The sequence below is a fragment of the Shewanella inventionis genome, assembly GCF_019931735.1.
GTDB classification, from domain to species: domain Bacteria; phylum Pseudomonadota; class Gammaproteobacteria; order Enterobacterales; family Shewanellaceae; genus Shewanella; species Shewanella inventionis.
Window position 1 is genome coordinate 3,517,963 of sequence record NZ_CP082926.1, and the last position, 57,671, is coordinate 3,575,633.

Genomic DNA, 57,671 nt, shown 5'->3' on the forward strand with positions numbered 1-57,671 from the left:
GCGCGCCTTCTTTACTGCCGTAACGAATAGGCTCGGCAGGTAAATATTTCGCCCCAAACTCTGAGCCAATCATGTCACGGACATTTTCAACCGCTTCTTGGCTTAAATTTGTAGAGTCAGTACGCATATAGGTAATATGCCCAGCCTCATACAAACGCTGCGCCATCATCATGGTTTTTTTCACGCCAAAACCTAAACGAGTACTCGCAGCCTGTTGCAGTGTAGAGGTAATAAAAGGGGCTGAAGGTTTGCTCGATGTTGCTTTGTCTTCACGTGCTGAAACCACAAAGTTTTCGTTACGTAACGCGTCAACCGCAACCTGAGCTTGAGCTTCATTAATGGGTTCAAACGCAGCTGATTGATATTTCATCACCTGCATTTTTAAACTTTCAGCTTTGCTGGTGTTTAAATCTGCGTGAATATCCCAAAATTCTTTAGGAACAAAGGCTTTAATTTCACTTTCACGCTCAACCACTAAGCGAACAGCAACCGATTGCACACGACCGGCAGATAACCCACGGGCGACCTTTTTCCACAGTAATGGTGACACCATAAAACCAACAACTCGGTCTAAAAAGCGGCGAGCTTGTTGAGCATTAACCATGTTGGTATCAAGTACCGATGGTTTACTAAACGCGTCTTGAATGGCTGTTTTAGTAATTTCGTTAAATACGACTCGTTGATACCGCGAAGCGTCGCCACCAATAATTTCCTGCAAATGCCAGGCAATGGCTTCCCCTTCACGGTCCAAATCCGTTGCGAGATAGATTTGATCAGCTGATTTAGCCAATTCTTTGAGCTCTTTCACCACTTTTTCTTTACCTGGCAAAATTTGGTACTTTGCAGCCCAACCTTGATCAGGATTGACGCCCATGCGCGCCACAAGAGCTTGTTTATCCCTGATTAGCTTGTATTTAGCTTTTTCTTCAGGCGACATTTTTCTGACTTCAGCAGCGGTTTTAGTCGCGGTTGTGCCGTCAGACGTTGATGAAGTAGGAAGATCACGGATGTGACCTACGCTCGACTTCACGATGAAATCTTTACCAAGATATTTATTAATTGTCTTGGCTTTGGCCGGCGATTCGACAATAACTAGCGATTTACCCATAGTTTTATTTGCGCCAAAAAGTCTCAAAATATAGAAAATTGATTCCATATATAGAGGGTTGAGACAATAGTTTCAAGTTAATCCCTCTTTTATATAGGTTATTAAGTCATTTTTTAAACAATCATAAAAAATAGAAAAAATAATATGCGTTTTTTAAACGTAATTTTTCACTTAATGATACTTGCGAGCATCTTCAGTGCATTTTTAGTCATTTATGCGTGTTTGTGCAAAATTAGCACGCCTTGTTAACCCCATTAGCTTCAGTATACTGACGTTAATTTAGTGTTAACTGACCTGAACAATCACGTCTCCTTTTTTATAAGTAACACAAAAAAGTGTAACTACAATAATAATTATTCACAAAAATTCTCAAGGATCACGAATGAAGCATTTTGAAGCAAACTTTGATGGCTTGGTTGGACCAACCCATAACTATGCCGGATTATCGTTTGGTAATGTCGCCTCATTAAGTAATGCAGCGCTAACCTCAAATCCAAAAGCGGCTGCCAAACAAGGGTTACAAAAAGCCAAGGCATTAGCAGATTTAGGTATGGTTCAAGGTGTATTAGCCCCTCAGGAGCGCCCAGATCTATACACACTACGCCGAATTGGTTTTTCGGGGTCAGATGCTGAAGTTTTACAAAAAGCGGCCCAACAGGCTCCTGCATTGCTTAATGCCTGTTGCAGCGCATCAAGTATGTGGACCGCAAACGCAGCTACTGTATCACCCAGTGCCGACACCCGTGACGGTAAAGTGCACTTTACCCCAGCAAATTTAGTGGATAAATTACATCGCAGTATCGAACCCATCACCACAGGCAATATTCTCAAAGCAACTTTTAATAACGATCGACACTTTAGACATCATCAACACCTTCCAGAGCACACAAGCTTTGGTGATGAAGGCGCAGCAAACCATACGCGTTTATGCAGCGAATATGGTCACGCTGGCGTTGAGCTATTTGTTTATGGTCAAGAAGCCACCAACCCAAGTGCTGTTAAACCAATAAAGTATCCGGCACGCCAAACGTTAGAAGCATCACAGGCAGTAGCACGTTTACATCAGCTTGACGATGAAAGCTGTGTATTTATGCAGCAAAACCCTGATGTTATCGATCAAGGTGTATTCCACAATGACGTGATTTCCGTCGGTAACCAAAACGTGTTGTTTTATCATGAGCAAGCATTCTTAAATACCGATGCAAAATTTGATGAAATTCGTCGTAAAATGAACACTGAAATGCATTTTGTTAAAGTGGCAACCAGCCAAGTATCAATCGATGATGCGGTTCGTAGTTACTTGTTTAATACACAGATTATTACTTTACCTTCTGGCGAAATGGCGATTATCGCCCCAACTAATTGCCAAGAAAACCCGGCGGTATTTGCTTACTTAAATGAACTGGTCACACTCGGTACACCGATAAAACAAGTGCGCTATTACGACGTAAAACAAAGTATGCAAAATGGTGGAGGCCCAGCTTGTTTGCGTCTACGCGTTGCAATGAACGAGCAAGAAGTCGCTGCGGTAAACCAAAACACCTTAATGAATGACGCCTTATTTACTCGTTTAAATGCCTGGGTTGATAAACATTACCGTGACCAACTCACGGTAAGCGATCTGGCAGACCCACAATTGATTATCGAGTCACGCACTGCATTAGATGAATTAACGCAAATCTTAAAGCTGGGCAGTGTGTATCAATTCCAACGTTAAAAATAATATCGAAAGAAAAAAGCCAGCCACTTTCGTCGCTGGTTTTTTTATGCGTGTCCCGGCCTGAGATAAGTTGACACATTGGGGACTTATACCAATTCCACTAATTATCTGGTCATTCAGCGGGAATTCTGTGCCTTCTAGGCAAGTAATAGGATTGTAGGCATAGTTGCTCTACGTCAAAATACTATTAAGCAGCATAGAAGGCACAGAAACCCGCCTTGCAGGAGGCGCTCAGACTGTCCATTTCTTTGTTGCATTGCCTTAGAAGGGAATAACCATTATTTCAACAATGCGCCTCAAACTGAACAGTCTGAGCGACTCTGATTGGTCACATAATTAATGGAAATGGTATCATCTATGAAACAAAAAGGGCGCTAAATGCGCCCTTCTATAAACAACTTCACACATTAATTAGCGATTAAAGAATAGTAACCCCAATCGATACTACCTGAGTGACTAAACCATTAGGTGATTCTACTTCCACAAGGAAAACACCAGTGTTGGGTTCATCCTCACCTTTAATGGTGGTCGTAAATTGGCGTCCACCATTGTAGTTAGAACTAGGCCATGTGTATTCACTGGTGCTCACAACAGAACCTGCAGAAGTGGTAAATCTAACGATAGAGCCTGCTGGCATTTGTTGGTTATGTAAATCAGAGATGGTAAATGTTGCTGTTGCAGAACCTTTACCCACAATCGTCATGCTGCTTTCACCAGAATGAGTTCCCGTACTGTCTACAACGATAATCTCAGCTGGCGCTGTTGCATATGCAGTACTACCAGACATCACTAGTGTTAAACTACGACGAACGAATAATGATTTAGATTCAGTAACACCGTCTGCACAAGCACTGTGAACAGGGTCTGAACACAAAACACCATTATATTTACCGTCTTTGAGGTCAAATACACCGTTAGAGTTAAAATCAATTAATTCTTCTAATGTGCCACCTAGCTGACCGTTTGTTTGCTCAGGGTTAAAATATCCATCTTCGTTATAGTCGTTAAATGCATCATTTAAATCAAAACTTTCTCCAGTAACGTCTGTACCAGAAATAAACTGAGACGCTTCTGCAGCATCAAAACGGCCATTACCATTTAAATCAGGAAACGACTCTTCACCAATAGCGGTCGCGGTAATAGTTGCACGACCACCATATTTTTGACCATAAATATTGCCATACAGATCACGTGCAGAATCGTATCCAAGTGTTGCGTTAGGATTACGGATCATTTCTCCTGCAGGATTGAGAAGGGTTTCACCTTCTGGTCTTGGCAACTGACTTGTCCATGTAACAGAACAAGCACCATCAAGTGTTTGGCAGGCATCTTCAATAGAACCACCTTCAGTGGTAAACGAGACCGTTGTTCCATCGGGTACAGGGTTGTTAAAAGCATCAGCCATACGAGCAGTAATAGTGACGGTTGTGCCATCAACATCCCAGCCCTCAGCATTTAACAACGTTGCTGCTAGCGAAAAGCTGTCTTGATCAGGAATACCCGTTGATACAATTAATTGGCTAGATTGACTCGAAATAGCCGGAATAGCCCCATTATCAACAGTTGCAGTCACGCGTAAAGACGTCGCAACAGTACCAGTGGTAACTACAGTTTGCACTAGACCATCGCTATCTGTGGTTGCTTCAATAGGATCTATGCCTACACCACCAACCGTAGTATTAAGAGAAAACTTCACATTTTGATTAGCAACCACATTGCTGTTTTTGTCTAACACTTTGAATTGAACAACTGATGACTCGGTACCGCCAGTTCCTAAAATACTGATGTTTTCAGGGGTAGCAGACATAAACACAATACTGCCAACATCAGCTTGAAGTACATTGATAGTGCCAACAGCAGATAAGCTAATACCACCTGCGCTTGCCGTCACATTGATTTGATCAACGCCAACACAGCCTTCTGCTCGATAAGTCGATGTAGCGACACCATTACTAGATGAGACGGGCGAGCTAATTACGGCTTGAGCAGGGCTTTTGGTTGCACATGTTGAAGAAAAATAAACATCAACAGGTTCAGTATAAGGATTGCCTTCATCGTCTTGTATCGAAACTGAAATTGTCGCAGTTCCGCCAGCTGATAAGTCGGTAGCACTAATAGAAGCAACGCCTTCAACAAATGGAGTGCCACTACCCATAACAACATCAGTCGCTCCCACTACTACTATTGTCGAACCGGTTTCATTTGTCGATAAGGTCGCCGTAGCTTCACCCGCACCGAGTGTGCTACCAGCATAAATATCCACTGTAGCTTTACCAGATGAGTTAGTCACAGCTGTTGTCACTGGTAAATCACCAATTGAACTTGCAAATGTCACGATTGATGTTTTGCTAATCCCTGTTACTGTTGCCGTCAACTTACCCGGCGATAACGTACTGATAGAATCAATACTGTTACCTGCAGAGTCGGTTAACACTAACGACACTTGCGCGCCACCGTCAGCCGCACCACCATCACCCACCATAGTGACATATAATGACGCTGTTTCGCCTTCAGCAGTCGTTGCTGTAACGGTTGCTCCAGTGTTAATTTCTGCAGTATCTAACTGAATAGTTGCCACACCGTTTGAATTGGTAACAACTTCACCAGTACTAGGAGAAAATGTACCGTAGCTATCATTATTCAGCTCAAAAGTGATAAGCGTATTAACCGCATCACCGTTGGAATCTTTAACTGTAGCGGTAATAATTGCAGGCTCAGCAACCGAGATTTGAGTGTTGTCGATAGTTAAGGTTATTGTTGTCGTTGTATCTTCATCTCCCGAACCGTCATCTGTAATACTTCCTCCACCGCCGCATGCGAAAAGAAAGAATGAACATAAAAGTGCTAAACAAACTTTGTATGCTGACCTCATTGTCAGGCTCCCTGTTACATTAAGATTAAACTAAATAATTATTATAGTTACTTATAGATTAACAATACGCAAATATCTTGCAACTTTACCATAACTCTATTGTTTTCTGTGTCATTTATCAGCTAAAACTTTCACTTTCTGGTCATTTCCTAAAATGTTGATTCCTGCTAGTCTTTAGCACATTCAATAAAAAGCTTAAAATAATATAATGAAAAGGAACACTCTGTGAGTAAACTAAGCAAGCTCGGACTCACGAGCAAAATTTTAATCGGTATGGCAATAGGCATATTATTCGGCCTTGCATTACGAAATTTCTTCCCTGGTAGTACATTTATTCAAGAATACATCACAGATGGATTCTTACATGTCATTGGCACCATTTTTATTTCAAGCTTAAAAATGCTCGTTGTGCCTCTGGTGTTTATTTCACTGGTTTGTGGTACTTGCTCTCTAAGTGATCCATCAAAGTTGGGCCGTCTTGGCGGTAAAACCATCTCTTTTTATCTATTTACCACTGCCATTGCACTTACCATTGCTATTTTAGCTGCTGTTGTGATCCACCCTGGTAATGCAAGCCTTGCGGGTAATGCTTTAGAGTACACGGTTAAAGATGCACCAAGCTTATCTGAAGTACTTATTAATATCGTACCCACAAATCCTATGCAAGCGATGAGTGAAGGCAACATGCTGCAGATCATTCTATTTGCAGTTATTTTTGGCTTTGCTATCTCACACATTGGTGAGCGAGGCGCTCGCGTCGCTTCATTCTTTAATGACCTCAACGAAGTCATCATGCGTGTGGTCACGTTAATTATGCAATTAGCGCCATACGGTGTTTTTGCCCTCATGGCCACATTAAGCTTAACGCTGGGTTTAGAAACCTTTGGCAGTGTTGTTAAATATTTCTTCTTAGTGGTAGCAGTGCTCTTTATACAAGGTTTGGTGGTTTATCCCACATTATTGAAATTATTTTCTGGCCTGAGTCCACTGATGTTTTTGCGTAAAATCCGCGACGTACAGCTATTTGCCTTCAGTACAGCTAGCTCTAATGCAACCTTACCTGTCACCATTGAAACCTGTGAACACCGTATGGGCGTAGACAATAAAATTGCATCATTTACTTTACCATTAGGCGCTACACTCAACATGGATGGCACCGCCATTATGCAAGGCGTTGCCACCGTCTTTATTGCTCAAGTATTTGGTATTGAACTGAGCATCATGGATTATGCAACCGTAGTCGTGACCGCGACTTTGGCATCAATTGGTACTGCAGGTGTGCCAGGTGTCGGCTTGATCATGCTTGCTATGGTACTTAATCAAGTCGGATTACCGGTTGAAGGCATTGCTCTGATTATTGGCGTGGACAGAATGCTCGATATGATCCGCACCGCTGTCAATGTCACCGGTGACGCGGTCGCCACGGTGATTATTGCTAAATCTGAAGGTGAGTTTAACCAAGAAACCTTTACCAATTCACAAGCAGGTAAAGCTGCTAAAAGTTTTGAAGAGCAAGTACTTAACAGCAAATAACAGGCTTAATAAGTTCAAATATAAAAAAGCGCTAATATAGCGCTTTTTTATTACCTTTTTTTTGTGTAACTGTGTCATTATCATTGGCTTAGTCAAACTAAACCACTGTCACTAGAGCACAATAAACAATGGACATCACATTATTAGCCAGTTTAGCGGTTATTCATATCGTCGCACTAATGAGCCCAGGGCCAGACTTTGCCATTGTGGTTAAAATGGCCACACAACAAACACGTTTAACCGCAGTGTATTGTGCGTTAGGGATTGCAGCCGCTATTTTGGTTCATACGTTATTGTCACTATTGGGAATAAGCGTAATGATCCAGCAATCACCGTTAGCCTATATGGCAGTTCAGCTAATTGGTAGTGGGTATTTAGCCTGGATGGGTTTGGGGGCACTAACATCAGCATTGAAGGCGCTTAAATTAAAACGCCAGCCCGCAACACTGGTCACGGCATCAATAGATAATGTCGCAAACATTTCATCGTTTAAGGGGTTTAAAACAGGTCTGTACACTAACTTACTCAACCCAAAAGCATTAATATTTTTTATCACTCTTTTTACTGTTCTGATTACTCCACAAGTAAGTTCTGCCACTAAAATCGCGGCCGCAATATTATTATTTAGTCTCTCTTTTATTTGGTTTGGATTATTGGCTCTGGTATTGTCAAAACCCCGTATCCAACAAAAATTATTAGCCGCTAACACGATTATTGATTTATTAGTTGGAGTTATTTTTATCACCGTCGCGATAACGATTGCCGCTAATATCATAAGTGATTGGCTAACCTAAGTAGGCGGCTCACCTCAGGCAGTATCAGCCTATGAAGCCACCATAACCATCAGTTCAATAACTTAATCGCTTTGTCTCACTGTTTTTTTTGATCCCTATATATGCGTCAGCAACACAAAAGCGCCCCTGCCACATTCGATTGAATAACCGCTGTAAAAAGTTGATTAATTGCATGTGTTTGAACACCCAAATTTGATAACGCCAGATAAACCCAAAAAGCGAGGGTATTTATTACGGTTAATATTCAATCAAACATAGAGATAAGGTAATATGGCTGTTTTATATCTCCTTGTTAAGGGTAACAATGCGTATCTTGGTTATCGAGGACGATCCTATATTATCGCATCACTTAAGTGTACAGCTTAACGATGCGGGTAATCAGGTCCAGGTGGCGTTAACTGCAAAAGAAGGGTTTTACCAGGCAACAAATTACCCTATTGATATCGCCATTGTTGATCTGGGCCTTCCAGATCAAGACGGCATCACCCTTATCAAATCACTGCGCCAAGCCGACGTAAAAATTCCCATCATCATTTTAACCGCTCGATTAAGCTGGCAAGATAAAGTGGAGGCCCTCAATGCAGGTGCAGACGACTACTTAGTAAAACCTTTTCAAAAGGAAGAACTTATAGCAAGGCTTGATGCTATTGTACGACGCAGTGGTGGGTTTGTTCGGTCGGTCATTACAAGTGGTCACTTGCAACTTGATTTAGCGGCCAAACAGGTCAGCTTAAAGCAAGTGCCCGTAGATATCACAGCATTTGAATATCAACTGCTAGAGTACCTGATGCGCCACTGCCATGAAGTTGTCGCCAAACAACGTTTACTCGACGTGATCTATGCAGACAAAGAAGGTGACCCCAATACGATTGAAGTCATAATAAGTCGGCTGCGCAAAAAACTCACTCAAGGTGGAATGCCTGAGCCCATCGTGACCATCCGCGGTCATGGCTATAAGTTTAATCACCCATGCGACTAACTCTGCATCCTAAAAAGCGCTTACTCACCAGGATGTTTGCAACTTCCTTGTGCATTATCGCACTGGTAGGATTTGGTTTAGCATGGTTAATTAATTTGCTGCATGCTCAGCACAGTTACAACCAAACTACCCGCTCACTGATTGCAAAGCTGCCCATTATTGCGGCTGAATTTCGCGAAAACAATCTGATACCTATTACCCAAGCTCGCGAAGAAGATGACATCGACACGCAGTATATTATGGCAACCTGCGACTCCGCTTATACCACCTTGTGGCGTTCGGAATACGCCATAAATGAAAACTTAACTCAAATATGCGAGCAATACCTTGCCATCAAAGACAACTTAGCGCCGTTTTATCTTAACTTTAACCAAACACAAAGTTATTTTGCCTACTTGCTCAGCATAGATGTCGACGCACAAATGTATCATTTGTTGATTTTACAAGACGCCAGCGAGCTGAAAAAAGAACTCAGCCAGTTTAATCGTTTAACTTATTTTAGGCTCGCTATCGTGTTATTTATTGCCTTAATAATGCTAATGAGTGCGGCATATTGGAGCATGAGACCACTAAGGCAATTGAAACACGAATTACAGCAGTTACAAGGTGGGCAACAACGCAGTTTATCTGACGATTACCCAGAAGAATTAACTGGCATAACTACAGCGCTCAATCAATTAATCAGTCAAGCTGATGCGCGCCAAACTCGCTATCAAAATGCAATGAACGATCTTGCCCACAGCCTAAAAACACGCCTGGCAGCGAGCATGGCAATTATTGACGATAGAGACTTAGATAATGAACAACAAAATAGACAAATTTTAAAACAAATTAATGACATGGATCATCTAGTTCAATACCAACTCAAGCGCGCTATGCTAGGCCAGCAAGGGCTTCATTTTCAACATACCCACATGATGCCAATTGTTGAATCACTCGGCCAAATGCTCACAAAACTATACCAGTTAAAATCCGTCACTTTTACTCATAACATAAGCCCTCACATAACGATTCCGTTAAGCAAAGGAGATGTGATGGAACTGATGGGCAACTTAATGGAAAACGCTTTTAGATTGTGTGCCTGCCAGGTAAAAGTAATCATACAATACACAGATAACAACCAAATACGTGTCTGCGTAGAAGATGACGGCCCAGGAGTTGATGACACCATAAAACAAAAAATCCTTCAACGAGGCATGCGCGCAGACACGCAGTCATCAGGTCAAGGAATTGGCTTAGCTGTTTGCCAAGAGATAGTCACCAGTTATGGCGGAAATCTAAGGGTTAACGCCAGCAATCTGGGCGGCGCCGCATTCATAATTGAGATCCCTCTCTCTAACAATGCTTAGCTCAGTGGCGCATACAATTGCTCTGCACGGTTAAACATCGCCCACGATGTAGCAATATATTTGTCATTGCTAATGGGTACATTGCCACGATGGCTATGAGTAAACCCAGCAGGCGCTATGACCATAGTGCCTTTTTTAGGGCGAATTTTTCGTTGTTGGTAATAAAACTCCGTTTCACCACCCTCTTCAACATCGTTCAAATAAAACATATATAACACAACCCGGTGTAATGCTTCATTGTGACCCTTTTGTGGAAACTGCTCAGAATGCCAATGAGGATATCCGCCCACGCCTTGCTGATAGTGTTGGATATTAATCGCACCACTACGGTATAAATACTTGGTTAAGGTACTGGCTCTTGGTTTGCCCAATGAGTCGAAATTATCCGGTGTTAAGGTTTGCGCTTTACCGCTTTCGTCGGTAACTTGAATAGAAACCGCGCCCATTAATGCCAAAGAATATTGGGTAAAATAATTGCTTATATGACTAAACGTTGCCGCTAAAAGCTCATTTTTTAATTCTGCTAAATCAGAAAAAGCATCTAACATTAAATCATGGCTGCGCTTTTTTTCATGATCAACACCAAATCCGGTTTGCCCGGGCACCACATTTGGGTGTGCGGTAAAGGCTGCAATTAAACGATCGCACAGGTCATCACTTATTGCATTGGGATATACTTCAATAAAATCCATAGGAGATAACTATTTTTTGTCTATTTATAGTATTATGCTGCCACGTAAACAAAGCCTCTGTAAAGCATAACGCCAACATAGATCATTGCTCTTCAAGGTCACTAACACTCCTATTATGAAAAAGAATCAAAAAGTCGCTGTAGATCAACTTGAAGTAGGAACGTTTATTCGTCTGCCCATGTCATGGAAAGACCACCCATTCTTATTCAGCAGTTTTAAAATCAAAAATACCGCTCAAATTGAGTTGATTAAAGCGTTAGGGCTCAAAGATGTCTTTTTCGATCCTGAAAAAAGTGATGTAGAACCCGTTACCTCAGCTACTGCAGAACAGATGCCGCCAACAGAAGAAGAAATCAATACACTAAAAGAGCAAATGCTGAGTGATAAAGCGGCCAAAATCGAAGAGCAAAAAAAGCTAAAACGCGACTTAAAAAAAACCGAACAACAGTTTGAACGATCTGTTGCCATGATGCGTTCAATGGTGGCCAAAGTCAGCAGCCGACCACTAAATGCCGTTAACGAAGCAAAAGATCTCATCAACAACATAACCAATATGTTGCTCAATAGCGATAATCTAGCATTGCATTTAATGGGCGATGCCAAAAACGATGAACATATATACCATCACTCGCTAAACGTAGCGATGCTGTGCATGTTAATGGCTAAAGAACTCGAGTGGACCCGCGAAGAAGTCCAAACCATTGGACTGGGTGCATTATTTCATGACATAGGTAAGCTCAAAGTACCCAGCACCATTTTAAATAAACGCGTGCCGCTGTCTGCGCCGGAAGAAAACTTCATCAAACAGCATCCGTTGATGAGCATTAACTTTCTAAAATTGGCAGACAGTTTCCCCGAAGAAGCTAAACCATTAATTGCAAATCACCACGAATTTTTAGATGGTAGCGGCTACCCTCAAGGACTCAAAGCAGACAGTCTTGATAAACTCTCGCAACTTATAGCCGTTGTGAACGAATACGACAACTTATGCAATGGCACCAACCAAATCAAAGGAAAACCACCAAGCGTAGCCTTAGGGTTGCTATACAAAAACTACAACAACAACAAACTTAATGCTGAATACGTAAGCAAGCTTATCAAAATGCTCGGCATATACCCTCCAGGGAGTATTGTTGAGTTATCGAGTGGCCAATTTGCAATCGTTATGTCGGTTAATTTGCAACAATTATTGTTCCCAAATATTGTGGTTTATGATCAACTGGTCCCTAAAAACCAAGCCCCGATCATTAACTTACAAAATCACAACATGACTATCGTGCGTAGTTTACCGGCAGCAGCTTTGCCTAAAACCGTTCATGCATACCTCAACCCTCGAGATAAAATCAGTTTTGGTATTGGTGCAAACTAATCCCAATCAGGATATATAAGTGATTAGGGTCTGTTGATCTTTCAAGATTGTTTTTGCAGCGAATTGTTGGTCTTTACTCACATATATAACTGCGCGGCAGAGACTTTGAGGTGTAGTTATTCTGCATAAAAAGTCGATAACGCAGTAAAAACGGCCAACAAACGCTGCCCAAAGGGTTCGGCTAAAACGTTATAAGCGATGTTAATCACATTCTTGTGCTGATGGGGTTAAATGAGACTAAAAGTAAAGCCACCTGTGTTTAGCAGATGGCTTTTTATATCACCCAGTTTTTTACATAAATTTATACTGAAAACGTATTTCCAATTAACTACAACCAACCTTTACGTTTAAAGAAAAAATATGTCCCGGCGGCACTGGCCAGCATGAGAGCAACAGCCAGAGGATAACCAAATCGCCAATCAAGCTCTGGCATGATATTAAAATTCATACCATAGCTACTGGCGATTAAGGTCGGCGGTAAAAATACCACCGCCGATACTGAAAATATCTTAATAATTTTGTTTTGTTGTAAACCACTAAAGCCCATCGCCGCATCGAGTAAAAACTGTAACTTATCGAAAATAAATTGGCTATGAGGCATTAAAGACTCAATGTCTGACAACATCTCACGAATGTCTTTTAAATTTTCATCCGACAAACTTTCACGATAATAACGTTGCATATATCGTAATGAGCGTTGGGTATCGAGTAAACTTAAACGAATTTTTCCGTTAGAGTCTTCTTGCAGTGTAATAAGTTTAAATACGTCATCGAGTTCTTCGTCGTTAAAAACTTGTTCACCCACATTTTCTAACACGCTATACACGTCTTCAATTAAGTCAGATAAGTAATCTACTTTTAGATTAAACAACTCTAGCAACAGACCTTGAGGCGTGGTGATGTCTAATCGCCCTAAACGTAAATAGTTGCGCATTAAACGTATTAAGCCAACATCTTCCTCGCGAATGGTCAGCAAAAAATCTTTACGTAAGTTAAATGACACGTTGACCGCACGCACATCAGAGCTCACTCGTTGGGGAAATAACGAGTTAATGTGCAAACCATCTTGGTTTTGATAAAACCGCGCCGACGCTTCAATCTCTTTAATGTCTTCTTCGTCTGGCACTTCTTCAGCAGAAAACGAACTTAGCCAATCTCGCTCTTTATCATCAGGTTTAAATAAGTCTAACCACAAAGTCGATTCTGGCACATTGTCACCCACTTTTAATTCAGTGGTCACCAGTTGTTTATTTTGATAGGCATATGCTGTGATCATCGCTCCCCCAAAAGTGTCAAGTCAACTCGACTTAACCACATAAAATCTGCACAATTTGTGCGCTAGTTTACTCAACTACAACCTAATGAAAAGCAAAAACTGAACAACATTAAATAATCGTAGCAGTTAGCTTAAAAAACAAACCCTCAATATTAAAAAGCGCCCTAATTGGGCGCTAATCTTGTGATTAAATAACGCTATAATCTGCAGTTACTCGCCTTTTAATCGTCTGTCCAACTGATCTTTTAAATTTGCAGGCACACCTTTAATTAAAATGGTATCCGACACAGGGTCATAAATCACGCGCTCACCTAAATGGCCACCATCAAAGCTTAAGGTTACACCGCCGCCAGTACCCGAAAACTTCTTTAAACTTCTTAAGCTAGCTTTATCAGCTGGAAACTCTTCGTCAAGTTCATAACTGCCACCACAGGCAAAATCATAAAAAGAATCCATGCCCGATTCGGCTAATTCATCAGCCAAATCTTTCACTTCAATCACCTCACCTGAGTCTGCACGTTCTGAGCAATACTCAAATACCTTATTACGACATTCTTGCCGTTCATCTTTTGTCAGCTCACTGCTTGCAACAAAATCTTCAACCGCGTGGATTAAGGTTTTATTTTGTGCTTTAGTATTTACGCCTTCAACGCAGCCCATAAAGTCTAAAAAGAAGTCCGCCACTTTACGACCTGCACGACCACGAATAAACGAGATATACTTACGCGAGCTTTTATCCGCTTGCCACTCAGTTAAATCAATACGGGCAGCGAGTTGGATATTACTTAAATCTAAATGATTATTTTGCGATAGCTCCATATCATCTAACACTGTCATCGACGATTTAGCGCTCAATAATGCCACAAATAAAAAATCACTCGTCATACTGGTATAGCAAGACATCAACAAAAAACCGCCCTGGCTAAAATCGTATTTAGCCAACTCTTGCTGTAATAATTGACTGGCTTTTCCGCTAAACTCAACAAAACCTAAATCACCGCTTCTGTAACTGGTTAGCGCATTGGCAAATTCATCGTTTGCTTCACCATCATCGCCGTGAGTGCCAAAAAAACCAAAACCCTTACCCGCTTTACTCGAGTAAGTTTGGTGCAGTTCTTCTAACATAGTCTCTACAGCACTGGTATTTAACAGTGGTTGTGGGCGCAAGCGACAGCGCATTTGCCCTTGACCGTCTTGAGAAATTTCGTGAATAATTGCTTGTTCAATGCTGATGCCCATAAGCCTTGTTAACCCTAGTCTTTCGCAGAAAATAAATTTAAAAAGAATGATATCAGACCAACCGTATAAATCGAACAAGGGTTTGCTATATTCGTTGACTGAGCCGAATAAAACTTGAGGCGATTAGCCGCTAAATCCGTTATTATATGCAGCTAATTCATTCTTTATTGAAGTTTTCTGACTATGGCAATTCAATCTAAATACACCAACACCCAAGTTGAAGCACTTATCAGCGAGCTACTCGCAGTGCTTGCTAAGCACCAAGCTCCTACCGATTTAAGCCTTATGGTACTCGGTAATTGTGTCACCCATTTACTCGACAAAAAAGTGCCAAATGAGTCTCGTCAAAAAGTGGCCGAGCAATTTGCTAAAGCGCTAACACAGTCGATTAAGTAATAGAAAATAAAATTTATCACTAACGCTAACAATCAGTTACACTGCATTAGTCTGTGATAATAACGTAGGAATACGAGCAAAGATGATCGAGCGCAAAAAGCAGCAAATGACACGTGACAAAGTGTCGCGTTTAGTTAATTGGGGTCACTGGTTTGCCTTTTTTAATGGCATATTAGCGATGCTAATTGGCGCTCGATATATTAGCAGTGTGGGCTACCCTGAGACCTTCATAGGCTGGGCGTATTTGCTCATCAGTACAATAGGGCACTTTACTTTTTTGGCCTTTATTGGCTACTTACTGTTTATTTTCCCTGTAACGTTACTGCTACCCTACTCCAAAATTTTACGCGGTTTTGCCGCTTTTATTGCATCACTTGGGCTCTATACCTTGCTGTATGACACCATTATTTACGACGACTATGGTATTCATCTTAGCCCATTTGCATTTGATTTAGCCTGGCAAGATCTTAACGCGTTACTCCACAGTACCTCATATATTATTACTCCCATTGTTATCGTATTAGTTGAATTAACAGCAGCTAATTTTTTATGGAAACGCATAGACAAATTACAAAAAAAACAGTGGGGAAACCGTGTAGTACTGTTTGTCGGCATTTGTTTTGTTAGCAGCCATTTATTTCATATATGGGCTGATGCCACCAACATGACCGAAGTGACCCGTTTTGATGACGCCTACCCAGTGTCATACCCTGCAACGGCCCGCTCGTTTATGGAAACCCATGGTATTGACAGCGGTACACAAGCATCCGAATCTCGAAGTGGTAAATCGCGTAAGTTGAGTTACCCCATAAACCCAATGCAATGTACTGCAGAAACACAACAAAACATTTTATTGATTAGCATAGACAGCTTACGAGCAGATATGGTTAACAGCGATACCATGCCATTTTTAAGCCAATACCGTATCAAAAACCAACGTTTTATGAAGCATTACACCGGCGGTACAGATTTCGAAACCAGTATGTTCACGTTAATGTATGGTTTACAGGGCAATTACAGCGATCGTAAAGAATTTGCTGTCACAGGCCCAATACTGACTCAAGTTTTAACTGAACAAGGTTATCAGCAAGCATTATTTTCCCCGCCGCTCACCGACAACATTAATACAAACGCCATGTTTAAAGGTATGCAAATTCATACCAGTGAGGGAGCTAATGGCAGCGCTGATGCCGACATCAATACCATTGCGTCTGCAGGTGCCTGGCAATCAAACCAAAAACAACCTTGGTTTGCGTTAATCAACCTCACCGCACCAAAAGACTACGACACCCCTATCGGTTTCTTAGGGGTACAAACCATAAAACCCCAAATCGAGTTAAAACCGGCACAAAAAGTATTATTTAATCAATATCGTCAATCGCTTAATTTTATTGACCAACAATTATCAACTTTACTTAGCCAAGTGAGTGACAACACTATCGTCATAATTACTGGTACATATGGTCAGGTATTTACGAGTAATAGCAGCGATGCACGCAACGACTTGTCGCCAGGCAATGTTAACGTGCCGCTAATTATTCATTGGCCAGACACCTACGCAAACAAAATCAATTATCGTACCAGTCATTATGGCATTGCTCCAACAATACTGAGCCACGTATTAGGTTGCACTAACCCAAGCACTGACTACAGTGCCGGTCGAAGTTTATTAGAACCAAATAACGAGTCTTGGGTATACATTGGCGACAGCCGTCGGTTTGCTATTTATCAAAAGTCTGAGATTACCGTACTTGATCGCTTTGGCAAATATCGCATTTACGATATCGACTACAGTAAACGTTTAGACAAAAAAATGAGTGCACCTGAGCTGATCCAAGTCATGCGTGAAGGTCGCAGGCTGTATAATCAATAATGATTTACTTACTTTTGTCTATACAGCATTTTGACGGTTACAGTTTAAGAGTCATAGGATGATTGAGTGAGAGAATCGCCTAACTGGATAGTTTATAGGCAATCAACAAATAGCTGATAACTAACTGCTTGCGCTGATTAAATACAGTTGATAAAGTGCAAGTCCACTTAGTTACCCCAATTGTTACAACTCTCTAAGTGATGTTGTTTTATGAGATAAAATTCGGTATGTAGCGCAGCCCGGTAGCGCACTGTCATGGGGTGTCAGGGGTCGGAGGTTCGAATCCTCTCATACCGACCAATTTCTTTATTCACCTTACTAGGCTTAACTTACAGCCTGTATCCATCTAAAAATATTCACTAATTCATGCACTGAATTTACCCAATGGTCACCTTTTGAGTCACTTTTCAGCGCATATCTAACATTTGATTTATTTTATACGTTTCATTAAAAAGTACCATTACGTTAAATTTTTTATATCAATACGTTGATAGTGTTTATTATGAACCACTCAATACGTTCAATGTTTTTTACGCTCTGCCAGGTCATTCATCAAGACGTTGGCACTTACCGCTAAACCACTTCCCACTCACTCAATACATACGTATTCACATTGAATTAACATAAATGCGTGTAAAAATGATGTTTTATAATATTAAGGCGCTGCCATGAAATTTGTGATTGCATTACTTAGCTTATCGGTTTTTTTATCTCCAGCATCTTACGCTGACACCCTCACCCCAAACGTCAGTAAAGGCCAAATTGAAACCGTTCAACCATTTAAGTCTAACTACGTAAAAGACAGATTCTTATCAGTATGGTTACCGCCAGGGTATAACAAACAAAGCCAGTATGATGTGCTTTATATGCATGATGGCCGCATGTTATTTGATGCAAACACCACCTGGAACAAGCAAGAGTGGCGGGTTGATGAAGTCGCAGGCGAGCTTATTGAACAAGGTAAAGTTCGACCATTTATTGTGGTCGGTATTCCTAATGCAGTGGAAAATCGCCACAGTGAGTTTTTCCCGCAGCAACCATTTGAACGTTTCCCAGCAGCAAAACAGCAAGCCTTATATCAAATTGAAAAGTTTGCGGATCACCCGCTATTCGCTTCAAAGGTGTATTCAGATAACTACAGTCTTTTTTTAGTCAACGAAGTCATTCCTTACATTGAGGCTAACTATCCCGTCAACAAAGGGGCGCCACATCGTTATTTAGGCGGCTCAAGCATGGGCGGGCTAATTTCATGGTATACCCTTTTAAATCACCCTGACCAATTTGCGGGCGCGATTAATATGTCGACTCATTGGCCAGGGACCTTTAATGCCGAAGACGATGTGTTTCCGGTATTTAAACAGTATATCGCGGCCAATTTGCATAAACTGAGTAATCAAAAAGTCTATTTTGATTATGGTGACAGTACTCTTGATGCCATGTACCCAGAGTTACAAAAACAAATCGATAAGATCTTTATTGAACAACAATACCCTAAGAATCAGTGGCAAAGCCTGTATTTTCCAGGAGCTGATCACACAGAAAACGCCTGGGCTAAGCGCTTGCACATACCGTTAATGTTTATGTTTGGTGATAAAGAACAAAGCAAAAAAAGATAATACAAAAAGAGAGCATCAAACAACTGAATCTGTTACAGAGTGACGCGATTGCATGATGAGGTACACGCCTCCCTCATCATGCAAGTGCAAACAAGAAATAACTAACAGCAACCGCCGAGGCTGTTGCATCTTCATATACTTCCCGCCAGCCGAACACCACACAAAAGCAACAATAAAAATACAATAAAACAACAACCATCAACGCATTGTCACTGTGTAAACAGACAATTTGCAAAACCTTAAATTATAACACCCAGCAAACACATAAACATTGATTTACCGCATGGTTTGATTATAAATTAAATAAAAACTGAGTTTTTTTATTTAACGCCGATATCGTTATCATCTTCCACTTATTTATTACGGTCTTCATCATCGACATTATGCTTGAATCCATACCGACACTGTTCACCGTTCCAGATGAAAGCCTGTTAATAGTTGGTAATTTTCACCCACTTGTGACGTTGATTTCAATTGCGATTGCTATATTTGCCTCTTTTATGGCGCTTCAAGTGGCCTCTCAAGCCGTAACAACCGTCAACATATATAAACGCCATTTACTTATATCCTGCGGCAGTGTTGCACTCGGGGGTGGCGTATGGTCTATGCATTTTATTGGCATGCTAGCATTCAGTTTATGTACTCCTGTAAGTTACAACATCGGCTTAACAGCATTGTCATTTATACCCAGTATCGCCGCATCCTGGGTGGCCTTGAATGTGATTTCCATCGAAAAACCAAGATTAAGCCAGTTTATAGTTGGTGGTATCTTAGTGGGTGCAGGTATTGGTACCATGCATTATGTGGGGATGGCCGCCATGGAAATGGCACCACTATTACGTTATGACCTGTTTTACTTTGGCTTATCGATTGTGGTTGCCATTGCATTGGCTATTCTCTCTTTGTGGATCCGCTTTAGCTTAAATCACATAGGTCAGACCCCATTATCTGAGTTACATAAAAACACCATTGCAGCATTTATAATGGGCAGTGCAATTTCAGCAATGCACTATACCGGTATGGCAGCTGCACGTTTTGTTAGGCCGCCGGGATTTGAGTTTTCAGATCAAACCAAAATGGTCTCTCTGTATCTTGGTATTGCGGTTGCCACGATCACTGTGGTGATTATTTTATTAGTGCTGGTTGTAAATATGCTGATGAAATATCAAGCCTCTTTACACAAGGCAAAATTAAGTGAAGCACACTACCGTGCAACCATTTCTACCGCAATTGACGGCATTATTACCTTTAACGACAAAGGTGAAATAGAAAGCGGAAATAGTGCCGTTGAACATTTACTCGGATGGCGACTAGAAGATATATGCCACAAAGATATCCGCCAATTTATCCCTGCGACATTTATTGATGATTTCAACACGTACCTGTCTAGCTACACAGATAACACCCTCGCAAATCAAAAAAGTGATGGTCGCGATGTTGAAGCGCTCCACGTTAACGGACACACAATTCCAGTAAGAGTTTCTATTGGCCATGCCTGCATCGAAGGCAAAAGTTTGTTTGTAATGTACATCAGTGATTTAAGACATCGAATTGAAATGCAACGTGCATTAATTAAAAGCGAAGCTCAATTTCGATCATTGATTAGTAACATTCCAGGGATAGCCTATCGTTGTTTAAATGTAAAAGACTGGCCCATGCTGTTTATTAGTGATGCAGTAGAACACATTACAGGCTACCCTGCCTGCGACTACATAGGCCCTGAACCCAAACGCCACTTTTACGAGCATGTTCATCCAGACGACATTGAACAAGTCGCTAATCAAGTAACAACAGACAAGGTTTTTGTCCTTGAATATCGCATCATTAATGCAAAAGGTGATACTCGCTGGTTACTAGGATATGGCACTCATGTAGATGATTTAGACGTCACCGACAAATGGCTTGATGGCTTTATTATGGACATTACTGAGCGTAAAGAAATGGAGCAATCGCTATTAATTGCTAAAGATAAAGCTGAACAAGCGGCATCGGCCCGTGCGGCATTTTTAGCCAACATGAGCCATGAAATTCGCACCCCAATGAACGCGATTATAGGTTTTAGCGATATATTGCTCGACGACAAACTCCCCGCAGAGCAGCATAAACACCTAAATACCATTAACCAGTCAGCCAAATCATTGTTGCATTTGCTCAATGATGTACTCGACAGTGCCAAACTCGACAAAGGTAAATTTGAATTAGAACTTAGGGATTTTTCGGTTATCGAAGAAGTCGACTCTGTGGTATCGACTTTATGGCTCCAAGCCAATAGTAAAGGCCTGTATTTAAATGTTGATGTTGCTGAAAACGTTGCCACAGCGTATCACGGCGCACCAGATAGGATAAGACAAGTACTCACCAATCTCATTGGCAATGCCATTAAATTTACTGCCGAAGGTGGTGTCAGCATCATTGTAGGGATCAAACCTAGCGGATGCATTGAATTTGCCATTAGCGATACCGGCATCGGCATGACTGAAGCCCAACTTTCATTAGTGTTTGATGCATTTGCACAAGCCGACGCCAGTATGAATCGCCGCTTTGGTGGTACAGGCCTTGGCACAACCATCAGTAAACAATTAGTCGAATTAATGGGCGGCAAAATTACAGCAACAAGTACCTTTGGTAAAGGCAGTTGCTTTGCTTTTGCATTGCCACTGACACCGCCAAAACAACAATTGCATACTAACGCCCCTGCGTTAACCCAAAGCCTAAAACCCTTGTCGATTTTGATTGTGGATGATATTCAACAAAATATTGATTTGTTGACGATTGTGCTTAAACGTCAGGGTCATAGTGTCATCACAGCCCGAGACGGCAAACAAGCTTTGTTGCGCATGCAAAACGACACCATAGATATTGTCTTAATGGACGTGCAAATGCCTATTATGGATGGATTAACCGCATCGCGCCTGCGCCGAGAGCAAGAACAAGAGCAACAATTGCCGCACATGCCCATTATTGCATTAACAGCCAGTGTACTGCCCGAAGACCGACTCGCAGCACTTGATGCAGGCATGGATGGCTTTGCAAACAAGCCTATTGATATCACACTGTTAAATAATGAAATCGCCCAGGTTTTACGCCTTGAACCCATTGGTGACGTAGCATTATCGACACACGTCACTGTCGACAATAAACGCGTTGTAAACGACAAAAAAGGCATTGCATTGTGGGGAGATATAGCCACCCTCAATAAAGAAATCAGTGCCTTTATGCATAAACAGCACAACTGTATCGACCAAATACAACAACTCATGGCCAATAATGATTGGCAAGCCATGCAAACTCAACTGCATGGATTAAAAGGCCTTGCGGGTAATTTATCGCTTACCAAACTCACACGATTACTCATCGATGCAGAACGACACGCATTGAGTAGCTCAGCGACTGAATTATCAGCATTACTCCCCATGCTAGAGCAAGCGTTTATCGACATAAACACCTATCTTGATGAACAACAATTTCATAACGATACCGCCCAAAGCAATACAGAATCGTCAGCTATCTTAATTGACCCAGCGCAACTTAAGCAGCTTATCAATCGCATTCGTCTTGCGGCACAAGATAACGAGTATAATGAAGTCGATATGGCGTTACTGTTATCCTCATCGACTATGGAATTGCGCCCTAAATGCCAATTAATACAACTTGCCCTAGACGACTTTGAATTTGAACAAGCATTAACCGAACTCGACAACCTTGAGTTACTTATTAATGCACAGGTAACAAGAACTCATTAAATGATATTTAACAGACAAGACAGCAAACAAACCATTCTCGTTGTAGATGATGAACCCGCGAACCTCAGAGTATTAAAAAAGATGCTTGAGGAGCAATACCGACTCATTTTTGCTAAAAGTGGCGAGGAAGCATTGCGTTTGGTTCAAAAAGAGCTCCCTAATCTCATCTTGCTTGATGTGATGATGCCCGGCATGACAGGCTTTGAGGTTTGCCAGCAGTTAAAAGCAGATCCTTTGAGTAAAGCCGTACCCATTATTTTTGTTACCGCATTAAGTGACGAAGTCGATGAAGCAAAAGGCTTTGATGTAGGCGCTGTTGATTACATTACTAAGCCAGTGTCTCCTGCAGTAGTTAAAGCAAGGGTTCGCACGCATTTATCACTGGTACAGGCAGACGATTTACGCCGTACCCGTTTACAAGTCATTCAACGTTTAGGTCGCGCCTCAGAATACAAAGACAATGAAACTGGCATGCACATTATGCGTATGAGCCATTATTCAAAGATCATTGCCCTTGCCTATGGTTTATCTGACTTTGCCGCCGACAATTTACTCCACGCCGCGCCTATGCACGACATAGGTAAAATTGGTATTCCAGACAGCATTATGCTTAAGCCTGGCAAATTAACCGACGAAGAATTTGCCATCATGAAGACGCATCCCGAGATTGGCGCCGAAATTTTAGGTGATTCAGATTCCGATTTAATTGCCCTAGCAAAAGTGGTCTCACTCACCCATCACGAAAAATTCGACGGCAGCGGATACCCTAAAGGCTTAAAAGGCAATGAAATCCCAATTGAAGGACGCATAGTAGCCATTGCGGACGTATTTGACGCGCTCACCAGCAAACGCCCTTATAAAGACGCATGGACAGTAGAACAAGCCATGGACTTTATTGAAAGCCAAAGCGGTATTCACTTTGACCCCGATCTAGTTGTCTTACTGCAACAATGCCTACCGAGTATTTTGTACATTAAGCAGCGCTGGCAAGACTAAGGTTTATTAGCAATTTTATTGTAAACATCATTATTTTCGCAGCATTCATTGCTAACTGAGCCAGTTCTGCTGGCCTTTTTATTTTCATCTCTAGGATTTTTATGACATCGGCAGACAATACCGTAGTGGCACTCAATCGTAACGCAATCTTACTCGTACTTGCTTTGGGCACTTTTATTTTAGGGTTATCTGAGTTTTCTATGATGCCCATGCTACCGCTCATTAGCGAAACCTTCGCCACTACGCCATCACAAAGCGGTTATGCCATCAGCGCCTATGCAATCGGAGTGGTGGTCGGCGCCCCCATATTAATGCTCACCACAGCCAACATGAAAAAACGTTACGCGTTAATGATCTTTTTAATCTTAATGTTTATTGCCAATGGCTTAAGTGCAATAGCTACGTCACTTGAACAACTTATTGCATTTCGGTTTTTAAGCGGTTTGCCTCACGGTGCCTATTTTGGCGCAGCCATATTGTTAGCAGCAGATATCGCCCCACAAAATAAACGCGCAAGCTACATGTCTAAAGTGTTTATGGGGTTAACCATTGCCACCATAGTCGGTGTACCGATTGTCACATTAGTGGGACAAAATCTAAGCTGGCGTTATTGTCTTGCAGGTGCATCAATACTTGCTTTAGTTGCCTTTATTTGCGTGTACTTTTTTGTACCTAAAATAGCCAATAATCAACCTTCAAATTTACTTAATGAATTTAGCGTGCTCAAAAATAAATTGGTGTGGTCAATTCTCGGTATTGTCATTATTGGATTTGGTGGCGTATTTTGTTTATACACCTACATTGCCGACACCATTTTAATGGTCACAAAAACGCCCGCTTACACCATTTCAATTGCCATGATTATGTTTGGTGTAGGCTGCACAATAGGCAATTATGTACTAGGAAAAGCAGCAGATCGCTCGGCATTAAACACCACAGGCCTCGCGCTTATTGGCAGCATTGTTTTTGCCTTTGCCTACGTAAACGCCAGCTACAATATCAACCTGTTGTACGCCGTAATATTTTTTATTGGTTGCAGTGTCGGGTTAGCCACGCTCATTCAAAGTTTACTTATGGATGTATCACCTAATGGTCATGCCATGATTGGCGCATTAGTGCAATGTGCGTTCAATACCGCTAACGCAATTGGCCCCTGGGTTGGCGGTATTGCCATTGCTAATGGCGCTATGCCTAACCAAACCGGATATGTTGCCGCTGCATTGTTTGTCGGTGGCTTTATCATGTGGGTAATAAGCTACCTACAAATGAACAAAAAACAGACACCGTTGACCCCAAGCACAGTTTAACGGCGCAACAGCCTTACCGTTAGAAGGCGACAATAGAAATGAGCGGTTAATGTTAATTGCGAGACGAAAACAGTAATAGTGCTCAGGGCCTGCTGATCTTTGCAGCAAACATCTAGAAAGATCAACAAGCCCCAACTCTGCACTCTTTTAATACCAATCAGGGTAAATAAGTGATCCGAGATTGCGTAGAAAAAATCGTTAGAATCAGGCAGCAAGCGAGTTGTTCTAGCCTCAACATTGCTAACGACGTTATAAGCGATGTTAACCAGTAAGAATGATCACATTCTTGTGCTGATTGATATGTGCTGATTGATATAAGTGGGCCAAACCCAGGCTTTGAACGTATCGATTATAACATTCACAATAACCAATTTAAGAGCGCTGCCATGTTTTCATTTTTAAAACCAGACCCAATCAAAAAACTGCGTAAACACTATGATCAAAAACTTGAAAAGGCCATGCAAGCTCAGCGCAAAGGCGACATTAAAACCTATTCGTTGCTAACCGCAGAATCTGAAACAATTTGGCATCAAATTGAAGCGCTAGAAAAATCCAACAAATAGGTTAACGATCGAGTGGATAACTGACAATATTATGAAAAACTGCGGTTTCGCTTACGGCATGATAACCATGAATTTGATCTGCAAAAAATCGACACCGCTGCCCACAACCCAGCGTTAGCCATTTTCCATCACAAAACACCGCCAATTCACCTTCAATGATAATAACATGTTCAATCACACCAACGCCGTGAGGCGCTGACATTTGCTGATGAAACCCACTTAAGGTGATTTCGAACATTTCAAACTGAGTTTGAGGGTTGTATGCAAATAACGTATGAATTTGCATATTGGGATCATCTGGAAATGTTTTTTCTGCAATCCTAACGCTATCTTCAGCCACCATAAATGCAGAAAATGACGTGTTTAAGCCACTGGCAATTTTCCAAAGTGTGGCAATCGTAGGGCTCGACTCTTGTCGTTCAATTTGCCCGAGCATGGCCTTAGACACTCCTGTCAACTTGGCGGTTGCATCTAAACTAAGTGCCTTTGTTTTTCTTATTGTTTTTAAGTGCTCTGCCATATGAGCCTTGATATCCATAATGCATACCGTCTTTCGTTAACACTGTAAGTAATTATACGTCATTTTACTGTCAACTCTAATATCTTGTGCGCTATAACAGCCAATGATATATTCCTCACACATTGTGCGTTTTAACGCACAACTAACTAATTTACCGGCACGTCATTCATACAAAAATACGCAACGGACAACATAATGGCACCAAAAAACATCGCTATTAGCCATATTTCCGCCGGGTTCACCGCTGTGCTTGTCGGCTATACAAGTTCAATTGTTATTGTCATCCAGGCAGCGATTCAAGCTGGGGCCAATTCTGCACAAATCAGTAGCAGTTTGCTTGCTTTAGGCTTAGTGATGGGCGTGACCTCAATCGGATTTTCATGGCGTTATCGCACTCCAATTCTTACGGCTTGGTCAACCCCAGGAGCTGCAATGCTGATTGGAATTGTTGGTGATTTCAGCTTAAATCAAGTGATTGGCGCTTACCTTGTTTCAGCCGCGTTGATAACCATTAGTGGCATGATAAAGCCCATCACTCGAGGGTTATCAGCCATTCCGGTTGCGTTATCAGCAGCCATGTTAGCGGCCATTTTACTGCCCTTTTGCGTAAAAGCCTTTGTGCCACTTGCAAAAGAGCCTGCCGTGTTCTGCTTATTGTTTGTCAGTTTTATGGTAGCTAAACAATGGCTTCCCAGATATTCCATGGCCATTTTATTAATTATAGCCATAGGCTATGTATTTCAAACAGATGTATTGACCGCTGCAGTACAAGCACAATTAAAATTATCAATTGCCTCGCCAGTTTGGATAACGCCAGAGTTTACGCTTTTGGCCATACTCAATATCAGTGTTCCTTTATTTATTATTACCATGTTGTCACAACATTTGCCGGGTATCGCCATGTTAAAAAGCTATGGCTATCAAACTCAGGGATCTGCGCTTTTATTCGGCACCGGCATGTCAAATGTATTACTGGCACCATTTGGCGTATTTAGCGTTAACCTTGCGGCAATATCCGCGGCAATTTGTATGGATAACAATGTTGATGACGATCCTAACCAGCGCTTTAAGGCAACGATTTGGGCGGGAGTGTTTTACATTTTTGCCGGATTATGGGCCAACAGTGTGGTTGCATTATTTATGGCATTACCCAGCGCGGTGAGCAATATGTTGGCTGGACTCGCGTTAATGAGCACCTTACTCCTGTGCCTTCAAAATGCATTTAGCGTCATTTCTTATCGAGAGTCTGCACTGCTCACTTTTGTTTGCACCTTGTCAGGGATAAGCTTTTTGGGAATAGGCGCCGCAGTGTGGGGCTTATTGCTTGGCCTAACGCATCTTGGTATGCATAAAAACAAACCCAACACGGTTATCAGCAGCGCCAAAACAAATAGTAAGTATTGATCTTTCAAGGGTATTTTTGCATTGCCAATAAACATGCAATTTGTGAGCAAACACTAAGAATAAAAATGCAATAAATCTTATGCTATTAACTCAAACTCATTGTGAGTTTGACGTTTACAGTAGGGGGTAATTATGTGGTGGAGAGTCGTCATCATAACGTTAGCTTTTCTATTATTAGGCGCACATTTTCTTCGCTTTAGTCAAACCGAATGGGCAATTATTGCCTGTACAATGCCACTGCTTATGTTTATTCGCCATAATGTCATCAATCAATTATTAAAAATAACCCTATTATTAAGTGTTATTTTTGTGTGGGCCGTGACTACGTTTAACTTTATAGACATGCGCATCACCTTGTCTGAACCTTGGTTAAGGCTCGCGATCATCATGACAGGCGTCATGTTATTTACCTTGTTTGCGGCATTTTGCACCAATGGATTACACCAGAGATTGCGGCATTAATTGGCTTGTTAACCTTTTGGCGCTAACCATTTTTTAATACTGTCTTTGCGGTAAAATAATAAGCCAGCAAACAAAACAATATAGATGCTTGGTTCAATAATTTCCGATTTTACCGACCAGTAAAAGTGAACCGGCGCCAATAGTGCAACTACGTAAATCCAATTATGCAGCGACTGCCATTGTTTACCCATTTTACGTTTAATGTTATGCGGTGAGGTTAACGCCAGCAAAGTCACAATCATCAAGGCTGCGGCGCCCACCAAAATGTAAGGCCGCTTAATGACTTCTTCAAACAATAGCCCCCACGCAAACAACAAATCTAAGCTGATAAACGCAGCAATATGTAACAGTGCATAAGCAAACACATACAAGCCGACTAAGCGACGTGTTTGAATTAACGCCGCCACTTTAAACCGTTTTGCAATGGGTGAGATTACTAAGGTCGCCAATAAGCTATTTATCGCCCCCATGCCAGTATAATGAATAATATATTGCACAGGATCGCCACCCGCATTGTCGGTTATCACCAGTACGATAAGATACAAAGCCGGCACTAAAAAAATGAGGTGCAAAACGACTTTAAGCCAAAATACACCTTGAGGGCTCAAACGCATTAATAAAAGGTCCTTAAATCAATATTTTTATATAAATCGGCAACAAATTCACCATAACCATTAAACATTTGCGTAGGAATACGTTTAGCCGAAAACAACCCGCCCTCGCCTATACTGCGCTCACTGGCTTGCGACCAACGTGGATGGTCAACTTCAGGGTTCACGTTGGCATAAAAACCATATTCGTTTGGCGCCAGTTGATTCCAACTCGTCGGTGGTTGTTTATCTACAACACGAATACGCACCACAGACTTAATACTCTTAAAACCGTATTTCCACGGCACCACTAACCTAATTGGCGCTCCATTTTGTGGTGGCAATGTTTTACCGTATAACCCCACCGCTAAAAAGGGCAGCTCGTTCATGGCCTCGGCTATGGTTAGCCCTTCAACATATGGGTAATGAATACCGCCGCCCATTAAACGATTTTTTTGCCCGGGCATTTGGTCTGGGTCAAACAAGGTTTCAAACGCAACGTGAGTGGCATTTTGTTTAACACCGGCTTGTTTTAATAATGTCGCAAGAGAAAACCCCACCCAGGGAATAACCATCGACCATGCTTCGACACAACGTAAACGATAGGTGCGTTCCTCTAGAGCAAAACGCTTGGTGAGCGCCTGTAAATCTAAGGTAATAGGATTATCAACTAAGCCTTCGATAACTAAGGTCCAGGGATCGACAGAAAACCCCTGAGCATTATCAAACGGGTCTGACTTGCTGGTACCAAACTCATAAAAATTGTTATGACGAGTGACCTTGTCCTCTGGTGTTTTGGCATCAGGCAACACAAATTGACGAGGTGTTGAATAATTTAAGCTCTGAGTGGCAAAAGGGTTTTTAGCTTTTTGCTCACCAAACAAATCAAAAATACCGGCTTGTACTTGCCCAGGTAAACTGGCACCTAAGGCGCCTAATCCTAACGCTTTAATAATATTACGACGGTCATTAAAAACCGACTCTGGTGTAACTTGATTTTCAGCCATATGCCATGGAGCACGCTGTAATATGCCAGGAGTAAATCGGTTTTTACGCGCCATAAATCACCTCTACAAATACCAATTATCATGAGTTTTATTGTCTTACATTGTAAATAGACAGGTAAGCTTAGTTTTTTATTTCAAATGAGTTAAAAATACTCGCAAATGCGGTTTACTAAAAACCTGATATCCCAGACTATACGGCTTCACCACTGGATTAGATTTAATTTTAATCATTAACAATAAAAAATCATAAAATCATGTTTTTGCCTCTTGCAGGCAGTTATAAGCCGTGCGACCCTTAGCCATTATTTTCTATCGGTTTTTGTTATGCCTTTTGCTGTGTCGTTAACTCCTCCACAAATTGCAGCGCTGATTGCGGTTGCGTTCCTTGCCTTTTTAATTGGCGCACTGATTAATCAGCGGTTAACCCGCCAACGTTGGGAGCAACTCAAACTCCAACATGAGCAAGAACACCTTGTATTAGTGAACGAAGCGCAAGCTGAAGCGTCGAGATTACAAGATATGCTCGACGACAAAATTGATCACAGTAATCATCTGCAAAATAAAATCGAGAGTTTAATATCACAGCTTTCAACGGCTGAAACCAAAGCCGACAGAGTGTACATAGTTGAACAACAACTGGCCGACACACAACACCGGTTAATGGAATCTCAGCTTAACTTAGCCAAGTCTAATGCCATACAACAAACCATTATGGTAAAAGCAGAAGCTGAACAAAAATCATTAGAAGATAAAATTGCATTATTGGAGTCAGCCGAAGAACGCCTTAAGCTGCAATTTGAAAATTTAGCTAACCGCATTTTTGACGAACGAAGCGAAAGTTTTAAACAGCAAAATGTCACTCAAATTGACGGGGTGTTAGGCCCGCTAAAACAGCAACTGGAAGGATTTAGACGCCAAATCCAGGAGTCTTATACCCATGAGCAATCTGAGCGTAGTGCATTAAAGCACCAGCTCGATCACCTGCGCGAACTTAATTTAAAAATGAGCCAAGATGCTATCAACCTCACCAAGGCATTAAAAGGCGACAACAAGCAACAAGGCAATTGGGGCGAAGTGATTTTAGAGCGGGTTCTGCAAGAAAGCGGCCTGCGAGAAGGCCATGAATATCACATACAACAAGATTTAAAAGACGATAACGGTAAGCGTTTCAAACCAGATGTTATTGTCCATTTACCTGAGCAAAAAGATGTCGTCATTGACGCCAAAATGTCACTCGTCGGTTACGAGCGCTACTTTAACAGCGAAGACAAAGACATTCGCGAACAGGCCATTAAAGAACATGCATTATCAATTAGGCAGCACATTAAAGGCCTAAGTCAAAAGGACTATCACAAACTACATGGCCTCAAGAGCCTTGATTATGTGTTGATGTTTATTCCAATAGAGCCGGCCTTTTTGTTGGCTATTGAGTACGACCCAAGTCTGGTTAACTTTGCGCTAGAGCATAATATTATGCTTGTCAGCCCCACTAATTTGCTGGTAGCACTGCGTACTATTAACAACATTTGGCGCTATGAATATCAAAACCAAAATGCACAAAACATTGCCAAACAAGCCAGTCGAATTTACGACAAGCTTTGTGGGTATTTAGAAGACATGGAAAAACTTGGCCGCGCATTAGACGGCGCTGATAAAAGCTATCAGAGCGCAATGGCTAAACTGTCATCTGGCAAAGGCAATTTAATCAGACAAGCACACTTTATGCAGCAGCTTGGCGTTGACACCAGCAAACAAATTGACAGGCAACTGCTTAACAAAGCATTAGACGAGTCAATAGAAACCGCGACACAACCATCAGATTAACAAATGGTTTAACGCGCAGATTAATCTTTATTTAATTGAAGCGCGCAATAGTAAGGCTTAAACGTAACTAATTTTATTATCGCAAACGAAGTATTGAGGCGGAGATTCTCATTTAAATGCGTAACACTTGGGTTAACACATTATTCACAGGCGCATTACTGTTAGCCGCGCCACTGGTTTTTATCAGTCAAGCCAGCGCGTTGACATCGCAGCAACAAACCTATCTTGACGCGCGTAAAGCGCTCGATAAAAAACAGCTGGGGCAATACCAAGCATTGCGCAAACAATTAGCAGATTATCCCTTAACCGTTTATCTTGACTACCACGCGACGATTGACCAAATCGTTCAATCTCCAGGTAATGCCGCCCTCAACGCCATTAACCAATTTGATACCACACCACTCTATAACAATGCTCGTTATCGCTACCTGCTCAATGCAGGAAGAAAACAACGCTGGCAAGATTTTTTAGTCATATCACCCAACACACCAAACGACATTCGCCTGCAATGTTATTACTACCAAGCGCAGCTTGATGCGGGCAATAAAGACATCGCATACAAAGGGATTGAACGTTTATGGGTACACGGTTATTCGCGCCCTAAAGAATGCGACCCGGTATTTGATATGTGGACAAAAGCAGGCTATCGCACTCAAGAAGTCATTTGGCAACGTTTGTTATTGAGTTTTCATGCCGGACAAAGCAGTTTATTAAGTTATTTGTCGCAAAAAGTGACCACTCACAGTCGCGAAGCAAAGTTACTGGTGTCGGTATACCGAGACCCGAACACCCTTCGCCATATCAACAAATTTAATAGTTCAAAACCGATTATTGGCAATATTGTCGACGCCGGTTTGCGTAAACTCGCCCAAAAAGACTTACATCAAGCCATTAAACTGTTTGTTAAATATCAAAAGGCTAACCGATTTGACCAGGCTGATGCTGTAGAGCTTAATCGATATTTAGTTCGTAGAGCCCTAATCAAACAAGATCAAAAGCTGCTTAGCCATATCGACAAGATGCTGCCGCTATTAGGGTTTGATGACTTATATGAAATGCGATTGCGCTGGGCACTGCGAGAGCTTGATTACACCACAGTCAATAAATACCTTGCGCTATTAAGTGACGAAGGCAAAGCCAACCCACGCTGGATGTACTGGCAAGCCAAAATGATGACCAGTAAAGACAACACGAAAGCGACACAATTGCTGCAGGCATTAAGCAGTCAACGTAACTTTTATGGATTTACCGCTGCACAGGCCTTAGGTAACCCATTGTCGATGAACAACGACAACCTCGCGCCTAACCCTGAACTGCAAAAACAGTTACATCAAGACAAAGGTTTAGCTCGTGTCATTGAATTAATGGCACTAGACAAACGCATCGATGCCCGCAGCGAGTGGGTCTATTTAATGCGACGTCACAACAGTGAACTAACCGCACAATATGGCTTGTTTGCACTCGAACAAGGCTGGCATGGGTTCAGTGTAGAATCCAGTATTCAGGGCCAATTATGGGACTCATTAGCCCTGCGTTTCCCACTGGCATCTAATGACGAATTTGTTAGCGCCAGTAAAAAGTATAACGTCAATATTGATGAGATCAGAGCCATTTCTCGCCGCGAAAGTGCCTTTTACCCCTACGCTACATCAGGTGTAGGTGCACGAGGCCTAATGCAGTTAATGCCAGCAACCGCAAAACAAACAGCCCAAAGGCACAAAATCTCCTACAACAACGTAAAAGAGTTATACGACCCTAAAGTGAATATCATGCTAGGCAGTGCGTATTACAGCGAACTACTCAAGCAGTTTGGTCAAAACCGAGTCCTTGCCACCGCCGCATACAATGCCGGTCCTGGGAGTGTTCGCCGTTGGTTACGGGCATCAAATGGTACATTAGATGTCATGACATTTATTGAAACAATTCCATACACAGAAACCCGAGAGTATGTCCAAGCCGTATTAAGTTACCGGATGATTTACCAACAAAATGGACAATCTAGCGATAGCATGTTTAGTTCTAAAGAACTGAACTACCGATACTAGCTTTATCTGCACGCTCAGGGTAACGTAACAGCTTGATAGCACCATTGGTCATCAAGCTGTTAAAACCATTAAGCGATAACCTCAATACGTTGAGGTTTACAGACTGGGAGCGAACGTGTCGCAATCAACTATCGAAACTTTATTAGCACAACTAGAAAGCGTCTTACTGGGTAAGCCTGAACAAATTAAGCTTGCCGTAACCTGCATTTTGGCCAAAGGTCACTTATTAATAGAAGACCTTCCTGGCATGGGTAAAACCAGCCTATCCCAGGGCATCGCTAGCAGTTTAGGCATGAGCTACCAACGCATTCAGTTTACCAGCGACATGCTGCCGGCTGACATTCTTGGAGTATCGATTTACAACAAAGAGCAACAACAATTTGTATTTCATAAAGGGCCAGTATTTAACCAAATGCTGCTCGCCGATGAAATAAACCGTGCCAGCCCCAAAACCCAAAGCGCGCTTCTTGAGGCCATGGCTGAGCAACAAATCACCCTTGACGGCATCACTCATCATTTAAGCTCGCCGTTTTTTGTGATTGCTACTCAAAATCCATTAGATCAAGCCGGCACCTTCCCGTTACCAGAATCACAACTTGACCGCTTTATGATGCGGATTTCGATTGGCTACCCAAGTCATGAGGCCGAATTGGCCATGTTAAAAACTCACACACAAGCGAGCAAACAAGCGCAGTTAGCTCAGTGCATTACTCCACAAGAATTGTTATTACTTCAACAACAAGTGGCACAAGTGGCAGCCTCTGATGCAGTACTAAACTACCTTATTGCCTTGGTCGATTTTTCGCGCCAGCACGATGTGGCCAGTGGTTTATCGCCTCGGGCCAGTATCGCGCTATTGCAAGCTGCAAAAGCATGGGCGTTTATCCATCAGCGTCAATATGTGGTGCCTGAAGATATCCAAGCGGTATTTGCATCGATTGCCGAGCATCGCATTCGTAGCAGCAGCCAGTTTCAGGGGCAAGCACTGTCTGACACCATCCTTGCCAGTGTTAATCCGATCCGCTAAGGCTAAGGGTTAACATGGACAAACAACGCGCCAAATCAGCTAAGTCAACATACAGCCAACCGTCGTGGTTTTTGCGTGCTATTCCGGCATCGGTAACTCAACGCTGGGACCGCTGGCTAAAAAGGCGCTTACCGCCACAAAAGCACATCACCTTAAGCCACCGCAGCATTTTTATCTTGCCTAGCGGCTTTGGTTTATTTTGGATAGGCCTTATCGTACTACTGTATTTATTTGGCACTAACTATCAAAATAACCTGGTTATTGGCTTAAGTTTATTATTGGCCAGCGTGTTAAACACCTGCATTATTTACAGTTACAAAAACCTTGCCGGACTTAGCTTTAATGCCATAAACCCCCCTATTGCGTATGCGGGTGATAGCACACCGTTTCCGATAATGCTCACCGCCAATGCCAGCAATAAGCATACAGACACAACCCATCAACAAATCTGTTTGCAATTTAGCCACCAGCGCCATACGCGGCTTAAACACATGGAACAACAAACGATTGCCACTGTGCCGTTTGAACACCCTAAACGCGGTTACCTAAACCCCGGCAGGATAAAAGTGTCATCTCATTTTCCACTAGGTTTATGCCGTGCATGGTCTTATGTAGACCTTGATATTCAACACGTGATTTTTGCAAAACCCGAAGCCAGCGACATCATTCTTACCAGCCAAGTGAGCGACAACGACAGTCAATATGAGCACGGTAAATTACGCCCTGGCGTTGATGACTACAAAGGCTTAAGAGCATATGTGCCAGGTGAGTCACTAAAGCAAGTGGCATGGAAACAATGGGCACAAGACAAAGGCATGCTGTCAAAAGAGTTTGCCGAGCCAGAAGGCTTGCCCGTATGGCTCAACCTCGCCAATACTAGCGGAAAAGACATTGAGCAACAGCTTAGCCGTTTAGCTTGGCAAGTTGATAAACTCAGCCAATCAAAGCAAATTTTTGGGCTAAAACTTGGACACACCGTAATCAATCAACAAACCGGCGAAGCCCATCGTATTGCATGTCAAACGGCTATTGCCACCTATCAAGTGTATGGCAGCATCAATCCTGATTTTACACCAAGTACAGCACAGGTTGAGGCGACATAATGAAAGACAACTTTGACGCAATCATCAGCCGCAACACCCTTTTTTGGCTGCTAATAACCAATGTTGCTGTGCTAAGCCCGTTATACGAACAAGCCACACTCTGGAGCATCGGCATTTGCGCCATTTGTTTTGTGTGGCGGATAGGTATTTACCTAGGCAAAGTAGCTGCACCGCCAAAATTCTTAGTCACATCTTTAGCTATCGGGGCCGCTATCACCCTCGCCTTAGTCTCAACTGAAATCGGTTTACTCAAAGCGTTAATCAACCTGCTCATATTAGGATATGCCCTTAAATACATAGAAATGCGTGAGCAACGCGATGTTAAAGCCATTGTATTGGTAGGGTATTTTCTTATCGCCCTGACATTACTAGACCAACAGGGCATGCTCAATACCTTGCATTTACTTGTGGTTGTGATCATCAACACCGGTATTTTAGTGAGCGTTTATCAAGATAAATCTAACAAGCTGGCCAACCTTAGTTTTAGCGTTAAATTAGTACTACACAGTTTACCGTTAGCCATACTTTTATTTGTGGTATTTCCGCGTTTAGGGCCATTGTGGATGGTACCTAACATGAAGTCAGCCACCACAGGCTTATCTGATGAAATGTCATTTGGCGACATCAATAAGTTGACTCGCTCCGCCGAGCTGGCTTTTAGAGTGGGATTTGATAACCCAGACGGAAGTACCACAGGCCCTGCAAATCAAGATTTATATTGGCGTACATTAGTCATGGAAAACTACGACGGTAAAACATGGCGCCAAGACCCAAGCATTAAAGATTTACAACGCCAGGCGTTCTTTCAAAAACCACAACGCGATAGGCCGATTGCTTCAGCGCAAAATAAAATTGAATACGTTGTCATTAGCGAGCCAAGCCATCAAAAGTGGTTATATGGTCTCGACGAAGCCTTTAGTGAAAACAGCCAAATTGTTGAACTGCCAGATTACACTTTGTATTCACTTAGGCCTATCGATCAACGAATAAGTTACCGCGTCACCTCATACCCCAATAATGTTATGGAGTTAACGTTAAAGGATAATACTAAAAAGCTCAATTTGGCATTACCTGCAAACAGTAATCCTAAAACCCACGCCTTAGCAAAAAAGTTTACGCAAGACTATCCCGAACCGCAGGCTCGGATAAACGCGATGATGAATTACTTTGCCGAACAAGCCTATTACTACACCTTGAGCCCACCGACCGTTGGCGAGCAACAAATCGATGATTTTTTATTTGATAATCGCGCCGGTTTTTGTGCTCATTACGCCTCAGCCTTAGTGTTTATGGCCAGATCAAGCGGTCTGCCTGCGCGCATGGTAACAGGCTATCAAGGCGGTGAGTACAATCCACAAGCAGGTTATTACAGCGTTTATCAATATATGGCTCATGCATGGACAGAAGTGTGGCTAGAAGGTAAAGGCTGGCAGCGTTTTGACCCAACAGCAATGATAGCGCCCCAGCGAATTTTAGATGGCTTTGATGCCACATTTGACAGCCAAAGTAGCTATTTACAAGACAGCCCCTTCAGCCCTTTAAGAATGAAACAATACACCTGGCTCAACGAGTTACGCCAACAGATCTCAAGCCTCGATTACTATTGGAGCGTGTGGGTACTGGGCTTTGATGAAGAGCGAAAACAGCAAGTGTTATCTAAACTGCTAGGAGATGTCACCAGCAGTAAAATTGCGTTAATGATGATACTCAGCTTTATCGTTATTGCCTTAATCATTGGTTATTATGCGGGCCTATTTAATATTGATAACACAGAAGATCCGCTCAATAAACGTTACAATTTGATTTGTCAGCGTTTGGCTAAAAAAGGCGTGCCGCGCCCACAAGGGCAGACGCCAAGCGACTACGCCAAAACTGTTGAGGCTAAGCTGCAACAACACCCTGCTATTGCCACAAAATTTATGGCATTAAGTGATGAGTTTATGGTGCTTAAATACCAACCGCTAAGTGCTGAACAAACTCAGCAACACATGAAACAATTTATGCGTTTGTATCGTCTGTTACGCCTACGCTTATTGCGCAGTTGATCTGCAAACAGCCTAGCCAATGGCGAGTTTTGATTGCTGAAATTAGTCAGAGTCCATAGAATGAATTAATGTCAAATCAGCGAGTTGCCCATGCTTACCTTAATTCAATCAAATCAAATGGAAGTGTTATCGCAGCAGTTAGCCAAACTGCTTGCAATGAGCTCAGATAACAAGAGCATATTAAGTGGTGAGCATATTCTGGTACAAAGCCCAGGCATGTCGACTTGGCTGCGATTAGAAGTGGCTAAACACAACGGTATTGCAGCGGCACTGACCTTTCCATTGCCATCGAGCTTTACTTGGCAATTATGCCATGACTTACTGCCCAATGTGCCCAAAGACAACGCCTTTACAAAAGCAGCCATGACATGGAAACTCATGGACTTATTGCCAGGCTTGTTAGACAACAGCGACTTAGGCCCGTTAAAACAATATTTAACACCACAAACAAAATCTGCCGAAAATACACAACCCAACCAAGAAAACAGCCAGGAATACGGGCAAACATTGCAGGCTAATGACACTGCCCATGACGCCATAAAGCTGTTTCAATTGTGCGGACGTATTGCCGACATTTTTGACCAATATTTAGTCTATCGTCCTGAGTGGATCCTCGCCTGGGAGCAAAACCAAGCGTTAAGCCAAATGGATAAACCGCTTGAATTAGATCAAAACCAGCGTTGGCAGCCCATATTGTGGCGAGCACTGGTGGAGTATAATCGCAACCAACTGCAAGCAAGTCATTACCACAGGGCAAATTTACACGCAGATCTCCTGGCTGCGCTGATAAACCCAGACACAGACTTATCCATGTTACCTGAGCGTTTATATGTGTTTGGTATTTCGTCCATGCCGCCGCAAACCCTTGACGTACTTTATCATTTAGCGTCGCGAATTGACGTCATCATACTGTCATTAAGCCCTTGTCAGCATTATTGGGGCGACATAGTTGAACCCAAAGCCCGAGCAAGAATGGCTCTTCAATACGCCAATAAAAAACAGCTTGAACAAGGCTGGGAAGACAAGCTCGAAGTCGGAAATCCATTGCTGGCAAACAATGGCCAAATGGGCCGTGAATTGCTGGATTTAATGTTAAGCCTCCCCCCAGAGCACACCGACTTTGGCTATGACTGTTATGTAGAACCCGAGCCAAATAATCTCTTACGGGGTGTGCAATACGACATATTGCAAATGGAAACTTTAGGCCAACCTTTAGGCCCAGATGCCGATATATATCAAGATATTGACGCACGCCGAGAACTCTCCCCTAATGATGATTCAATTACACTGCGCAGTTGTCATAGCGCATTAAGAGAAGTTGAAACCCTACACGACCATTTGCTTGAACTGTTATCAAACGATGCGAGCTTACATCCCAAAGACATTGTGGTGATGATGCCAGATGTCGCCGCTTACGCACCGTTTATCGATGCCGTATTTGGTACCGCCAACAGCCAATATTTTACCGATAAAAACCCGCAAAAAGGTGACTACTATCTGCCCTATGCCATCGCCGACCGAGGCGCAGCACAAGAGTCACCCTTAATTAACAGTTTTTTAAATCTACTGAACATAAACCAAAGCCGTTTTGGCCTGACTGAAATAATTAGCATATTAGAAGTGCCAGCCATTTTGCGTCGTTTTGAACTCGATGATGACGAATTGTCGCTTATTCGTCGCTGGCTAGACGAGGCTAACGTGCGCTGGGGACGCGACGAACACACTCGCAGTCAATTAGGGGTATTACCCTTTACTCAAAACTCATGGGCTTTTGGCATTAAACGGCTCATATTAGGTTATGCGTTTAACGATCAAGCCGACATATACCAGGGCGCGTTAACGGTACAAGGGATTGAAGGCCAATCATCTCAAGCACTCGGTAAACTGCTTAACTTTTTAGAAACCATAGACACCTACTACAGCTTATTTGCTCGCGATTTTAGTACACGCGAACGCCTAAGCCAGTTGCAACAATTACTGGCCGACTGCTACGACACCAATGATGACGAACGTGAGCAAATACAGGCCATTCGTGATGCCTTAGTTGCACTGGAAACCGAACTCGACAATGCGGGCCATCAAGGCAAGGTCAATATTGAAGTATTAAAACAATGGTTTAATCAACGGTTAACCGAATCCCGCGTTGGCCAACGTTATCTTGCTGGTAGCATTAACTTTTGTACCTTAATGCCAATGCGTTCAATCCCGTTTAAGGTGGTGTGCCTACTGGGCATGAACGATGGCGTATATCCTCGAGTACAACACCCTGTAGGCTTTGACTTAATGGCCCACTTTGGCCCTAAAAAAGGTGACCGCTCTCGCCGCCTAGACGACCGATATCTGTTTTTAGAAGCCTTACTGTCTGCTCGTCAGCAACTGTATATCAGCTATATTGGCCACAGTGAACGCGACAATGCTGAGCGGATCCCATCAATGCTAGTGTCTGAATTAGTGGAATATTGCCAACTCAGCTACCTACCATCGGCACTAAAACGTCAACACGAACACACTGGCAACATCAGTGCCGAAGACGCTGACAAACAAGTGTTGCAACAACTCATTCAAACCCAGCCATTACAGCCGTTTGATGTAAAATTATTCAGTACCAATGCCCAACATAACGGTCATTTACAGCAAAGTTATAATGCACAGTGGTGTCCACCCGCTAAGCAAGGAACGTTTAGTATGCCATTTTTCAATCAGCCATTGCCCTTATCAGCAGAACAAGCTGACGAAGTGTTTGCTCATGCTCATATTGACATCCAAGGTGTCAAAGTTGTTGAACTAGAGCTGTCATCACTGATCCGTTTTTACCGTAATCCAGCGCAATTCTTTTTTAATCGCAGCCTAAAAGTAGATTTATCACTAGACATTCAAGCAGATGACAATGACGAACCTTTTAGTCTTAATGCCCTTGAGCGCTTTGTATTGCAATTGTCTATGGTCAATAACGCCATTGAAAATAAACTGAGCGTGCCAGACGATGCATTAATCAACAGATTAAAGGTCAGTGGCGAGTTACCCATGGCGCCTTTTGATAACGTGTTGCTCGCACAATACCAACGCGACATTACGCCACTTATAAACCGTGTGCAGTTTTTACAAGACGATCAACCCATGCACACGGTCAATATCGACTTGTTATTTGACATGAAAACCCAAGACAGCAGCTCGCCATTACGGGTTAACCTCGTTGGCCGCATTGATGATATTTTACCCAAAGGATTAGTCAATTATCGCCCAGGTACAGCACACGGGCGTGATTTTATTCGCATCTACTTACGTCATTTGTGCCTAAATGCCATGGCCGGGCAGCAAACCACTCAATCTGAACATTGCGCCAAACACGGTTACAGTTACTTACTCGACATTGGTCATTTTCATGCCTTTGCTCCACTCACATCAGAACAAGCAACAAGCCAATTATTGCGCTTTATCGAGTGTTTTATTCACGGTCAACGCCAGCCCTTATGTTTTATGCCTAAAACGGCCTTTGCTTACGTTGAAGCCGAAGGTGATCACCAGGAAAAACTGCTTAAAGCGAAAGCCAAATGGGATGATGGCCAAAATCAATTTGGTGAAGGGTTTGACCCGCACAATCAACGATTATTTCAATTTCCTGACGATTTCAACGAAGCCACCTTTGGCCAACTCAGTCATCACTTATTGCAGCCCATGTTAAGCCTGTATACCAAAGATAAGTTGGCCGAATTAGACACTTTTGTCAGTAAAAGTGCCGTAGAGGTATTAAGCCAATTTATTGCGAAATCGCACAATGTTGGAGCACAATAATGACCAATAATGTCACACCATTAAATGCCCTAACATTGCCTTTTTATGGTACAAGCTTAATCGAAGCCAGTGCCGGCACAGGTAAAACCTATACTATATCGGGATTATATTTAAGGCTGCTGCTTGGCCATGGCGGCTACACCCCATTAACTTGCGAGCAAATTTTAGTGGTTACCTTCACGAATGCCGCCACTGAAGAGCTTCGCGACAGGATCCGTAAACGCATTAACCTCGCATTTAAACGTTTTTTGGGTCTACCAATTAACGACCCGTTTATTGAACAGCTATATCAAGACACAACAGAAGATGAGCGCCCAATTGCCCTGCGCCGCCTCGATTTAGCGCTAAAATCATTAGATGAAGCCGCCATTTTTACCATTCACGGGTTTTGCCAGCGCATTTTGTCAGACATGGCCTTTGAGTCGTCACTCTTGTTTGAGTCTGAATTCACCTTAGATGACAGCGAATTTTTACATCATGCCGTGCGCGATTTTTGGCGAGAGGTCTGCTATCCACTCCCGCCGCTGTTAGCCCAGGCCATTAGCGAACACTTTGCTGAGCCAGACGATTTAGCCAAAAGCTTGCGCCCGCTGTTAGGCGCAACTCAGGCAAAGTTAGCGAATAACCCCATTGCATTTGACAAGCTCAGCGAACAATTAACCGTCTGTTTGAGCCGGTTTAAGCGCTTGTGGCAAGCCAAACAACAAGACACCTTTGAATTACTCAGCGCATTACCGCTAAATGGCCAACGCTTTGGTAAAGCCAGCGACAATTACCCCAAACTTGCCAAAGTATTTGACGACATCAGTCACTGGGTTGCCGTTGGTCAGGGCTTACCACCTATAAAAGCCCTAGAACACATTGCCTTATCCGATTTAAAGCTAAACAAAGGCGGTGTAGTTCCAACGGCAGCACAAGCTCCACTGCTTGAACACATCGATACGTTACTTGAGTTAATACAACAGCTTATACCATCGTTTTTAGTCCGTGCACGCGACGGTATTCGCCAGCGTTTTACCGGGCAAAAACAGCAACGCAACTTAATGACACCTGACGACCTATTGCTCAGTTTAGCCATAGCGCTCAGCCACAATCCACTCACTTTAGGCCAAGCGATTGCAGCGCGATTTCCTGTGGCATTAATCGATGAATTCCAGGATACCGATCCACTGCAATTTGCCATTTTTAATCAGGTATATCAGCAGCCATTAGCATCACAACTTGAACTCGAACCACACCAAGACAAAGCACCTGGTAAACTCAGTTTGTTAATGATCGGTGACCCTAAACAGGCCATTTATGCCTTTAGGGGCGCAGATATTTACACTTATATCGCTGCGCGGCAACAAACCCAGGCCCACTATAACTTAGACACAAATTATCGCTCATCGTCATCATTAGTCGCGGGCGTTAATCAGTTATTTAGCCAGCATACCAATCCATTTATAAACAGCGAAATCCCGTTTGATCTCGTCAAAACGCCAAGCTCTGCCACTCATAAAGTGCTTAAAGAAGCAACAAAGCGTAAAGACACATTGAGGATAAAACTGTTAGCTGAAGACAGCGATATTGGGCTCAATAAAGCCACAGCAAGACAAAAACTGGCCAGCGATACCGCCAGTGAAATAAAACGCCTACTCACAGAGTCGCAACAAGGCCATTGCGGTATTCAAACGGCCAAAAATGAACCCGATGAGCCACTCATCGCTAAACACATAGCCGTCCTGGTGCGCGACCGTAACGAAGCCGCTATCATGCAGGCTGAGCTTTCAGCACGGCAAATAGGCGCAGTGTTTCTTAGCCGTGACAGCGTATTTAACACCCTTGAAGCCCGTGAAATGGCCATTCTATTACACGCATTAGCTACGCCTAAAAATGAACGGGCTATTCGAGCGGCACTCGCCACAGAGCTTGTGGGTTTTAGTGCTCTGCAAATTCATCAATTTAATCAAGACGAAGAGCAGCGCCAGCAAGTCCTCAGCCAATTTATACATTGGCATGAGCTTTGGCTGCAGCGTGGTGTAATGCCAGCATTACTCAATTTTGCCAGTGAAACCCAATTAATTCATCGCTACTTATCGCTGTCGCAAACCAATACCACAAGAGACATTGCCGAGAATGATGACAATGATGACGCGCCGCTGAGCACCAAAGGTTCAGGCGAGCGACGCCTAACCGACTTTAGACATTTAGCAGAATTGCTTCAACAAAAGGCTACCGAACTCGACGGCAGCAGCGCCTTAATCAATTGGTACGAACAACAACTTATCAGCACCCAAAGCGGTGATGAGCAACAGCTACGCCTAGAGAGCGAACAAAACCTGGTGCAAATTGTCACCATACACAAAAGCAAAGGCTTAGAATATCCGGTGTGCTTTGTGCCGTTTATCAGCCTGGCCAGAAATAACAACCGACGCCCAACGCCCATGCTTTACCATCAAGGCGAACAATTAGTGTGGGACATAGACGCCACCGATGAAGGTTGGGAGCAATTAAAGCAAGAGATTCTCGCCGAAGACTTACGCCTACTTTACGTCGCATTAACGCGGCCTGTGTACCTATGTTACTTATATATTGCCAATCAAAGCAGAATATTAAAGGCTGGGATCAGTAGCCAACTTCACGAAACTGGCATTGGCTATTTGTTGGGGATCACCGATAAAAACACCGACTTTAATCTTATTCAAACCAAGGTTAAACACATTGCCACTATCGATGCCATCAGTGTTGAACAAGTCAGTGACGCCATAGACACCAGCTCACTGGCTAAAATCGACGATAACGACATTGAGCTATGCGCCAAACAAGTCACTCGTAAGCAAAGCCTTGCATGGCGCGTTGGCAGTTATTCAGGTTTGGTTAAACACCTGCCCCACGAACGAGTCGCCCCAGGCGCTGACGATGAAGACTTTAGCGACGAACTGCTGCAATTGCAGTTACAAGATGAAACCCTAGACGAGCCACAACTTGACCGTTTTAGTTTTGAACGCGGTGCCAATGCCGGTAGCTTTATGCATTTAGTCTTAGAGCTATTTGACTTTACAAAAGCCGATACCGAACTGCCAGGCGCACTGCAAAAAGCCATGAAGCAATATGGCTTTGATGAAACGCTCTGGTTTGACCCATTAAGTTTGTGGTACCAGCAAATTTTAGCGACGCCGTTAACCAAGCATCAATCAACAAACACGGGATCAGACGCCATCTGCTTAATGCAATTACCGCTGAAGCAAACCCGTGTCGAAATGGAGTTTTATCTGCCTATTTCAGCTTTACAAGCACAGCAATTAAACCCGATTTTACAACAATACGGGTATATTGCCGGCCTCGACTTTGACACCTTGCAAGGCATGTTAAAAGGCTTTATCGACTTAACCTTTGAACACCAAGGTCGCTTTTACATCGCCGATTATAAATCGAACCATTTAGGTAATCACTTTTCAGACTACAACCAAACCGCCATGGAAAATGCGATTAACAGCCACCGTTATAACTTGCAGTACATTTTGTATACCCTAGCGTTACACCGCTATTTAAGCCTTAGGCTTCCGGGCTACAACTATCAACAACATATCGGTGGATGCTATTACTTATTTTTACGTGGTATGAGCCCAGATCACCCCGGCTGCGGCGTGTTTTTTGATAAGCCACCTCAAGCATTAATTGAACAACTTGATACGCTATTTATGGGGCAACACCCCACATCGACGGTGGAGGCGCCATCATGTTAATGCTGACACAACCAATTGGCGAGCTACTAAAACAGTGGCAAGAACAACGCATAATTACACCGTTAGACCGCCACTTTGCTCTGGAATTGGCAAGAATAGAATCGATTTCAACGACAGATGACCACTCAGACAATGGATCTTCTGCATTATTTTTATTGGTTTGCGCCCTCTTAAGCCAACAATTATCAAACCAACACAGTTGCTTGGTGATTGAGCAGATAAATCTGGCCAATCCCATGACAGAAGACACGCACAGGCAAACGCAAGTCAATTGCCAAATTACAATAAGCCACAATCAACTCATTGAGCATATTAGTCAATTCGATGCGGTTGGCGCTGGTGGTGAAAATAAGCCACTCATTTTAGAACACGGCCGCCTGTACCTAAATAAATACCACTTTTTTGAAACGCAAGTGGCCAACAAACTCACTCAACTGGCATCTCAGCCCATCAAAATCGATCTGAGCCAAAGCCAGTTACCGCAGCTTATTGAAAGCCTATTTAAGGCTAACTCGACACACCAACAAACGTTTGACTGGCAAAAAATCGCCACGGCGACTGCATTACTCAACGCATTAGCCGTGATCACTGGCGGCCCGGGCACAGGTAAAACAACCACAGTCACTAAGTTGCTATTGTTACTGCTGACACAATCGAATCTCACCATTCGTTTAGTAGCCCCCACAGGCAAAGCAGCAGCAAGATTAAGCGAATCCATTAAAGCTTCCAAACAGCGTTTGCTTAATGAATTATCCAACCTGGAAAACGCAAGCATTGCTAGGGTATTGAATGATGCATTAACGCGGATCCCTGAAGAAGCCTCAACACTGCACAGGTTATTAGGTGTCATTCCTAATTCGCATCAATTTAGGCACCACCAGCACAATCCATTGCGATTAGATCTACTCGTGGTTGACGAAGCCTCAATGGTCGACTTACCCATGATGTACAAATTGCTTAGCGCCCTACCACCTCACGGCAGACTGATATTGTTGGGCGATCAAGATCAGCTCGCCTCAGTCGAAGCCGGGGCGGTACTGGCTGATATTTGTGTCGGATTAAAACAAACTTCTGCTCACGCAACCACACCCTGGTCAATGCGTTACAGTGCCAGCCAAGCACAAAATATTGCCAACTTAACCGGTCAAGATGTGAGTCAATTTATTCATCCACAACCGCAAATCGGTGACAGCTTATGCATGTTAATGCACAGTCATCGTTTTAAAGGCGATGCCGGTATCGGCCTATTAGCCAATGCGGTAAATCAAGGCAATACCACGGCTATTGCGCAAGTGTGGCAAAGTAATCATGCCGAACTACATTGGTTTGAACATACGCAGGATCTACAAAGTCAAAATCAGGGTAAACAGCAATTACTCACAATGTCAGTGCAGGCATATGGTGAATATTTACAACAAATTCAAGCTAACCAACACGCCTTTGCTAGTGCAAGTCAGGGGGGGGATCACATATTTAATTTGCCTCATAGCGAGCAAAGCATCATCGATAGCTTTAACCAATACCGTATTTTATGTGCCATGCGTGCCGGTGAATTTGGCGTTGAAGGGATCAACATTGCAATGACCGAAAGCTTAACTCAGGCTAAGTTAATCAGTGCTCAGGGCGAGTTTTACCTTGGCAGACCGATCATTATTCAAAGTAACGACTACAACCTAGGCTTATTCAATGGCGATATTGGCTTAATTTTACAAGACCGCAATAAACCTGAGCGATTAATGGCGCATTTTGTGATGGCTGATGGCAGCTTATTAAAAGTATTACCAGCAAGATTACCAAGCCACGAAACCTGCTACGCCATGACGGTACACAAAAGCCAAGGCAGCGAATTTGATAAAGTCAGCTTTGTATTGCCGCCGCGCCCTAGCCTGTCACAATGGCAACTGCTCACCAAAGAATTGCTTTACACCGCCATTACCCGAGCTAAAAACCATTTTTACTGTTTAGGCACAAGCCAATTATTTGAAAAGGCCAGTAAACAAGCCACCTCAAGAGCCTCAGGTTTAGCATGGCGATTATGGGGTGAAGATGACACAAAGTAATAAATACTCCCCCCTTTTGCAGGGGGTGTTCTTAGCACGAATAGATCATCCTTTTTGATAAGTGTCACAGAGGATTTTTAATGTTATTTTGCTTGGCTTAAGGGTTAAATTTAACAACAATCACTAAAAGGACATTAGAATTGAAAAACACCTTAGCAACAATAATGTTGGCACTATGTTTACTCCCTGCAACAGCCTTTGCCCGCGATGATATTGGCAATTACGCGATCGCAGATGCCATGAGCACAGAACATGCTAAAAACAAACTTGGCGACAGTATCCGTTTTTATTTTGGCGATCAAACTTATGGTGACCCCCAGCAAACAATGGGGGAATTTAGCACCAGTAAAAAAACCAACGCCTTTAATAAAACCGATTTAGAGGCATGCCAATGGGTATTTTTATCGGCGATGATTGCTTTAAAAGATCGTGCGATAAAAGAAGGCGGCAATGCGGTGGTTGAGATTAAATCAAACTACAAACACAACCTCACCAGCAGTAATGACACGTTTCAATGTGGTGCGGGCGCATTAATGGCAGGTGTCGCATTAACGGGAAAAGTAGTAAAACTCTAATTTATGCGTCTAGACATAACCATCAAACATCGTTTGATGGTTATTTTGTTATTGGTAATTAGGATAACCTGCCAACAATACGGTATCCTTAGCCAAAATAGTTAACCGCAGCCTTTAATGCCTTCAAATCTTATTGCCAAGTTTACCGATATTACGCCTAGCACCTCACCTCAATCAGGCAGTGCTATCGACACCGCTACGCCAAGCCAAAATCCGATAACCTGCTCAAATTGCCAAGCCTGTTGCTGCCGATTAGAAGTGATGTTAATCACCGAAACCGGCGTACCCAAAGCCCATATAGCCAAAGATAATTGGGGCGGAGAAGTGATGCGCCGACTTGATGATGGTTGGTGCGCAGCCCTAGACAGAGACACCATGATGTGTTCAATTTACGAGCTAAGACCACTTATTTGCCGTGAGTTTGAGATGGCAGAATATGAATGTGAATCTGAGCGTAAGGCATTTGGCATTTAACGATTGGCGTTATTGCTGGCGACTGATAGCTTACCTCCAGCACTAACTACCAGCAAATAGCGCACCTGGCTAGCTATCAGTTATTTGAATATAACATCTCTGGTAAAGCCCAGCTTGTCACCTGATGCTGCCCTTGCCAATCTTCAATCGTTAACCAGATTTTATGCTCTGCACGCAATACTTCAGGCGCAATGGCATGCACTTCTTGTCCATGTTGGCTACCGTGTAAAATCCCTGCGTCACCAGAGGTTAAAGTCGCTAATGGCAAAGGTGCTGTTCCAATGGTTAAATATGCCTGGCGGATTGTACTCACCTGCCCTTTACTAAATAAGAGTAAAAAGTCTTTGGTGTAAGTGCCATCATGCAGATATGGGGCATCTACATTGTAAGGAATTGGCGTAACTTCAAATGCCCCCAGCTCCTGAGTGGGCAGCGCATCAGGAAATTGCGGAAACAGAGACTGATATAAAAAATAGCCAACGAGCACTAATATTAAGCCATTGATTTTATATTTGTAACGGTTCCAAAGCGTGTTTTGCATGCGGGCCATTAGTGACTCTCCTGTTTAACAAAATGCGAGTTAACACTCGAGGTGTCGTCTACATTAGCTTTGGCTGCTTTAACGGTTCGCCCTGCCCACATTAAAAAGCCTGTAATAGACATGCCCGTGAGAAAAATGCCAAAAACAAACCAAATCGCTTTTGTCCACAGCCCACCAATTGTGCCGTAATGCAGCGGATCGGCAATGTGCGATAGCGTTTGTAATGTGGTCATTTTTGCAGGTGTTCGCTCGCTTTCAATCGCTCCATTCCATGGGTTAACTGTTACACCATAAGCGTATTGGTCATAAAAAATATGATCGCCTTCACCATACACTTTATACGTATCTCTTTGGTGCTCTGGCAGCATGACATAGGTACTTTTAAAGCCAGGAAATTGCTGCTCAGCAACCTGTAATGCATTAGACAATGTATAAGGTCTTGTCGGCGCCTCATTAGACGACATAGGCACCTGACTGACTTCAATTAACGGTGCGTGCTCTTCAAGCTCAATATGATTGTGCCACATCATCGCTTGTGCCAAATACCACAAACCAGTAATGCTCATCAGCAGCAAAAACCACATCGACCATACACCCGCTAAACGATGTAAATCTGCAAGCAGTGTTTTTTTGCCTTGAGTAATACGTAATTTAGGTTGAGTAAAAGCCCGCCAGAAATTTTTATACACTACCAGCCCAGTAATGAGCGCGCCAAGCATCACAATGGCCATTGCACAAACAATGTAATAGCCCACGCTGTAATTACTATGCCAAGGAAACAGCAACCAGCCATGCAAAGACCGCATAAAATTAATGAAGGTGATGCCTTGGTTAATCTCCTGAATGTCACCTGTGTATTGGTTGACATAGGCAATAGCAAACGGCACGTCTTTATCGGTAAAAATAACCGCATTAACCAAATAAGGCTCAAAACTCATAACCGTTGAAATACTGGCCGTTGGGTGCGCTTGCTGAACAATCTCTACCAGTTCCGACATCGGTTTTTCTTGGACTTGCTGTGGATTACTTGCACGAGCTTCAGGGTTAGTCAGCCAGGTTAACTCATGGCTAATGACTGAAATGGTCCCTGTAAGGCACACAAAACAAAAAATGATCCACACGGGTAATGAAAACCAGCCATGCAGTTTAAACCAAAATCGATTATTAAGTTTTGCCATTTGTCTTCCGGATCGGTTCGCGGCCTAGGTAAAGACCAATATTGCCAATATGCTAATACGATTGATAATTAATCTCAACAATAATGTAATGATAATCATTACTAATTGTAAATAATGATTTATTGATCGCGTTTTGTGTTTTTTATCTCAACATTTAGTTGTAAATGATAATGATTAACAATACCATTCGTAAATCTTAACATTGTGTCACATTGTTAATTCCAGTCATCTTAGCAATCAGGTAAGGCAAACCATGCAACCTAAAAATATCTTTGCACTTTCAACATTAGCTTTGGCGATGGGCCTTTTTGTGCAGCCCCAAGCCTATGCAGCAGAGCAGCAAAATGCTGATAACATTGACCAAAATATCGAAAAAATCCAAATTATAGGCGTACGCTATAAACGTGTTAGTCAAGGTGCAACCGGACTAACCATGGAGATTGATGAAACACCGCAATCAATCAGTGTGGTCAGCAACGAGCAAATCACTAACTTTGCCGCTAACAACCTTAATGACGTGCTTCGTCTGGCGACCGGTATCAATGTCGAAGAGTGGGAAACCAACCGTACGCAATATACCTCCCGCGGTTTTGAAATTAAAAGTACCCAAATTGATGGGGTGGGTTTACCAAATGATTGGGGGATTGTGACCGGAGCAATGGAAGCCTATGGTTACAATAAAATTGAAGTTATTCGTGGTGCAAACGGCTTACTTACAGGTATTGGTAATTCTGCTGGCACCATTAATTACGTACGCAAACGCCCAACTAACGAAAATGAAGGTGAAGTGGGTGTGTCCTACGGTACGGACGATTTTAAACGCGTGCAAGCCGATTACTCAGTCCTGTTAACAGACAGTGGCAGCTGGGCTGTAAGGGTTGTCGCGGTTGCCGAAGATAAAGACTCCTACTTAGACGGCCTAGAAAATGACCGTGGCTATCTTTATGCTGTCGTAGATGGCCAATTAACCGATAATTCAACATTAGCATTTGGCTTTTCTTACCAAGATGCCAACACCGACGGCAATACCTGGGGCGGATTAGTCTTTAACTACACTGACGGCACCCAGGCCGAGTGGGACACAAGCGCAACAACCACCCAAGAATGGACCATGTGGGACACCCTCAATACCACAGCGTTTGTTGAATACACTTACACACTCCCTAATGACTGGGATGTTAAAGTTGCCTATAACCACCAAGGCTTGGAAGACCAAAGCAAATTATTTTACGCCTATGGCACTATCGACAAAGACACGGGCTTAGGTTTAACCGGTTGGCCAGGACGTTATGACACTGACTTCTCAGCTGACTTATTAGACATTACCACTCTTGGGCATTACAGCTTGTTTGGTCAAGATCACGAGATGACCTTAGGATTGAGCGGCTCTCAAAGTAAAAAGTACATGTACCAGTACCCATTTGATTACGCAACAACAACTGCATTTGGCCCTACCCCTGCCTTTCCATATGACATTGATGCCATCCCTGAACCTGAATGGGGCGATAAAGTGGAGTATTCTGACATTGATGTCAGCTTACTGCGCGCATATGGTTCAACCAAATTCAATATCAATGACAACCTGTTCTTAGTCGCAGGCTTTAATGCAATAAAATACACTCGCGAGGGTGTAAATAGTGGCGTTGATATCGACAACGATGAAAGCGAATTCAGCCCTTATGCGGGTGTGGTGTACAGCATCACAGATGATATCAACACCTATTTTAGTTATTCAGACATTTACCAACCGCAAGAGCAGTATGATTACGACGGCTACTTTTTAGCGCCCACTAAAGGGGTTAACTATGAGCTAGGGCTTAAAACCCTTTGGCTTGATAACGACTTAATGGCGACCTTTGCGTTATTTAGTGCTGAGCAAAATAACCTTGCAAGCTACGCAGGCCTTAATGCCAACGGCAATTACTACTATAAAGGGGTGAATGTCGAATCTAAGGGCTTTGAAGTTGAAGTCACCGGACGTATTACAGACAACCTTAATGCAGTATTTGGTTATACCTTGCTTGATGTCGAAGATGAAAACGGCGATAAAGCAAACGAATGGGCCGCGCGTAACGTGGTGAACTTTTCGATGGATTATACCCTGCCACAATTACCCGAAGTGAGTGTTGGCTTGGGCGGTCGATGGCAGTCTAAAACCAAAAATGTTGATTACAACGTCGAGCAAGATGCCTACCTAGTCGTTAATGCTTTTGCCAGCTGGGATGTGTCTGACGACCTCACCTTAAGAGCAAACATTAATAACCTCACTGATGAAAAATACATTAACAGTTTAGCGACTGTTGGCTATTACGGCGCACCAGTAAACGGTTCTGTTAACTTAACCTATCGCTTTTAAATAGCCGCGGCTGAGCGGCTTAACGCACTCAGTATTAATGAGTACTTAAGCCAAATAAATAGCACCATTGTGATTATCATTTTCACGCCTCTTTATACTCGTAAAAAGAGGCGTGATTTTTAACAATCAACACCGCCGAGTTAAGTACCTTAACACGCAAATTCTTGCCGCTAATGTTTATTGAGCATCATCAACCTTATCTGAAGATGATGAATAAAATATATAATAAGTTATTATCCTAATTCAGGGACCAACCTCAAAACCGCGTCAAATAAGCTGAAATATTATTAACTCTTACTTGCACTGCATGGCAGTGGGTCATTATCATAAGCACTAATTTTAGGGCTAATCCAATTCCAATCTAGCCCCTTTCTTTTTTGGTTTTCAGGAGTAAGCATGCCAAAGATTAATCTGCTGTTATTGTGCGGCGGTGGCGGTGCAGAACACGATATTTCGTTAATGTCTGCGCGTTTTTTTGAGTCATCTCTGGCAACGTCAGATAAATTTTCGCTACTAAAATTAGTACTCGACAAGCACGGGCATTACCACACTGAAGACGGTAAGTTATGTGACTTAACCAACCGTCGTGAAATTCGTTTTGAAGATGACAGCACTCCAGCGTGGCCGGTCGATTATGTTATCCCTTGCATTCATGGCTTCCCAGGTGAAACCGGCGATATTCAATCGTATTTTAACTTAATCCAACTACCCTACTTTGGCTGTGAGTCCGAAGCCTCAAGCAATTGTTTTAATAAAATTACCGCAAAAATGTGGTTTTCAGCCCTGGGCGTGCCCAATACACCATACATTTTTTTACATCAACTGGACGATGACGCCATAAAGCAAACTGAAGCGGCATTTAATCAGTGGGGCTCGGTATTTATTAAAGCGGCCTCTCAAGGCTCATCGGTAGGCTGTTATAAAGTCGATGATCAAACCAGTATCGCCAAAGTGCTTAGCGATGCCTTTAGTTATGCACCCTACGTGGTAGTCGAGCAAACGATTCGCGCTCGCGAATTAGAAGTGGCAGTGTACGAATACCAAGGCGAAGTGGTCGCAACCCTGCCCGGTGAGATTATTTGCGACAGCAATACCTTTTACTCATTTGACGAAAAATACGCAAAAAACAGCAAGGCGCGCACCGATGTTGTGGCTAACAACCTTTCAGCCGAACTTAGCCAGCAAATTCGAGATTATGCAATAAAAGCCTTTAAAGGCATGAAGCTACGTCATTTATCGCGTATTGATTTCTTTTTAACTCAAGATAATCAAATTCTGCTTAACGAAATCAACACCTTCCCAGGGCTAACACCGATTTCGATGTTCCCGAAGATGCTACAAAATCACGGCCACGATTTTACAGAGTATTTAATTGATGTGATTGGCAAACAAGTCGATTTATCGTAACGACTTTTGTCATGAACAGGGTTGCGATAAGCACTACGTGTTAAGTGTGAATACAAGACAAAAAAGAAGGCCAGCAATTTGCTGGCCTTCTTCATTTTAGTTTATCGAAAGCGTTTAGAAGCCTTCTACACCCGCCATGTCAGGTAATTGATGCGCAATACCTTTATGACAATCGATACAGGTTTTTTCACCGCTGGCTAAAGACGTTGAATGCATTTGCGATGCACGCTTAGACTGACGAGTAAAATCCATGTAATCAAAGTTATGACAGTTACGACACTCTAATGAGTCGTTAGCTTTGAGGCGGTTCCACTCATTTTCAGCTAAATGGCGACGCTTTGCCTCAAACTTTTCGCGGGTGTTAATAGTACCAAACACCTTACCCCAGACCTCTTTAGATGCCTGCATTTTACGGGCAATTTTATCAGTCCAGTTATGCGGTACGTGACAGTCAGGACACGTTGCCCGCACACCACTTCGGTTAGAAAAGTGGATGGTCGTTTGTAGCTCTTGGTAAACGTTGTTTTCCATTTCGTGACAACCGATACAAAATTGCTCACGGTTGGTTAGTTCAAGGGCGGTGTTAAATCCACCCCAGAAAATGATCCCCGCAATAAAGCCACCGATGGTCAAAAAGCCAAGACTGTAATGGACACTCGGACGACGCAGTATTTTCCACACCAGTTTTAGTTGCTCAAACAGTTTTGCTAACATATTGACTCCTAATGCTTAGCAGCTTTAGCTTTAATTAAATGATCAATATCAACAAAATCATTTTCAACGAGTAACTTGGCATCTAACTGCGGCGCATGGCATTGAGTACAAAAATAACGTCGTGGAGTTAAATCAGCCAAAAAGTTATTATCTCGGTCCATATAGTGCGTCACACTCACCATCGGCGCTTGCGAATGCCCTGTACTCGTACGAGCATGGCATTGCATACACTTATTCACTTTAAGATCAATTTGATAACCATCAATCTTATGTGGAATAACCGGTGGCTGCATAGGATAGTTACGCACTTGCTTAACATCAGTGTTGATCACCGCTTGCATGGCAGGCGGGGTCATTTCTTCGCTAATAGGTGCTAAACGTAACGTGTCAATTTTCTCTTCTGGTACGCTAGTTGCCATCACGCTGACAGAGACACCTAATAACGCGATAATCGATAATAATTTACCTGTTTTCATGTCTGTCTCCTTAAGCCTTTACAATCTTAATGGCACATTTTTTAAAGTCGGTTTGTTTTGACAATGGATCTGTCGCATCTAAGGTGACTTTATTAATGAGCTGACTTGCGTCAAACCAAGGTACAAACACTAAGCCCACAGGAGGCTTGTTACGCCCACGGGTTTCAACACGGGTTTTAATCTCACCACGACGAGAAATCACTCGAATTTCATCACCACGGCGTAAACCACGCTTTTTAGCATCTTCTGGGTGCATAAAACACACCGCATCTGGGAACGCTTTATACAGTTCAGGTACACGCTGTGTCATTGAACCTGAATGCCAATGCTCAAGTACACGGCCAGTCGATAACCAGATATCGTATTCATCATCCGGCTCTTCTGCTGCTGGCTCATAAGGTAATGCGAAGATAACCGCACGGCCGTCTGGCTTACCGTAGAACTCAAAATCTTTACCCGCTTTAACGTATGGGTCAGAGCCTTCACGGAAGCGCCACTTAGTTTCTTTTCCATCAACAACTGGCCAACGTAAGCCGTGTTCTTGGTGGTAAACATCAAAATCTGCTAAATCGTGACCGTGTCCACGACCAAAGGTCGCGTATTCTTCAAACAAGCCTTTTTGCACGTAGAAACCAAAGGCATCATTTTCGGCGTTCATGTATTTAGGATCTGCGTCGGATACAGGAAACTTATCAACTTGACCATTCTTGAATAAAACGTCAAACAGTGTCTTGCCTTTGTATGAAGGATTGGCCGCTAGCACATCTGCTGACCACACTTCATCAGTGGTAAAGCGCTTCGAAAACTCCATTAACTGCCATAAATCTGATTTTGACTCACCAGGCGCTTGCACCATTTGATGCCAAAATTGAGTGCGGCGCTCAGCATTACCATAAGCACCTTCTTTTTCTACCCACATGGCTGTCGGTAAAATCAAGTCGGCCGCTTGAGTAGTCACTGTTGGGTAGGCATCTGACACTACGATAAAGTTTTCAGGATTGCGGTAACCCGGTAAACCTTCTTCGTTAATGTTAGGACCCGCTTGCATGTTGTTGTTCACTTGCACCCAGTAACAGTTCAAATCGCCATCTTTTAAACGACGGTTTTGCTCAACAGCATGATAACCAGGCTTAGGTGGAATAATACCGCTTGGGATTTTCCAAATGTGTTCAGCGTGCTTTCTGTGCTCAGGATCGGTTACTACCATGTCTGCAGGTAAACGATGCGAGAATGTACCCACTTCACGCGCGGTACCACAAGCAGATGGTTGACCCGTTAACGAGAATGGACTGTTACCTGGTGTAGAAATTTTACCTACTAGTAAGTGAATGTTATATATAAGATTGTTACACCACACACCACGAGTATGCTGGTTAAAGCCCATCGTCCAGAATGAAGTCACTTTACGGTTAGGATCAGCATAAAGCTCGGCTAACTCGATAAGTTTGTGTTCAGGTACACCCGATAGTTTACTGACCGATCCAACATCGTAGTCGGCAACAAATTTAGCAAATTCATCAAAGTCGATTGGGGTTGAGTCGCCCGCTGTCGCCACGTTTTTGGCTTTCATTTCTAATGGATGTGTTGGGCGTAATCCATAACCAATGTCAGTGGTACCCTTACGGAAATTAACGTGCTTGCTGATAAAGTCTTTATTCACTTTACCGTTTTGAATAATGTAATTGGCAATAAAGTTAAGGATCGCCAAATCGGTTTGCGGCGTAAATACAATCGGTAAGTCTGCTAGGTCAAATGAGCGGTGCTCAAAGGTAGATAACACAGCAACTTTTACGTGTTGGGCACTTAAACGACGGTCGGTTACGCGTGTCCACAAAATGGGGTGCATTTCGGCCATGTTTGAGCCCCAAAGCACAAACGCGTCTGCCGCTTCCATATCATCATAACAACCCATTGGCTCATCAATACCAAAGGTACGCATAAAGCCACCTACCGCAGAAGCCATACAGTGGCGAGCGTTAGGGTCAATGTTGTTTGAGCCAAAGCCTGCTTTCATTAACTTAACAGCGGCGTAGCCTTCCCATACAGTCCATTGGCCTGAACCAAACATACCCACAGCCGTTGGGCCTTTCGCTTTAATGGTTGCTTTCCAGCGTTCAGCCATGGTGTCGAAGGCTTTTTCCCAGCTAATTGGAGTAAACTCACCGTGTTTATCGTATTTACCGTCGGTCATACGTAACATAGGTGTTTGCAGGCGGTCACGACCGTACATAATTTTAGATAAAAAGTAGCCTTTAATGCAGTTTAAGCCGCGGTTAACTTCACTTTTTGCATCACCATGGGTAGCCACCACTTTACCGTCGCGGGTCGCAACCATCACTGAACAACCTGTACCACAAAAACGGCAAGGTGCTTTGTTCCATTCAAGTTTGGTTTGCTCAGAGCTGGTTATTAAATTTGTTGCGCTGGTCGGTAGCGCTAAACCAGCAACACTTGCCGCAGCCATAGCGGCATTGGCTTTCATAAAATCGCGTCTATTCATTTTCATTTTTCACCTTCTTCAAGCTCTTCACTTTGGTGATAAACCATGGTGGCAGATAACACACCGGGAATGGCATTAATCGTTGAAATATCATCCATCAACGATTTTTGGCTAGGGCCTTCAACGACAACCACTAACTTAACGTCATTATTAGCTGACAACTCAGCATTTGGGATGGCCATTATTTTCTGTCTGACTTCAGCCATTCGCTCAGGTTGTACTTGAACAATTAAGCTGGTTACGTGAAGTTCACTGCTCATACATCACTCTCATATCATTGATTTTTATTGTTTTGTTAACCTGCGCCTGGTGGTCCAGTTAAAATTTGGCTAAACCAAATACTGAACCCCAATGCACTGACCAGCAACACAGATAAAATGGGCGCTAAAAAAACGGTTAAGAAGATAAATATCTTCAG

The 57,671-nt window shown here is 42.9% G+C and carries 42 protein-coding genes and 1 tRNA gene (2 of these 43 only partly in view); 28 read left to right on the forward strand and 15 right to left on the reverse strand.

The window, feature by feature from the left end:
- A protein-coding gene (topA, locus tag K8B83_RS15710; RefSeq protein ID WP_223418070.1) for a type I DNA topoisomerase crosses the window boundary here: on the reverse strand, positions 1-1,108 show its 5' end (the start). 1,532 nt of this gene lie to the left of the window's left edge; the window shows 1,108 of its 2,640 coding nt (coding positions 1-1,108); the start codon lies at positions 1,106-1,108; the stop codon falls past the left edge of the window.
- 382 nt (positions 1,109-1,490) lie between these two features.
- Between topA and astB the strand changes: the two genes are divergently transcribed.
- A complete protein-coding gene (astB, locus tag K8B83_RS15715; RefSeq protein ID WP_188741090.1) occupies positions 1,491-2,825 on the forward strand; it encodes an N-succinylarginine dihydrolase in 1,335 nt (444 codons plus the stop codon).
- Positions 2,826-3,246: 421 nt separating this feature from the next.
- Here the strand turns inward: astB and K8B83_RS15720 are convergent, their stop codons facing one another.
- The gene (locus K8B83_RS15720; protein WP_223418077.1) at positions 3,247-5,700 is read right to left on the reverse strand and encodes a hypothetical protein; all 2,454 of its coding nucleotides are present in this window, start codon (positions 5,698-5,700) and stop codon (positions 3,247-3,249) included.
- A 225-nt stretch (positions 5,701-5,925) separates the two neighbouring features.
- Between K8B83_RS15720 and K8B83_RS15725 the strand changes: the two genes are divergently transcribed.
- From K8B83_RS15725 to K8B83_RS15740, 4 genes are all read left to right on the forward strand, one after another.
- Positions 5,926-7,233 (forward strand): dicarboxylate/amino acid:cation symporter, encoded by a 1,308-nt coding sequence (locus K8B83_RS15725; RefSeq protein ID WP_188741088.1) that lies wholly within the window; start codon positions 5,926-5,928, stop codon positions 7,231-7,233.
- 128 nt (positions 7,234-7,361) lie between these two features.
- Positions 7,362-8,027: a LysE family translocator gene (locus K8B83_RS15730; protein WP_188741087.1), complete on the forward strand. Its 666-nt coding sequence runs from the start codon at positions 7,362-7,364 to the stop codon at positions 8,025-8,027.
- A gap of 304 nt (positions 8,028-8,331) precedes the next feature.
- On the forward strand, positions 8,332-9,006 hold the full coding sequence (locus K8B83_RS15735; RefSeq protein ID WP_223418079.1) for a response regulator: 675 nt from the start codon (positions 8,332-8,334) through the stop codon (positions 9,004-9,006).
- The gene (locus K8B83_RS15740) at positions 8,997-10,355 is read left to right on the forward strand and encodes an ATP-binding protein (protein ID WP_188741085.1); all 1,359 of its coding nucleotides are present in this window, start codon (positions 8,997-8,999) and stop codon (positions 10,353-10,355) included. The genes K8B83_RS15735 and K8B83_RS15740 overlap by 10 nt, the downstream gene beginning before the upstream one ends.
- On the opposite strand, the gene K8B83_RS15745 is transcribed toward K8B83_RS15740, so the two are convergent.
- The gene (locus K8B83_RS15745) at positions 10,352-11,047 is read right to left on the reverse strand and encodes a 2OG-Fe(II) oxygenase (protein WP_188741084.1); all 696 of its coding nucleotides are present in this window, start codon (positions 11,045-11,047) and stop codon (positions 10,352-10,354) included. The two genes, K8B83_RS15740 and K8B83_RS15745, sit on opposite strands and share 4 nt — an antisense overlap.
- Positions 11,048-11,162: 115 nt before the next feature.
- On the opposite strand from K8B83_RS15745, the gene K8B83_RS15750 reads away from it, so the two are divergent.
- A complete protein-coding gene (locus K8B83_RS15750) occupies positions 11,163-12,416 on the forward strand; it encodes an HD-GYP domain-containing protein (RefSeq protein ID WP_223418081.1) in 1,254 nt (417 codons plus the stop codon).
- A gap of 328 nt (positions 12,417-12,744) precedes the next feature.
- Here the strand turns inward: K8B83_RS15750 and corA are convergent, their stop codons facing one another.
- Together corA and yejK are read right to left on the reverse strand one after the other, a co-directional pair.
- Complete coding sequence (gene corA, locus K8B83_RS15760; RefSeq protein ID WP_188741083.1) at positions 12,745-13,692, reverse strand: magnesium/cobalt transporter CorA; 948 nt, start codon at positions 13,690-13,692, stop codon at positions 12,745-12,747.
- Positions 13,693-13,902: 210 nt separating this feature from the next.
- Entirely contained in the window at positions 13,903-14,931 is a 1,029-nt protein-coding gene (gene yejK, locus K8B83_RS15765; protein ID WP_188740459.1) for a nucleoid-associated protein YejK, read from the reverse strand.
- 183 nt (positions 14,932-15,114) lie between these two features.
- On the opposite strand from yejK, the gene K8B83_RS15770 reads away from it, so the two are divergent.
- The 8 genes from K8B83_RS15770 to K8B83_RS15805 all read left to right on the forward strand — a co-directional run bounded on the left by K8B83_RS15770 (position 15,115) and on the right by K8B83_RS15805 (position 25,425).
- Positions 15,115-15,327 carry a YejL family protein gene (locus tag K8B83_RS15770; RefSeq protein WP_124016475.1) on the forward strand — a complete coding sequence of 71 codons (213 nt, stop codon included), beginning with the start codon at positions 15,115-15,117 and terminating at the stop codon, positions 15,325-15,327.
- Between the two features lie 82 nt (positions 15,328-15,409).
- Complete coding sequence (locus K8B83_RS15775; protein ID WP_223418088.1) at positions 15,410-17,200, forward strand: DUF3413 domain-containing protein; 1,791 nt, start codon at positions 15,410-15,412, stop codon at positions 17,198-17,200.
- Positions 17,201-17,423: 223 nt separating this feature from the next.
- Positions 17,424-17,500, forward strand: a tRNA-Pro gene (locus K8B83_RS15780).
- A gap of 368 nt (positions 17,501-17,868) precedes the next feature.
- Positions 17,869-18,816 (forward strand): alpha/beta hydrolase, encoded by a 948-nt coding sequence (locus tag K8B83_RS15785; protein WP_223418090.1) that lies wholly within the window; start codon positions 17,869-17,871, stop codon positions 18,814-18,816.
- A gap of 383 nt (positions 18,817-19,199) precedes the next feature.
- Complete coding sequence (locus tag K8B83_RS15790; RefSeq protein WP_223418092.1) at positions 19,200-22,559, forward strand: MHYT domain-containing protein; 3,360 nt, start codon at positions 19,200-19,202, stop codon at positions 22,557-22,559.
- Positions 22,560-23,555 (forward strand): two-component system response regulator, encoded by a 996-nt coding sequence (locus K8B83_RS15795; RefSeq protein ID WP_398409416.1) that lies wholly within the window; start codon positions 22,560-22,562, stop codon positions 23,553-23,555. It begins immediately after the preceding gene.
- A 101-nt stretch (positions 23,556-23,656) separates the two neighbouring features.
- Positions 23,657-24,862, forward strand: a complete 1,206-nt coding sequence (locus tag K8B83_RS15800; RefSeq protein ID WP_188740455.1) for an MFS transporter — start codon at positions 23,657-23,659, stop codon at positions 24,860-24,862.
- Positions 24,863-25,248: 386 nt separating this feature from the next.
- Positions 25,249-25,425 carry a DUF6435 family protein gene (locus K8B83_RS15805; RefSeq protein ID WP_223420091.1) on the forward strand — a complete coding sequence of 59 codons (177 nt, stop codon included), beginning with the start codon at positions 25,249-25,251 and terminating at the stop codon, positions 25,423-25,425.
- Between the two features lies 1 nt (position 25,426).
- Here K8B83_RS15805 and K8B83_RS15810 read toward each other — a convergent pair whose 3' ends face one another.
- Positions 25,427-25,963 (reverse strand): helix-turn-helix domain-containing protein, encoded by a 537-nt coding sequence (locus tag K8B83_RS15810; RefSeq protein WP_223418094.1) that lies wholly within the window; start codon positions 25,961-25,963, stop codon positions 25,427-25,429.
- A gap of 177 nt (positions 25,964-26,140) precedes the next feature.
- On the opposite strand from K8B83_RS15810, the gene K8B83_RS15815 reads away from it, so the two are divergent.
- Both K8B83_RS15815 and K8B83_RS15820 read left to right on the forward strand, forming a co-directional pair.
- Positions 26,141-27,349, forward strand: a complete 1,209-nt coding sequence (locus K8B83_RS15815) for a benzoate/H(+) symporter BenE family transporter (RefSeq protein WP_223418096.1) — start codon at positions 26,141-26,143, stop codon at positions 27,347-27,349.
- A 132-nt stretch (positions 27,350-27,481) separates the two neighbouring features.
- Positions 27,482-27,811, forward strand: a complete 330-nt coding sequence (locus K8B83_RS15820) for a hypothetical protein (RefSeq protein WP_223418098.1) — start codon at positions 27,482-27,484, stop codon at positions 27,809-27,811.
- 8 nt (positions 27,812-27,819) lie between these two features.
- Here K8B83_RS15820 and msrQ read toward each other — a convergent pair whose 3' ends face one another.
- Positions 27,820-28,425 carry a protein-methionine-sulfoxide reductase heme-binding subunit MsrQ gene (msrQ, locus tag K8B83_RS15825; protein ID WP_223418099.1) on the reverse strand — a complete coding sequence of 202 codons (606 nt, stop codon included), beginning with the start codon at positions 28,423-28,425 and terminating at the stop codon, positions 27,820-27,822.
- Entirely contained in the window at positions 28,425-29,462 is a 1,038-nt protein-coding gene (gene msrP, locus K8B83_RS15830) for a protein-methionine-sulfoxide reductase catalytic subunit MsrP (protein ID WP_223418112.1), read from the reverse strand. The genes msrQ and msrP overlap by 1 nt, the downstream gene beginning before the upstream one ends.
- Positions 29,463-29,732: 270 nt before the next feature.
- Here msrP and rmuC point away from each other — a divergent pair, with 270 nt between their 5' ends.
- The 10 genes from rmuC (at position 29,733) to K8B83_RS15880 (ending at position 48,081) form a co-directional block, all read left to right on the forward strand.
- Positions 29,733-31,232 (forward strand): DNA recombination protein RmuC, encoded by a 1,500-nt coding sequence (gene rmuC / locus K8B83_RS15835; RefSeq protein WP_188740449.1) that lies wholly within the window; start codon positions 29,733-29,735, stop codon positions 31,230-31,232.
- A 116-nt stretch (positions 31,233-31,348) separates the two neighbouring features.
- Positions 31,349-33,277 (forward strand): transglycosylase SLT domain-containing protein, encoded by a 1,929-nt coding sequence (locus K8B83_RS15840; protein ID WP_223418119.1) that lies wholly within the window; start codon positions 31,349-31,351, stop codon positions 33,275-33,277.
- Positions 33,278-33,392: 115 nt separating this feature from the next.
- Positions 33,393-34,304 (forward strand): AAA family ATPase, encoded by a 912-nt coding sequence (locus K8B83_RS15845; RefSeq protein WP_223418121.1) that lies wholly within the window; start codon positions 33,393-33,395, stop codon positions 34,302-34,304.
- 14 nt (positions 34,305-34,318) lie between these two features.
- Positions 34,319-35,407, forward strand: a complete 1,089-nt coding sequence (locus tag K8B83_RS15850; protein WP_223418123.1) for a DUF58 domain-containing protein — start codon at positions 34,319-34,321, stop codon at positions 35,405-35,407.
- A complete protein-coding gene (locus K8B83_RS15855; RefSeq protein WP_223418125.1) occupies positions 35,407-37,452 on the forward strand; it encodes a transglutaminase TgpA family protein in 2,046 nt (681 codons plus the stop codon). Before K8B83_RS15850 ends, K8B83_RS15855 begins: the two co-directional genes overlap by 1 nt.
- Before the next feature lie 90 nt (positions 37,453-37,542).
- The gene (recC, locus tag K8B83_RS15860; RefSeq protein ID WP_223418132.1) at positions 37,543-41,244 is read left to right on the forward strand and encodes an exodeoxyribonuclease V subunit gamma; all 3,702 of its coding nucleotides are present in this window, start codon (positions 37,543-37,545) and stop codon (positions 41,242-41,244) included.
- Positions 41,244-44,972, forward strand: a complete 3,729-nt coding sequence (gene recB, locus K8B83_RS15865; protein WP_223418134.1) for an exodeoxyribonuclease V subunit beta — start codon at positions 41,244-41,246, stop codon at positions 44,970-44,972. Before recC ends, recB begins: the two co-directional genes overlap by 1 nt.
- Positions 44,966-47,032, forward strand: a complete 2,067-nt coding sequence (recD, locus tag K8B83_RS15870; protein ID WP_223418136.1) for an exodeoxyribonuclease V subunit alpha — start codon at positions 44,966-44,968, stop codon at positions 47,030-47,032. Before recB ends, recD begins: the two co-directional genes overlap by 7 nt.
- 140 nt (positions 47,033-47,172) lie before the next feature.
- Complete coding sequence (locus K8B83_RS15875; RefSeq protein ID WP_223418138.1) at positions 47,173-47,607, forward strand: excinuclease; 435 nt, start codon at positions 47,173-47,175, stop codon at positions 47,605-47,607.
- Between the two features lie 117 nt (positions 47,608-47,724).
- Positions 47,725-48,081: a YkgJ family cysteine cluster protein gene (locus tag K8B83_RS15880; protein WP_223418145.1), complete on the forward strand. Its 357-nt coding sequence runs from the start codon at positions 47,725-47,727 to the stop codon at positions 48,079-48,081.
- A 76-nt stretch (positions 48,082-48,157) separates the two neighbouring features.
- On the opposite strand, the gene K8B83_RS15885 is transcribed toward K8B83_RS15880, so the two are convergent.
- Both K8B83_RS15885 and K8B83_RS15890 read right to left on the reverse strand, forming a co-directional pair.
- On the reverse strand, positions 48,158-48,631 hold the full coding sequence (locus K8B83_RS15885) for a hypothetical protein (protein WP_223418147.1): 474 nt from the start codon (positions 48,629-48,631) through the stop codon (positions 48,158-48,160).
- A complete protein-coding gene (locus K8B83_RS15890) occupies positions 48,631-49,800 on the reverse strand; it encodes a PepSY-associated TM helix domain-containing protein (RefSeq protein WP_223418148.1) in 1,170 nt (389 codons plus the stop codon). The genes K8B83_RS15885 and K8B83_RS15890 overlap by 1 nt, the downstream gene beginning before the upstream one ends.
- Before the next feature lie 253 nt (positions 49,801-50,053).
- Between K8B83_RS15890 and K8B83_RS15895 the strand changes: the two genes are divergently transcribed.
- Together K8B83_RS15895 and K8B83_RS15900 are read left to right on the forward strand one after the other, a co-directional pair.
- On the forward strand, positions 50,054-52,156 hold the full coding sequence (locus K8B83_RS15895; protein ID WP_223418156.1) for a TonB-dependent siderophore receptor: 2,103 nt from the start codon (positions 50,054-50,056) through the stop codon (positions 52,154-52,156).
- Between the two features lie 396 nt (positions 52,157-52,552).
- Positions 52,553-53,563, forward strand: a complete 1,011-nt coding sequence (locus K8B83_RS15900) for a D-alanine--D-alanine ligase (RefSeq protein WP_223418158.1) — start codon at positions 52,553-52,555, stop codon at positions 53,561-53,563.
- A gap of 114 nt (positions 53,564-53,677) precedes the next feature.
- Here K8B83_RS15900 and K8B83_RS15905 read toward each other — a convergent pair whose 3' ends face one another.
- The 5 genes in view from K8B83_RS15905 to K8B83_RS15925 are tightly spaced (at most 35 nt apart) and all read right to left on the reverse strand, a layout consistent with a single transcriptional unit that may run on beyond the window.
- Positions 53,678-54,277: a cytochrome c3 family protein gene (locus K8B83_RS15905; protein ID WP_373284939.1), complete on the reverse strand. Its 600-nt coding sequence runs from the start codon at positions 54,275-54,277 to the stop codon at positions 53,678-53,680.
- Between the two features lie 8 nt (positions 54,278-54,285).
- The gene (locus K8B83_RS15910) at positions 54,286-54,753 is read right to left on the reverse strand and encodes a nitrate reductase cytochrome c-type subunit (RefSeq protein WP_188740435.1); all 468 of its coding nucleotides are present in this window, start codon (positions 54,751-54,753) and stop codon (positions 54,286-54,288) included.
- Positions 54,754-54,763: 10 nt separating this feature from the next.
- Complete coding sequence (gene napA, locus K8B83_RS15915) at positions 54,764-57,253, reverse strand: nitrate reductase catalytic subunit NapA (RefSeq protein ID WP_188740434.1); 2,490 nt, start codon at positions 57,251-57,253, stop codon at positions 54,764-54,766.
- A gap of 2 nt (positions 57,254-57,255) precedes the next feature.
- On the reverse strand, positions 57,256-57,513 hold the full coding sequence (locus tag K8B83_RS15920) for a chaperone NapD (protein ID WP_188740433.1): 258 nt from the start codon (positions 57,511-57,513) through the stop codon (positions 57,256-57,258).
- Between the two features lie 35 nt (positions 57,514-57,548).
- Positions 57,549-57,671, reverse strand: the 3' portion of a protein-coding gene (locus tag K8B83_RS15925; RefSeq protein WP_160053316.1) for a periplasmic nitrate reductase, NapE protein. The gene runs 36 nt beyond the window's last position; only the last 123 of its 159 coding nucleotides appear in the window; its start codon lies beyond the right edge, outside the window — the gene reads right to left on this strand; its stop codon occupies positions 57,549-57,551.

Bases quoted from the DNA above. Each gene is read 5' to 3' on its own strand.
- K8B83_RS15750 (WP_223418081.1), top strand. From the start codon at position 11,163: ATGAAAAAGAATCAAAAAGTCGCTGTAGATCAACTTGAAGTAGGAACG.
- K8B83_RS15795 (WP_398409416.1), top strand. From the start codon at position 22,560: ATGATATTTAACAGACAAGACAGCAAACAAACCATTCTCGTTGTAGAT.
- K8B83_RS15770 (WP_124016475.1), top strand. From the start codon at position 15,115: ATGGCAATTCAATCTAAATACACCAACACCCAAGTTGAAGCACTTATC.
- yejK (WP_188740459.1), bottom strand. From the start codon at position 14,931: ATGGGCATCAGCATTGAACAAGCAATTATTCACGAAATTTCTCAAGAC.
- K8B83_RS15790 (WP_223418092.1), top strand. From the start codon at position 19,200: ATGCTTGAATCCATACCGACACTGTTCACCGTTCCAGATGAAAGCCTG.
- K8B83_RS15785 (WP_223418090.1), top strand. From the start codon at position 17,869: ATGAAATTTGTGATTGCATTACTTAGCTTATCGGTTTTTTTATCTCCA.
- K8B83_RS15920 (WP_188740433.1), bottom strand. From the start codon at position 57,513: ATGAGCAGTGAACTTCACGTAACCAGCTTAATTGTTCAAGTACAACCT.
- K8B83_RS15805 (WP_223420091.1), top strand. From the start codon at position 25,249: ATGTTTTCATTTTTAAAACCAGACCCAATCAAAAAACTGCGTAAACAC.
- K8B83_RS15810 (WP_223418094.1), bottom strand. From the start codon at position 25,963: ATGGATATCAAGGCTCATATGGCAGAGCACTTAAAAACAATAAGAAAA.
- recB (WP_223418134.1), top strand. From the start codon at position 41,244: ATGACCAATAATGTCACACCATTAAATGCCCTAACATTGCCTTTTTAT.
- K8B83_RS15840 (WP_223418119.1), top strand. From the start codon at position 31,349: ATGCGTAACACTTGGGTTAACACATTATTCACAGGCGCATTACTGTTA.
- K8B83_RS15885 (WP_223418147.1), bottom strand. From the start codon at position 48,631: ATGGCCCGCATGCAAAACACGCTTTGGAACCGTTACAAATATAAAATC.
- recD (WP_223418136.1), top strand. From the start codon at position 44,966: ATGTTAATGCTGACACAACCAATTGGCGAGCTACTAAAACAGTGGCAA.
- K8B83_RS15890 (WP_223418148.1), bottom strand. From the start codon at position 49,800: ATGGCAAAACTTAATAATCGATTTTGGTTTAAACTGCATGGCTGGTTT.
- astB (WP_188741090.1), top strand. From the start codon at position 1,491: ATGAAGCATTTTGAAGCAAACTTTGATGGCTTGGTTGGACCAACCCAT.
- K8B83_RS15895 (WP_223418156.1), top strand. From the start codon at position 50,054: ATGCAACCTAAAAATATCTTTGCACTTTCAACATTAGCTTTGGCGATG.
- K8B83_RS15820 (WP_223418098.1), top strand. From the start codon at position 27,482: ATGTGGTGGAGAGTCGTCATCATAACGTTAGCTTTTCTATTATTAGGC.
- recC (WP_223418132.1), top strand. From the start codon at position 37,543: ATGCTTACCTTAATTCAATCAAATCAAATGGAAGTGTTATCGCAGCAG.
- K8B83_RS15720 (WP_223418077.1), bottom strand. From the start codon at position 5,700: ATGAGGTCAGCATACAAAGTTTGTTTAGCACTTTTATGTTCATTCTTT.
- K8B83_RS15745 (WP_188741084.1), bottom strand. From the start codon at position 11,047: ATGGATTTTATTGAAGTATATCCCAATGCAATAAGTGATGACCTGTGC.
- K8B83_RS15800 (WP_188740455.1), top strand. From the start codon at position 23,657: ATGACATCGGCAGACAATACCGTAGTGGCACTCAATCGTAACGCAATC.
- K8B83_RS15730 (WP_188741087.1), top strand. From the start codon at position 7,362: ATGGACATCACATTATTAGCCAGTTTAGCGGTTATTCATATCGTCGCA.
- K8B83_RS15910 (WP_188740435.1), bottom strand. From the start codon at position 54,753: ATGAAAACAGGTAAATTATTATCGATTATCGCGTTATTAGGTGTCTCT.
- K8B83_RS15740 (WP_188741085.1), top strand. From the start codon at position 8,997: ATGCGACTAACTCTGCATCCTAAAAAGCGCTTACTCACCAGGATGTTT.
- msrP (WP_223418112.1), bottom strand. From the start codon at position 29,462: ATGGCGCGTAAAAACCGATTTACTCCTGGCATATTACAGCGTGCTCCA.
- corA (WP_188741083.1), bottom strand. From the start codon at position 13,692: ATGATCACAGCATATGCCTATCAAAATAAACAACTGGTGACCACTGAA.
- K8B83_RS15735 (WP_223418079.1), top strand. From the start codon at position 8,332: ATGCGTATCTTGGTTATCGAGGACGATCCTATATTATCGCATCACTTA.
- msrQ (WP_223418099.1), bottom strand. From the start codon at position 28,425: ATGCGTTTGAGCCCTCAAGGTGTATTTTGGCTTAAAGTCGTTTTGCAC.
- K8B83_RS15905 (WP_373284939.1), bottom strand. From the start codon at position 54,277: ATGTTAGCAAAACTGTTTGAGCAACTAAAACTGGTGTGGAAAATACTG.
- K8B83_RS15880 (WP_223418145.1), top strand. From the start codon at position 47,725: ATGCCTTCAAATCTTATTGCCAAGTTTACCGATATTACGCCTAGCACC.
- napA (WP_188740434.1), bottom strand. From the start codon at position 57,253: ATGAATAGACGCGATTTTATGAAAGCCAATGCCGCTATGGCTGCGGCA.
- rmuC (WP_188740449.1), top strand. From the start codon at position 29,733: ATGCCTTTTGCTGTGTCGTTAACTCCTCCACAAATTGCAGCGCTGATT.
- K8B83_RS15850 (WP_223418123.1), top strand. From the start codon at position 34,319: ATGGACAAACAACGCGCCAAATCAGCTAAGTCAACATACAGCCAACCG.
- K8B83_RS15855 (WP_223418125.1), top strand. From the start codon at position 35,407: ATGAAAGACAACTTTGACGCAATCATCAGCCGCAACACCCTTTTTTGG.
- K8B83_RS15775 (WP_223418088.1), top strand. From the start codon at position 15,410: ATGATCGAGCGCAAAAAGCAGCAAATGACACGTGACAAAGTGTCGCGT.
- K8B83_RS15900 (WP_223418158.1), top strand. From the start codon at position 52,553: ATGCCAAAGATTAATCTGCTGTTATTGTGCGGCGGTGGCGGTGCAGAA.
- K8B83_RS15815 (WP_223418096.1), top strand. From the start codon at position 26,141: ATGGCACCAAAAAACATCGCTATTAGCCATATTTCCGCCGGGTTCACC.